Below are 53,719 nucleotides of genomic sequence, written 5' to 3'. Positions count from 1 at the left end.
GGGTGGGTGGTTTTTTTTTTTCTCTTGGGGGGGGGGGCGGGGGGGGGCCACCCCCGCCCGCCCGCGGGGGGGGGGGCGCCCGCCCCCCCCCCCCCACGTCTTGTCCAGGCATCGGCTCCGCCTCTGGGTCCGATGCGCAGAAGCCGGAGACGATGATGTCGCGTATTGGAATCCATTCTTTCGTCTGGTCGGCGAGTTCGGCACAGGCCGATCTCGAACGGACGTTGGCCAACACCAGGGAGGCCGGCTTCGACCTTATCGAATTCTCCTATCTCGACCCCGCCAATGTCGACATAAGCGGGCTCGCCAGGCGCATCGCCGATCTTGGCCTCGGCGTGGTGATCAGCATCGGATTGCCTGGTGATGGCGATATTTCGAGCGCCGACAACGCGATTGCCGCGCGCGGCGTCGAAATCCTCAACGACACCATCGCGCTGACGCGCGATCTCGGCGGCCGGAAGGTTGCCGGCATTCTCTCGACCAGCCACGGATTGCAGACGCTAGCGCCGACGCGCGATCAATGGCAGCGCAGTGCCGGCACGCTGGCCAAGGTTGCCGAGACAGCCAAGGCGGCCGGCGTCACGCTCAACCTCGAGATCGTCAACCGCTTCGAAAGCAATCTGCTCAACACCGCCGCGCAAGGGCTGGCCTTCATCGAGGATACCGGCTCGGACAACATCTTCCTGCATCTCGACACCTTCCACATGAACATCGAGGAGGCCGATGTCGGGCTGGCCATCCGTCAAGCCGCGGATAAGATCGGCTATGTCCATATCGGCGAAAGCCATCGCGGCTTCCTCGGCACCGGCAATATCGACTTCGCCGCGATCTTCGATGCGCTCACGGCCATCGGCTACAGCGACGACCTCAGCTTCGAATCCTTCTCTTCGGAAATCGTCGATGAGAACCTGTCGAAGAAGACCGCGATCTGGCGCAATCTGTGGACGGACAACATGGCGCTGGCCAAGCACGCGCGCGCCTTCATCGGGCTCGGGCTGGAGACGGCAAGGCGCAAGGCCGAGCTGGTTTCGGCACGGCACAAACCCTAACCCGCCCGTCGAGAGCCGAAGGACGCGGGCGTGTCGTGCGCCGCACGGCAGGGCTCCGAACTCGGATTAACAAAAGGTCTCGTGGAAGCCAGTGTTGGCAGCTTTTGTGACGCTAGTTTTTTTGCGATAGGAATTTTTTCTTGACTCCGTGCCCTCAGCTATGGTACGTATTCGTCCATGGTGCTGATTTGCGCCAATGACCCGCCGCACAGGCGGGTTTTTCGTTTGATGCTCCGTCAGCCAACGTGCCGGCGAAAGGCGCCGAAGGAACCCGTTAACGAGTTCGTTGCCCTTCGCCGTATGGCGCCGGCATTGCTCGCGGCAAGTGCATCGGTTATCTGACCGGACAGGCAAACAACGCCACGCAATGCACCAAACGGAGCCCAGGACATGACACGCAGCACGATCCTCAAATTCGGCGCCGTCGAGAACGCGGAAGCCGGCGATCTGGCCGGCTGGGTCGTGGTCGAGGGCAAGCCGACCATGCAAACCGCCGTCCAGCACACGACCGAGGACGGCAAGGTGTTGTCGGGGACATGGCGCGCGACGCCCGGCACTTATCACGCCACCTATACCGACTATGAGTTCGTGCACATGATCGCCGGCCGCATCATCATCACGCCGGACGGCGGCACGCCGGTCGAGGTCGGCCCCGGCGATGCCTTCGTGGTGGAAGCGGATTTCAAGGGAACCTGGAAGATCATCGAGTCGGTGACGAAGCATTTTGTCGTCAGGGTCGGCTGAAGCGGGCTGATCGCAGTTGCATCGTGAAAAACCCGTCATGGTTCGCCATGGCGGGTTTTCCATATTGGCGATGGCGCCTTAAGTCTTTGATCGTACATGGCGATTCCGACAGGAATCGGTGGCCCCGTCGCTATCCTTGAGGTGCTCCAGAGGAATCACGGTTGGATCATCATCCAAGGTGTCCTCGGTCGAGCCGAGTCCGGCGCGAGCAACGCCACTGGCAAAATCGCTGTCGACCACTGCCGTCGTGGCCGTCAGGCTTGATTCTGCTGCGGGAGATCAATACCGACTTCCCTTCCTCGATCGCGACATCAGTCAGGCAGTCCTTGATCAGTTTCCGCCGATCCATGCCTGAAAGTCATTCGCGACAATCTCCAGCGACCATCACCGTCTTTCCGTAACTGTCTCGGCAAAACACTTTGCCAGATCTTGCGGCGCTCCGAGCTTCGTAGCCCAGGATACCAGTTCAGGTTTTTCCGATGGAGTGGCATAGCCGCCCCATACTTCACGAAACTGCCTTTTTCCATTGACTGTCTGGAAGAACATCATGCCGTCTTCGGCCACCGGCGTGGAGACATAAATGGCACTCCAGTCCCCGCTTTCCAGAATCGCCTGGAATTTCACCTGGGCGGGTTTGACCTTGTCGGTCATCGCCGATGCAACGAGAGGACGAAACTCCTGTTTGCGCGCCGTCGTCACGTCGACCTTTACGCCGTGGCAGTCGCTATTCGCGGCGAAAGCGGACGTCAGCGTCATTCCGAGCCCCGCGAGGCCGATCACAACGATCTTGGCATGTCGCTGGCCGTCGAATTCAGACATAGTTGGCCTCCTTCTTCTTCGCCTCAGGGTTCTATCAATTAGAATCGTCATCGGCCGACGAACTGTCATCGGCCGGCGTATCGACCTCGCAGCCGATGCCGTGGCATCCCTGGTAATTGCCCTGCGTATCGAAATTCGGATTTCCTTGTTTGTCGTACTGCGGCCTGTCGTCGATGCTTTGATCGCCATCATCAGGGTCGTCGACCTGGCATCCCAGCCCATGGCAGCCGATGTAGCGGCCACGCGTATCGAAGTTCGGATTGCCGTTCCTGTCGTATTGCGGCCGGTCATCGATCTCCCGATTTTTTTGCTGAGGCCGATCGACCAGGCAGCCATTTCCGCGACAGCCATCGTAGTCATCGGTGGTGCATCCGGCGACCGCCACCAAGGCAGTGGCGATGATCGCATAGACTGTGAATTTCATGGTTCATTCCTCGACTGGCTGGCGGCTGCGGATTGTCCGTCAAATGTGTAGCTCGACGACCAAGAGCAGCCTGGGATGGAGATGGTCCACAGCCTCAAAAGAAGAGCGGGCAGGATCGAGCCCGCGGGAGGCCGCATCAGCGGATGTCGATTTCCCTTTCCATGCTTAGCGCCCGTCCGCCCAAGCATGCAGCAATCCGCGGACGCGGATGCTGTTGCCAAAAAGCTGCATCCCGAGTCGGCCTGAAGCAAGGAAAAAGTAGCATAGCGCGGGTTGAATTTTTCAAATGCTTAATAATATGGAAAATAGTCTGGAGTTCTCGACGATTGCCTTAGCGGTCACTGAAATGCTGCCAGCAGTAAGTTATGTCAATACATAAATATAATTTATTTCGGTAATCTGTTTCGCTTCGCAAATATATCGCATCGTTGTTTCAAATTAATACCCGAATGGAAAAGGCATATCCCTGAATGACTTCTTTTTGGATAGATTATGGCCTGATGTGTTGTAAGGTTGGTTTTCGTTCCAGGCCAGACCGTTGCATAAATCCGGAAGAAAAGCTGCCGGTACGACAGGTTGTTTTCCGAGCTGCCGCATGCCGCAAAACAGCCGATCGGATCGTCCTGCGCCCCGCAACACCGCGCGAGGGCCGGTCGCCGCTCTTCCATGGACGCGCCAGGCTTTCCGGTTTCTGGCGAAACTCTCTTGCCGTCCTCGACCGGGTTGAGATGCCAATACGGAAAGGATCGCCATGCGGACCTGGTGCAGGCTAGCCGGCTCCTTCATTCTGCTCCTCATGTTCCTGTGGCCGCAAGTTTCAGCCCAGGCGCAACAGCCTTCCGAGCCCTTGAACGTCGGCCTTTTCGTCAACCCTCCCTTCGTCATGAAAGACAAGGGGTGGCAGTTCACCGGCATGGCGGTCGATCTTTGGGAGGGCCTTGCGGCTAAACTCGGCCACCAGTATCGCTACATCCAGTTCGACACCATGCACGATCTGGTTCTGGCGGCCGCTTCCGGCAAAATCGACGTAGCGGTGACCAATCTGACGATCAATCAATCCCGGGCCGAACTGCTCGACTTCACCCAGCCCTGGTTCGACGGCGGCATGCGGATCATGACCAGCACTGAGCAGGGAAAGGGCTTCGGCAATCTGATCGCGGGTCTTGGCGATGCCGGCTTCCTAAAAGCCTATGCCTGGATAGCCCTGATCATTGTCGCTGCCACGGTCTTGCTCACCTTCTTCGATCGCCAGTTCGACGAGGCTTTCCCCAAGCGATGGCGCGACGGCTTTGCCGAGAGCTTCTATTCAGTGATGTCGGTCGCGACATCCGGCAAGTCGCCTTCGCGAAAGAACCTGTTCGGCTGGGTCGGCCGTATCTGGCAGGGGCTGTGGCTGGTTTGTGGCATCGCCGTCCTTGCCTATGTCACCTCGTCGGTGACGAGCGTGATGACGACCCTTTCCCTCACAAACAAGATCAATGGCCTCGCCGATCTGACCGACAGGCCGGTCGGTGTGCTGACAGGCACCGTCGAGGAGGAGTTTGCCCGGCAACAGGGGCTTCAAACCCTCACCTACGCCGGGCTCGATCGCGCCGTCGACGGTCTCGTGAATGGCGACGTCGCTGCAATCATCGCCGATGCCCCCGTTCTCGAATACCACGCCTACACCCATCCCGATCTACCGGTGAAGGTGGTCGGGCCACTGTTCGAACCTGACAAGTACGGCTTCGCGCTTCCGCGACAGAGCCTCCTGACTCGCCCACTAACGATAGAATTGCTTGGTGCTCATGATACGGGCGAGATCGACGATCTGCGGACCAAGTATTTTGGGTCGGATAAATGATGTTGGGAGGCAATCGGCAGTGAGCGTTGGAATTACGGTGACAGTGCATTTTTTGCCGTGGAACTGCAGTGACGCTGCCCTTTGCCGCATCCAGGCGGTTGCCGTTTTATACGCCGTACGCGCCTCACCGTCCTCCGACCACCTGCCGCCCTCCGCCGCCAACCCTGTGGATAGACCCCCAATACCCCCATCATTCCCGACATCTGCTTGCAAGAAGCCCTAGACTTGGTCTCAGGGGAATCAAGTGTATGGCAATCGGGTCCGGTCATCGCGTCGTGTTGTGCACGTTGCTGGCGATTGCCGGCTGCACCTCCGCGCCGGGCAAGGACTTCTTCACCGAGACCATCGACAGCCTGCATGCCAAGAACTCGCCTTTGCGGGCGGGCTATACCGGTCCCGGAGCCATCACCTCGGCCGCCGGCCAGGCGCAGCGCTTCAACGGCACGCAGTATCAGGGCTCGGGCCAGTTCGTCTCCTCCGGCGCGCCTGTCGCCAAGGTGACGACAGACGGTTCGGGCCAGTTCGAGCTCAACCTGATCAATGCGCCGATCACCGAGGCGGCCAAAGCGGTTCTGGGCGATGCGCTGCACCTCAACTACATCGTCGATCCGCGCGTGCAGGGCACGGTGACCTTGCAAACATCGCAGCCGGTGTCGAAGGACGCGCTGGTCGACATCCTGCAATCGGCGCTCGCGGTGAATTCCGCCGGCATCACCAACCGCGCAGGCACCTATCAGATCGTGCCGCTTTCCGAGATCATGTCCAGCACACCGCCGGTCAGTGTGCCTTCGGTTTCGCCGTCCGGCCCCGGCGTCAAGGTGCAGGTGCTGCAGCTGCAATTCATCGCCGCCGACGAGATGAAGACCATTCTCGAACCGATCACCCGACAGGGCTCGGTGCTGCGGGTCGATTCCGTTCGCAACCTGATCACGGTCGCCGGCAACGACAGCGACCTCAATGCTATCAGAGAAGCTGTCTCGGTATTCGACGTCGACTGGATGCGCGGCATGTCGGTGGCGCTGCATCCGCTCAAGACCTCCAAGCCGGAGGCGGTTGCCGCCGAACTCGATTCCATCTTCGGCACCAAGGAAGGTCCCGGCGCCAAGCTCATCCAGTTCATCCCCAACGACAGGCTGAATTCGGTGCTGGTGATCACGTCGCGCCCGGCCTATCTCGCCCGTGCCGCGACCTGGATCAACAAGCTCGATCGGCTGGCCGAGACGAACGAAGACCAGCTTTTCGTCTACCAGATCCAGAACCGTCCGGCCAAGGAACTGGCTGCGGTGTTGAGCTCCGTGCTTGGCACCACGGTCAAGACCGAGGGAGATACAGGCGGCTCGAATGTGTCGCCCGACCAGACGCCGATCGCCATGCAATCGGATGGCGTCACGCCGGTGCCACTGACCGGGCCGTCGCCTTCGATGCCGATGCAGGATGGACAGGCGACCGCCCACGCCACGGTCGTCGCCGATGTCGAAAACAATGCGCTGCTGATCCAGACCACAGCGCGCGACTACGAACGCATCGAGCAGATCCTGGCCAAGGTCGACGTGCTGCCGACGCAAGTCATGCTGGAGGCTGTCATCGCCGAAGTGACGCTCAACGACGATTTGAAATACGGACTGCGCTGGTTCTTCGAGAATGGCGGCATGAACATCTCGGTGACCGACGTGGCAAAGGGCGTTGCCGCAGCGGCACTGCCTGGCTTCAATTGGAGCTACGCCACCGACAACATCCAGGTGACGCTGAATGCACTTTCCAGCATCACCGACGTCAATGTCATCTCGGCGCCGACCATCATGGCGCTGAACAACCAGAAGGCGATCTTGCAGGTCGGCGACCAGGTCCCGATCGCCACAAGGCAAGTGGTGGATCAGACGCTCGGCAGTTCGCCGGTCGTCTCGGTCGAGATGAAGGACACCGGTGTCATCCTGACGGTGACGCCACGAATCAACAATGCCGGCAGGGTCATGCTCGACATCCAGCAGGAGGTCAGCAATGTCACCAGGACGACCAGCTCCGGCATCGATTCGCCGACCATCCAGCAGCGCAAGATTCAGACTCGCGTCCTGGTCAATGACGGCGAGAGCCTGGCGCTGGGCGGCCTGATCCAGTCGCGCAACAATGTCGACCGCACGCAAGTGCCCATCCTCGGCGATATCCCAATCATCGGCAACGCGTTCAAGCAGAAGACGGACAGTATCGGACGCACCGAACTGATCATCTTCATCAGGCCGCATGTCGTGCGCGACATCAACGAAGCGCGCGAAGTGACGGACGAATTCCGCGGCAAGATCAGCTTGCAGACGCCGATCCAGAAGCGACGCGGCGGCACCAAACTGCAACAGGACTTGAAGAGGCTGGCGTATTGACGATGGCTGTGCACTCATCCCTCGTGCTGGCTGCCACCATCGCCCTGGCGGCTATTCTATGCGCCATTTCGATCGCCGATTTCCGCCGGCAGATCATCCCGGACGGGCTCAGCCTGGCCCTGGCCGGCATCGGCCTTGTCTATCAGATGGCGACGCAGGCGGACGGCCTACCGGCGCGGCTGCTGTTCGCCGCCGCGACCTTTGCCGCTGCCTGGTTGATCCGGCGCGGCCATTTTCTGATGACCGGCCGGATTGGCCTCGGCCTCGGCGACGTCAAGATGCTGGCCGCCGCCGCATGCTGGATCAGCCCGCTGCTGTTGCCGGTGCTGCTGTTCGTCGCCAGCGCCAGCGCTTTGCTGTTCGTCGGCGGGCTGGTGGTCGCGACAGGGCCGGCGGCGGCCAAAGCCCGTGTCGCCTTCGGCCCGTTCATCGCCATCGGCCTCTGTTGCAGCTGGGCACTGGAGCAATTTGCAGGTTTGGACATGGGACTGCTCTGATGATCACTCCACGCTTTACCTCTGAAAAATCCCGCCGCGTCAGAAAATCTGGCGGCGAAAGCGACGATCGCGAAAGCGGCTTCACCCTGGTCGAGCTTCTGGTCGTGCTCGCCATCATCGCGCTGATTGCCACGCTCGCAGCACCTCAGGTGCTGCGCTATCTCGGCTCGGCCAGGACCAACGCGGCCAAGGCGCAAGTCCGCAACATCGAAAGCGCGCTCGAACTCTACTATGTCGACAATGCGAAATATCCGACGGCGGAGGAGGGGCTCTCGGCGCTGGTCGCGGCGCCCGCCGGCGAAGCGCGTTGGAACGGCCCTTACCTCAAGGGAACGACCGGTCTCAAGGATCCGTGGGGGAGGCCGTATTCCTACGAAGTGAAGGCCGATGCGAGCGGCGTGGTCATCCGCAGCCTTGGAAAAGACGGCAAGCCCGATGGAACCGGCGAAGACCAGGACATCAGCAACTGATTTTTCTGTTCTATGGGCGCTGTGTTTCGGAGTGCTGTATTTCGTTCGTGCCCGGCAGCTGCCGGGCATTTGCCAGGTCGAGGCGGGCAAAACCGCTCGTCGAATAGGCAGCACCATCGCGCAGAACCGAAACGGTGAAGCGCACGGCGGCGGGCAGGCGCCGCGGCGCATTCCAGCTCGGCAACCACGATGAACCTGTCACCGAACCGTCGAGATATTCGAATCGTATGGCGCTCACACCGCCGATCAGCCGCACCGGCTGGCTCTGCGTCGACGCGCCGGGTCCGCTGCCGCGCCGTGTTTTCTGGACTATGGCCAGTGCACTTCCGCCAAGCGAAACGGCAATTTCGCGTAGTGCGGAGGATTTAAAGCCGATCGCCTGAACGGCGTTGAACTCGATCCGGGCACCATCGCCGTCGAGATAAAGCACCTGGTCCGGCGACGACTTCGACAAGGGCAAGGGCTCGGCATGGCTGATCGCCGTTTCCAGAAACCGCGATGCGGCATCGACCTCCATCTGGAATTCCGTTGCTTTTTCGATGCGCAGCATGGTTCGAGCCTGGCCGAGGAAGACCATCATCAGCGATGTGATCACGCCGATCAGGGCCAGACCGACCAACACGTCGATCAGCGCAAATCCCTCGACTGATGCCGATGATCGCCTTGATGATCTGGCGTCGGGCAGGGGGATGCCTGAACGACGCTCCGGCCGGCAGACGGCGCGGATTTTCGAGCGAGCGCGGGAAAACAGGCCGCTCATTGAGCACCGGGCTCCTGCACCGGCACGAAGGTTAGAAACGGCCTACCTGGAAACGCTCCGCCCGTCTTTTCTATGAGCACAGCCGTCACCTTGGCCTTCGACATTTCTATCGTGCGCGTCTTCAGGGTCCAGCCGTTTGGCGCCGTGGTTTGTGTCCGGGCCTCGTAGTCGGCCAGCATCACCCGGACGGTCCTGGCGGCTTCGACCTGGCGCTTGGCCGCGGCGATGCTGCGGCTCGCCAGAACGATCGACTGGCTGGCGATGCCAAGGACAAGCGCCAGGATGGTCATGGCGACAATCATCTCCAGGATCGAAAATCCGTCTTCGGAGGTGGGTTGGGACGATGGCGCCGTCATGGCAGCGCGCGCCAGGTTGAAAGCCCTGTAAGCCAGTTGACGGCGATGCGCGCGGTCCGCCCTTTTCGCTGCAGGGAGATATCCATGCCGGAAGCGCTGCCATCGGGAAGGAAGGTCAAGACTGTCTGCCGGTCGGCGATGACGGTCTCCTGGCCAGTGGTCACGGTCATTTTGACATCGTCCGGCAGCGTGAGCGTGTCCCGCTCGCCAAAACGGAAGGCGCGGGCGCCGAGATCGACGAGAACCTGCTTGGGCCTGGCAGTGGCGATCGCCGATGTGCGCGACAGGCGCAGCCGCATGGTGATCTCGCCGGCCAGTGTCTCCAGATTCTTGGTGCGATAATTGCTGACCAGCCCTGGCGCGGCGATGGCCGCGACGAGGGCCATGATCGCCAGCACGACCAGCATCTCGACCAGGGTAAATCCGGCCGTTGCGTTCGCCTGTGCGTTGGCTTGCCGCGCTGTCATTGCAGCGCCAGATCGTTGATGCTGAGGATCGTGGTCATCACCGAAATGACCAGGCTACCGACGAGGAAACCGAGCGAAATCGTCAAAGCCGGGGTCAGCAGCTTCAGCACAGTGTCGATCCGTCGCGTCAGCGTCAGCTGCAGCATTTTCGCCGCCCGATCCAGGACCACCGGAAGGGCGTTGGCCTCTTCGCCGAGCGAGACCAGCGACATCGTCGCATTGTCGAAAATCCCTGCCTTGACGATCGCACCATGCAGGCGGGCGCCGTTGGCGACGGTTTCTTCGATCGCCGCAAATCTTGCCGCCAGCGAACTCTGCCTGGAAACATTGGCGGCCAGGCCAAGCGCCTCGGTCATCGCCACGCCATTGCCGAGCAGCAGCGCAAGCGTTTCCAGATAGCGCGCGATCACGGCATCCCTGACCAGCGCGCCGATCAGCGGGATCTTCAATAGCCAATGCGAGAGGCGTTTTCTCGCACCGGTGGATCGGGACAGAAAAAGCCAGGAAAGCAGGCCGAGGACCGCCGCCAGCGGGAAGACGAACGGATAGTCGCGGAACACCGTGCCGAATGCAGAAAGCATGGTCATGGTGAACGGCTTGGGAGCAGATGAGCCTTCGAAAATCGGTTCCAGCGCCGGTACCAGGACCGTCGCCAGAATGACCAGCGCCCCGCTCATCACCAGCAGCAGGAAGGCAGGATAGGCCAGAGCCTCGATAATTGCCGCACGGCGCTTGGCCGTTGCCTCATACGTGTCCGCCAGCCGCTGGCATATATAGGCCATCTTGCCGCTGCGCTCGCCGCTGGCGAGCAGGGCGGCAACGTCGGAGGTGATACCCGGCAGCCCGGCAAAGGCCTCGGCGATCGGCCGGCCGCCGGTTGTGAGATCGAGCACCGATTGCAGCTGTTGACGCCGCTGACCGTTGGCCTCGCCCGAAATGACCGCGCCCAAGGCGCGGTCGACGGTGAAACCGGCATTCAGAAGCACCGAAAGCTCGGAAAACAGACGGCTGAGATCGACCTTGCGGGTCAACGTCAGTGCGCTGCGCCCGGGCAAGCGAACCTGCTGTTTCTCGCCGTTCACCAGGGCAAGATGGTAGGAGCGGCGGCCCTGCTGCGCCAGTTTGCGCGCGGCATCCTGCTTGGTCGACGCATCGAGAATGCCGGTCTCGGTGCTGCCGTCGACGAGATAGGCGCGGTAGGCGAAGGCCGGCATCAGCCACTTCCCGCAAGATCGATGACACGCCGGACCTCGTCCATGGTGGTGACCTGCGATCGGGCAAGGGCGGTTGCGTGGACCGACATCGGCACGAGGTCGTCCTCGGCGGCAATTTTCCCGATCTCCATTTCGCCGGCGCCCTGGTCGATAAGCTCGGCGATGCGCGGCGACACCTGCAGCATTTCGTAGGTCACGGTGCGCCCGCTATAGCCGGAGCCGTTGCAGGTGCGGCAGGCCGGGCCGGTTTGTTCGGCGCCATGGCAAGTCGGGCAGATACGGCGCAACAGCCTCTGTGCGATGACGCCCCGGATCGTCGCGCCGAGCAGATAGCCGTCGATGCCCATGTCGCGAAGCCGCGTCAGTGCGCCCGCGGCACTGTTGGTGTGAAGTGTCGAAAACACCAGATGGCCGGTGAGCGCCGCCTGGACCGCGACCTGCGCCGTCTCGCGATCGCGAATTTCACCGAGCAGGATGATATCGGGATCCTGGCGCAGGATCGAACGCAGCGCAGCCGCGAAATCAAGGTCGATCGCCGGATTGACCTGCAGCTGGGTGATGCCCGCCATACGGTATTCGACCGGGTCCTCGACGGTGAAGATCTTGACGTCCGGACGCGAACGCTCGGCGAGGATCGAATAGAGTGTCGTCGTCTTGCCGCTGCCGGTCGGCCCGGTGATCAGCACGATGCCGTTGGCGGCTTGCGACATGGAGCGGATCTTGGCCTGCGCGGCGCCGTCGAAACCCAGTTTCTCCAACTTCAGTTCGACGCCGGCACGGTCGAGAATTCGAAGCACGATGGCTTCGCCGTGAATCGACGGAATAACCGAGACGCGCAGGTCGACGTCGCGCCCGCGCACGGCGATGCGCATGCGTCCGTCCTGCGGCAGCCGCCGTTCGGCAATGTTGAGCCGCGACAGGATCTTGATGCGGGTGGAAATGCCCGACAGCATGGCAATCGATGCGGTGTCGACGGTCGACAGCATGCCGTCGTGCCGGAAGCGGATGCGGACGTGATCCTCGAGCGGCTCGATATGAATGTCGGTGGCCCTTGCATCGACAGCCTTGTGGATGGTCTCGGCGACGAAGCGGACGATCGGCGCTTCGCGGGCAAAATCCTTCAACCGCTCGAGGTCGTCGGGGCCGAAATCCAGGGTCTCGCCACCGCCGCCGTTTGAAACCGCCACCAGGGCCGACTGCTCGATGCGATCGATGCATTCGGTGATCATGCGCCTCGGCAAGATGCGCAACGCCAGCGTCCGCTCATAGTGAAAGGCAAGCGCGTCCATGGTTGCCGACGAGAAGGGATCGGCGACGGCGACCACCAGCCGCTCGCCGTCCATCTGCAGCGGCAGAATGGCATTTTCGCGCAGATAGGCGAGCGGCACGCTTGCCAGCATTTCGGGGCTGACCTGTTCGGGGATCTCGACCGGCGTCGGCGCCTGGAGGTAGCGGCTGAGGCTGTTGGCAAGCTCCTGCTCGCCGATCAGCCCGAGTTCGGTCATCACCGTATCGAATGGGTGTCCTGATGTTCGCGATGCTCCCAATGCGCGTTGGGCCGCGTGCGCAGTCAGCACCTTCTCGCCTTCGAGAAAGGCCAGAAACGCCTCGATCCCCTGGGGCTGGACGGGGGCGTTCATGAGCTCCATCCCTGCAGGAGCTGTGCGGCCTCGGTGCCGAAAAGCACCTCGCAGCCGGCACTGCCGGCGTCTGCAGGCAATGTGCCGGCGTCACGCGCCGGGCTTCGCGAGACGCGCCGGAACGCCGTGTCGCTCACCGGAGATTTCTCGATGATGAACCCGGCCTGACCCGTGATGCCGGATCCGTCGCGTGTGACGGCCACGTCGATCGTGTAGGCCGAAGCCTCGGCAGCCTGAACAAGCGCGGCGCTGGAACCAGTGGCAAGGGCCGCGCGAAGACGGTTCGGTGCACGATCGGCGCTGATCGTGCCGCGCTTCGAGTTGACCGTGAAGGCGGCATGGAGGGCCTGCAGGGGCACTGACGCAAGGGCAGCGAACTCCTGCAGTTCGGATACCGATTCGAACGGCGCCTGCTTGTCTTGCGGCGACCCGACGGCGCTTCTTGGCCCGGGCTTGCCGGCAAACAGCTTGGCATTGTCACGAAACCGGAGCGCGGCCTCGGCCAGCGCCTGCGACGCCTGCTGCTCGAAGCCAAGCGATGCGAAACCAAGCGCCAGCAAATTGTCGTCGGCGGCATTGAGATCGATCAGCCCGCCATGATCCTGGACGCGCACATCGAAGCTGAACGCACCCGACCGGCACGCCGCCGGTGTGGAATCCAGCGCGAACGTCTTTGTCCCCGAGCCGCCGGTCAATTCGCTCGCAACAAGATTGCCCAGGCCCTCGGCAAGCAGCGACAGGCGCTCCTGTTCTACCTCGTTGTTGGCGATCATCAGCCGCGTTTTGGCCGTCACGGCGAAGGGCACGACGATTGCCGAGACGATCAGCATGAACACCAGCACGGCGACCAGCGAAAAGCCGCTATTTGGGCTTTCGTTGCCTGCGCTTGCGCCGTCGCGAGGTGTGCGGCCGCTCATAATTCCGGGACCGGGGATGGCGGAGGGGGCGGTGGTGGTGGCGGGTGGTTCTCCCATGGCGGATAAAGCAGGATGTGCGCCACCTTGCCGTCCCGCTCGAGCACGGCCTGATCCTTGTCGATCGCCGACACCTTCCAGCCATCGACGGTCTCGCCATTGCCATACCAGACAGCAGCATCGCTGCCCGCGACGCGCAGCAGCGCCTTTGCCGCTCCGCCGTTTCTGCTGATGCCCAGCAGCGATGGCGCAACGGCCGGTGCGGCTTCGGGCCGTGGCGCCGGCTGCTCGGCCGGTGCGACGGCTATTTCCACCGGCTGCGGCGGGACTGGCGGCGGCACGATTTTCCTGCGCGTCGGTGTGAACAGCGGACGCTGGAACGTCTCGCTGAAATCGCCGGCCTCGGGAAACTGCAGCGATCCCGCCGCTGATGCCAACGCGCCGTCATGCCCTTTCCCGGAGGCGACCGGCGTGATGTCCACCGGCGTGCCGTAGAGCGCGACATTGACCAGGATGAGGCCCGCGATCATGGCCGCAATCGCCAGGCCGGTGACTTTCAGGGTCATGGCTTGACCCCACTGGCCGCCGATGCGCCTTGCGTTTGCAGCGGGCCGTAAAACAAGATCTCGGCAAAGATCTCGGGATCGCCGCTGCGCCCGGCGGCCGGTCCGACATCGGTCGTGCGTACGGTGGCCTCGCGAATGAACAGCACCGGAAGCGACGTTTCGATGGCGAGGACGGCGTTGTGAATGCCCTCGAGCGGCCCCGAAAGGTTGGCCCGCAGCCCGATGAAATCGACGCCGGCTTCGCTGAGCGCCGGTGCATTGCCGGCCGACAGCACGTTCACGCCATTGGCGGCGGCGATCGCGTTCAGGCGGGTCTGCAGCCCGCCGCGAATGATCGCTTCGCTCTCGCCGGTGAGAAATTCGGGATTTGCTGCCACTGCCGGACTGGCGGCGCTATCGAGGCGCTTGGCCAGTGCCGCCACGCTCTGCAACTGGCCGAGAAGCTCGCGCTTCTCCTCGATCCCGGCCTGTGCCGAGGCGACACTGTCGAGCGCCGCGAACACCACCCAGGCGAGGACGCCAGCCGATACCGCCGCGATGCCCAGCGCGATCAGGCGGCGAACCAGCGGGCTGGTGTTGAGGATGGCGGAGAGCATCGTCAGAGCGCTCCGATCTTTGCCGTAATGGTGAAGTGTTCGCCCTCCTGGCCGGGAACCTTGACCACGGGCGAGGCGAATTCGGGCGCCGAAAACAACGGTGAGGCGTCGAGCGGCTGGATCAGCTCGGCGGCGGAGGCCGAAAAGCCTGTGATGGTCAGGTCGTCGCCCTTGGCCGAAAGATCGGTCAGCCAGGTCGTGTCGGGAAGTAGGTGCGTCAGCTCGGCCCAGACGCGGACCAGCGACGCCGTGGTCTTCTTTTCTTGACGGATATTTTCGATCTGCTCAATGCCGGCCTGGCGCTTCTGCAGCGAGGTGCGTGCCGCCTTAGCCAGCACCTGCGCATCGGCGATCTGCGCGTCCAGTTCGGCACCCGCCTGCCAGCTGCGCCAATGCGCGTGAGCGAATGTGAAGAGCACGGCTCCGGCCAGCATCGAACAGGCCGCCATCCCTACGGTCCTGCCGCGCCGGTCGCGCGCGGTCAGCGGCCAGATGGCGGCGAGGCTGAGCGGATCGGCCTGCAGCATGCGGTCCGGCTGCGACAGCGACAGGCAGCGGACCGATCCGCCGGCCCGGCGGACAGCTTCCAACGCCGCAGCCAGCGTCTTCGCCTTGATGACATGGTAGAAGCAGTCCCGCTCAATTTGCCTGGCGAAGACGACATGCACCTGCGCCGGATCGATCGGCGTCGAGGCCAGAAGGTCGAGTTCAGCCATGTCCCGAGCCTGGCGAAGCGGCAGCCGCCGCGCCGCCAGTTGCCGGGTCAGGAACAGCCCGGGCTCAATGCGGATATCGAAGGTCGGCCGCTTGCGCCGAGGCCCGCCCTGGAGAAGTGCCAGAACCTCGTCGGAAGAAGCGGTGAGCGCCAACGGGATCGATTGGAACTCCGGTGCATTGGCCTCGCGGGCGCGAATGCCGTCATCCGCCAGGCTGACGACCCAATCGCGGGGGGAAGATTGCTTTTGCCTGGGAACAATCCGCGTCCAGACCCCTCGCAGCTCATCGAGCCACCAGTCTAGGAAATCCAGAACCTGCGCGTTGAGTGTCGCCACAACCAGCCGCCCGCCACCCCGGCTGATTCTCGGCCGAAGTTTTCAGACGTAAGACTACTACAAAAGCCGATGGCGCAGGCGCGGGAGGCTGATTAGCCACAACTTTTGCTAATTACGGCGAGAGTGCACTACGGTCGATGCTCTCGGCCTTGTGCGTCGAATGCGACGGCCGGGCGACCAAGGTAAAAAGTGCACTGTCACTATGATTCTTCGTCGTCCGTCGGCCTAGCGAGCCCACGGCAGGTAGGAAGCCGCCGGCGGCGCGATACGCGGCTGTCATTGCGGGAGGATTATGGGCGATTGCGTGAGCCGCCGGCGTCATCGTCGACAGCAAGCTGCGCTTTCTCTTTGCGCGAAGCGATGTCCGGCCGTCCAAAGAGCATGGTGTACATGACATCATCGCGAAGCAGGGCGAAATGCACAAACCCAGCCAGGATGTGAACGCCGACGAATCCAAGCAGTATCCAGACCAGCTTTGCGTGGATGGACGCGAAAGCCCTTGTCGCGCCGACGGATGGCGCCAACGGGACAGGCAAGTTTCCGAAAAGCCGTGCGGGAGGCATGAAAGGCATTGGCCGGTAGCCCAGCCATCCCGTTATCAGGACGGCGAGAATCGTGACGTAGAGAAGCACATGGAAGAATGAAGTCGCAAACCGCATGAACCGTGAGGTTTGCCTGACAGGGGCCCGGATGAAGATGCGCCAGCAAAGCCTGAGGATGATGACGGCAAGGATCGTCACGCCGATCGACATGTGAAGCGGAAGCCAGCTCATCGTCGCCATACCCGGCCCGTCCATCGGTCCGAAGGCAATGGCGATTTGTGCCGCGAGCGCGATCACGGTTAGCCAATGCAGCAGACGAATGCCGAAATGCCAGCGCAAGCGAGGATTCTCTCTCACGTCTGAGGCCCGACGATTGTCAAATGCGCGCATGAGGGCGTGATGGTTTTGCCCTCTCCAACAGACCCAATTTCGCAAAAAATACGACGGTTCTTCACTAAGCCATTGAAAAGCATGGTGATCCCGACAGGAATCGAACCTGTGACCTACAGATTAGGAATCTGCCGCTCTATCCTACTGAGCTACGGGACCACGCGGCCCGACACATAGCCGCTTCGGATCGTTTCGCCAAGAGGCTGGCCGAACGCAATTCGGTCAGCCTCTTGGCGTTGAAGGTATCAGGCGGCCAGCGCGGTTTCCGCCAGTTTCACCCAGTAGCTCATGCCGTGCGGGATGACCTCGTCGTTGAAGTCGTAGGCCGGGTTGTGGAGACCGGCGGTGTCGCCATTGCCGATGAAGATGAAGGCGCCGGGGCGGGCTTCGAGCATATAGGAGAAATCCTCGCCGCCCATCACCGGCTGGATGCCGCGGTGGACATGGGCGTCGCCGGCGACACCGATCGCGATATCGCTGGCAAATACCGTTTCTTCCGCGTGGTTGAAGGTCACAGGGTAATTTGCCTGGTAATCGACCTCGATCTTGGCGCCGAAGGCGGTCGCCAGTCCTTCACAGATGGTGCGGATGCGCTCTTCGGACTTCTTGGCGATTTCCTTGCGCAAGGTGCGCACGGTGCCGGCGATTTCCGCCGTTTCCGGGATGATGTTGTATGCGTCACCGGCATGGAACTTGGTCACCGACACCACCACGGCCTCGACCGGGTCGGTGCTGCGCGAGGCGATCGTCTGCAAGGCGCCGACCAGCTGGCTGGTGATGACGATCGGATCGATCGTGCCGTGCGGCATCGCCGCATGGCCGCCCTTGCCGCGCACGGTGATGGTGAATTCGGCCGTCGCCGCCATGATCGGGCCCGGGCGGATGGCGAACTGCCCGACAGGCAGGCCCGGCATGTTGTGCATGCCGAACACTTTGGAAATGTCGAAACGCTCCATCATGCCGTCCTTGACCATCTCGTTGCCGCCGCCGCCGCCTTCCTCCGCAGGCTGGAAGATCACCGCCACCGAACCCGTGAAGTTGCGGGTCTCGGCGAGATATTTCGCGGCACCAAGCAGCATCGCCGTGTGGCCGTCATGGCCGCAGGCATGCATTTTGCCGGGAATGGTCGAGGCATAGGGCTTGCCTGATATCTCGTTGAGCGGCAGCGCGTCCATGTCGGCGCGCAGGCCGATGGTGGGGCCTTGGCCCTGGCGGCCGCGGATGATGCCAACCACGCCGGTCTTGCCGAGGCCGGTCACCACGTCGTCGCAACCGAAGGCTTTCAGCTTCTCGGTGACGAAGGCGGCGGTTTTGAAGACGTCGAAGTTGAGTTCTGGCGTCTGGTGCAGATGCTGGCGCCAGCCGGCAACTTCGTCCTGCATTTCGGCGGCACGGTTCAGGATTGGCATGATGGTTCCATCTCGCTGTTGGGACAGGCGGGTTTTGGCCGCTGCCTTGCAATTGTGATCGCCAGGCACTTTGCCATCTTGGCGTCACATAGGGTAAATAGCACCGCATCGATGCGGTCCGGTTTTTGAGGGTCGGACCTATCATGCTGGCGATCGCGTAACGAAATCTTACGGAGCCAGGGGCGACTACGGCAAGAGGCGATTTCGGATTTGATCATGCGGCACAGGCATTTCCTCAAACTATTCTCGGCTGGCACAATCGCGCTGTCGGTCCTGGCCGGGCCGGCGCTGGCCAATCCGGTGGTCGTGTTCGATCTCGGCAGCGGCAAGATCCTGCAGCATCAGGATGCATTCAAGCGCTGGTATCCGGCGTCGTTGAGCAAGCTGATGACCGCTTATGTGACCTTTCGAGCGATCGCGGCCGGCGAAGTTCAGCTTGATTCGCCGATCAAGGTGACGAAACACTCCGCTTCCGAGCCGCCAAGCAAGATGGGCTTCAAGCCGGGCTCGGTGATGCGGCTCGACAATGCGCTGAAGATGATGCTGGTCAAATCGGCCAACGACATCGCCATGGCCGTCGGCGAGAACGTCGGCGGCTCGCAGGCAGCCTTTGCCGAACGGATGAATGCCGAGGCGACCCGGCTCGGTATGAACGGCACGCATTTCGTCAATCCGAACGGACTCTATTCGCCGGATCAATACACGACGGCGCGCGACCTCGCCGTCCTGGTGATGGCGATCCGGCGGGAATTTCCGCAATATGCGCCGTGGTTTTCGATCGAAGGTCTTGCCGTCGGCAAGAAGGCTATTCCCAACTACAATCTGCTGATCGGCCGCTATCCCGGCGCCGACGGCATGAAGACCGGCTTTGTCTGTCCCTCCGGCTTCAACATGATCGGTTCGGCGACCCGCAACGGGCGCACGCTGGTCGCGGTGGTGCTTGGCGAGAAGTCGGCGGTCACCCGTGCCGAGACCGCCGCGAAACTGCTCGATCAGGGTTTCGACACGCCTGCCGCCGGCTCGGCCACCGTCACCACGCTGGCGCCCTATGGCGACACGGTCTCGCCCAACGACATGCATGACGAGGTCTGCAAGAAGAAGGCGCCGCAGGAACAGTCCGAAGCGCCGCCGGTTGTTGCCAAGGACGTGCCGAAATCGCCCTATCAGAAAAAGCTCGACCATGTGCCGACGCTGGTTGCCGTCGGCCTTGGCGGCGCCACCGGTCCGGCGCCGAAGGCCGTCCTCGACCAAGGCGGACAGGACTATGCCGACGTGCCGATCCCGAGCTGGCGGCCCGATAGGCCGGCACCGGCCGGCACGGGTCCGAAGATTGCCGGCTCCGCCGCGCAGGGCGACCAGCCGGCCAAGGTTGCGAATTAGAGCATGATCCCGAAAAGTGGAGACCGGTTTTCGGAAAAGGTCATGCTCAAGCAGACAGATAGAACTCAATGAGCGGCTTCCCGATCCCCGTCTCGGTGCTTACCGGTTTTCTCGGCGCCGGCAAGACGACGCTGCTCAACCGGCTGTTGAAGGATCCGGCGCTGGCCGATACGGCGGTCATCATCAACGAGTTCGGCGAGGTGGCGATCGACCATCTGCTGGTCGAGCAGTCTTCCGACGGCATCATCCAGCTTTCCGACGGCTGCCTGTGCTGCACTGTGCGCGGCGAACTGGTCGACACGCTGGCCGACCTGGTCGACCGGCTGCAGACCGGCCGCATCGCCCGGCTCGCCCGTGTCATCGTCGAGACCACGGGACTGGCCGATCCGGCGCCGGTGCTGCAGTCGGTCATGGCGCATCCCGCACTCGTCCAGGCTTTCCGGCTCGATGGCGTCATTACTTTGGTCGACGCCGTGAACGGGGAGGCGACGCTCGATGCCCATGTCGAGGCGGTCAAGCAGGTTGCCGTCGCCGACCGTATCGTGCTCAGCAAGGCAGACCTGGTCACCGACCCCAGCGAACTGGAAACGCTGCGGGCGCGACTGCGGCAGATCAATCCGGGCGCCGAGCTGCTCGATGCCACCGACACCGGGACAGGCGTGGCGGCGCTGTTCGACTGCGGCCTTTACAATCCCGCCACCAAAGCCGCTGATGTGCGGCGCTGGCTTCGCGAGGAAGCAGCGCACGATCACGACCACCATCATCACGACCACCATCATCATGACCACGATCATCAAGATGACCATGACCACGGCCATCGCCACGATTCGCGGGTGCGCTCCCATTCGCTGGTGCATGACGGCCCGGTGCCGTTTTCGGCCATCGAGATGTTTCTCGACCTGTTGCGTTCGACGCATGGTGAGCGCCTGCTGCGCATGAAGGGCATCATCGAACTCAGGGAAGACCCATCGCGGCCGCTGGTGATCCATGGCGTGCAGAAAATCCTGCATCCGCCGGTGCAATTGCCGGCCTGGCCCGATGGCCAGCGTGGCACACGGCTGGTTCTGATCACGCTCGATATGCCGGAAGACTATATCCGCCGGCTGTTCGCCGCCTTCACCAACCGGCCGTCGATCGATACGCCCGACCGCGCGGCGCTGGAAAACAATCCGCTGGCGATTGCTGGACGGTAAGCTCTACGATCGCTGTTCGCCGCGCTCGACCAGGAAGCGATGGCCACCGACGACAGCCGCCGTTTCGATGAGATTGTGGCCGCTGTCGGAGCAGAATGCCGGAATGTCGATGACGGCGAGCGGATCGGTGGTTTCAAGCCAGAGGCGGCTGCCCGGTTGCATGCCGGCAAGGCGCTTCTTGGCCTTGAGCACGGGCAAGGGGCAGTTCAGTCCCTTGAGGTCATAGACAGCGGCGCGATCAGTCACGGTGAAAATCAGCCGCCGAACATGCCGAGTAGCTTGTTCTTCAGCTTTGTCACCCGGCTCTCGTCGGCACTCGCGGCTTGCGTTTCTGCCACTGGCGCGGCTTCGGAAGGGGCTGCGATGGTCGCGGTGGCGACAGGGGCTTCCTTGGCAGCCTTCTCGGCCTCTTTTTCAGCCAGAGCCTGAGCCTTGGCGGCTTCCTTGGCCTGCTTGGCCGCCTCTATGGCAGCCAGCCTCTGCTCCTCGGCCTTCTGCTTGGCGGCCTTTTCGGCGTCGAGGGCGGCCATCTTGCGGCCGGCAGGCGAATCGATGCGGCCCATGCGCGCCGTCTCGGTGACCGAGCCGTCGTTGTTGAGCGACGGCGGGTCGATCGGCACGCGCTCACCGCGGGCGCGGCGCTTGGACCAGTCGGAGACGATGCTGGCTTCCTTGATGCCTGCGATGGTCGGCTTGGGCGCCGGTACGCTGGCCTTGACCGCGCCGTTGAACGCCGCGTCGTAGGTGCTCATGTAGGAGTTGTAGGCGCTTTTCAGCGAATCAGGTTGCGTCGTCGCCGGGCAGGCGCCGGTCGGATCGAATGTTTCGCCGTCGGCGGCAGCCTGGTTGAAAACATAGCGCTTTTCGCAGACGTCGACCTTCGGCGGCACCTTGGTGATCTCGAAATTGTCGTAGCCGACCTTCAGCATCTTCCAGAAGTCGTAGTTCGGGTCGTTGCGGTAGCGCGCCATGTTGGCGGCGGTCATGCGGAACGGAAACGCCTGGATCTGGAACTCGGTCTGGCCGCCCTGGAAGGCATCGCGGCCAAAGGCATAGATCTGCTCGATCTGAGCGTCGGTCATCGAATAGCAGCCCGACGACGAACAGGCGCCATGCACCATCAAGTTGGAGCCGGTGCGGCCATTGGCGCGGTCATAGGCGTTGGGATAGCCGATGTTGAAGGACAGATGGTAGTTCGAGCGCGGGTTCATCTGCGCCGGACGCACCGTGTAGAAGCCTTCCGGCGCCTGGCGGTCGCCTTCGGTGTATTTCGGTCCGAGCTTGCCCGACCATTTGCAGATGTCGTAGCTGGCGACCATGTCATAGCGGCCGTTGGTCTTGGCCTTCCAGATTTCGAGCTTGCCTTCTTCCTTGAAGATGCGGGCCATCACCGACGAGGTGCGGACCATGCCCTTGGCCCTCATGTCGGCGAGGATCTTGTCGGGCAGCGGCTTGTTGGCTTCCGGGGCAAAATCCTTCATCGACGAATTGTTGCACCCGGCCACGCCGAGCGCGGCTATCAGCATTCCGGTACGGGCAAGCTTGGCGAACATGGCTACGGGTATCGTCTTTTCTCTGGCGCCAGGGCGTTCGCGCCCAGGCTACTGCACTGCACATCGACGGACCCTAAGCCCGTTAACCCTAACAAATTCCTTACCGCAAGTGTCGACGCGTCCCCTGACGGCAGTCCCATTGAGCCGAAAGCAGCGGCATTTTTGTGGCAAAAATGCTCCGTGCCGCCACATTGTGGCGAGCAAGGCTGCCTGCGATCAGAGACTGCGGCCCATTGCCAGGTATTTCTCGCGGCGCTGCTCGCGGAAATCGATGTTGGCGCCGGCAAAATCCTTCATCGTCCTGGCGATGAGGTCGCCGGTCGCGGCGATCACGGTTTCGGCGCCACGATGCGCGCCGCCGAGCGGCTCGGGAATGATGGCGTCGATGATCTTCAGCTCAAAAAGATCCTGGGCGGTGATCTTCATGTTGGTCGCCGCGTCCTTCGATCGTGTGGTGTCGCGCCACAGGATCGAGGCCGCGCCCTCCGGCGAAATCACCGAATAGATGGAGTGTTCGAGCATGTAGACGCGGTTGGCGGTGGCGATGGCGATGGCGCCGCCCGAGCCGCCTTCGCCGATGACCACCGAGATCGACGGCACCTTGAGGCCAAGGCATGCGGAGGTCGAACGGGCAATGGCTTCCGCCTGGCCGCGCTCCTCGGCGCCGACACCGGGATAGGCGCCGGCGGTGTCGACCAGCGTCAGCAGCGGGATATTGAAGCGGTCGGCGAGTTCCATCAGCCGTACCGCCTTGCGGTAGCCTTCCGGCCGCACCGAGCCGAAATTGTGCTTCAGGCGGCTGGTCGTGTCGGAACCCTTTTCCTGGCCGAGGATGGCCACCGGCTCGCCGCGGAAGCGGGCGAAACCGCCGACGATCGCCTGATCCTCGCCGAAATTGCGGTCGCCGGCCAGCGGCGTGAAATCGTTGAACAGGCCCTTGATGTAGTCGACGCAATGCGGCCTGTCGGGATGGCGCGCCACCTGTACTTTCTGCCACGGCGTCAGCGCCTTGTAGGCGTCGCGCAGGGCGTCGCGGGAGCGCTTCTCGAGACGGCTGATCTCGTCGCCGACATCGACCGCCTCGCCATTCTCGGCGAGCTTCTTCAGCTCGAGGATCTTGCCCTCGAGGTCCTGCACCGGCTTTTCGAAATCGAGGTAATTATACATGCGTGAGCGGACCGATACATCGGAAGGCAATGGCTGACGGAACCCTTGAATCCAAAGCTCCGGGCGGTGAAACGTCGTCCTCACATAGCGATATGAGGCCTAGTCGGCAAGCGGATGATGATCGTTGACCAGCCGCACCAGCCGCTCTTCCAGCACATGGGTGTAAATCTGTGTCGTCGATATGTCGGCATGGCCGAGCAATTGCTGCACGGCCCTGAGATCGGCGCCGTTCTGCAGGAGATGGCTAGCGAAAGCATGGCGCAGCACATGCGGCGAGATCTTCGCCGAGGCGATGCCGGCCCTTGCCGCCAGCCCTTTCAGGTCGCGCGCGAAGACCTGGCGCGAGAGATAGCCGCTGTCCGAGGCGGCCGGAAACAGAAACGGACTGTCGGCAAGGGCTGGAACCTTGGCGCGGGCGGCAAGCCAGGTCTTCATCGCTATGCGCGCCTTGGCCGAGAGCGGCACCATGCGCTCCTTGTCGCCCTTGCCGCGCACCATGAAGAAGCGGTCGTCGCGCTGCGCCACGGTCACCGGCAAGCCGACCAGCTCGGAAACGCGCAGGCCGGTGGCATAAAGCACCTCGACCAGCGCATGCAGGCGCAGCGCCGCCAGCCACTCACCGTCGCCGAGCCCTGAATCGCCGGCCTCGAGTGCTGCGCGGTCGATTAGCCGGCCGGTGTCGGCCTCGCTCATCGTCTTGGGCAGCGGGCGGCCTTTCTTCGGGCTGTCCAACGTGCCGGTCGGGTCATCGCCGCGCAGGCCTTCGGCGTAGAGGAATTTGAAGAACTGGCGGATCGCTGACAATTTGCGCGCCTGCGACGTGGCGGCAAAGCCGCGTGCGGCGACGTCGTCGAGATAGGCGCGGATATCGGCGGCTGCCGCACCAGCGAGCCCGCCATCGATCTCGCCAGAGGCGTCTTCGAGGTCACGGCGGTAGGAGGAAAGCGTGTTTTCGGCGGCACCCCGTTCGGCGCTCATCATTTCCAGGAAGGCTTCGATGCGAGCGGCGCTGTTCATTCAACTTTTCTTGGGGTTGAGCTTTTCCGGAGGGATGCGCACGCTCATTTCCCCCTTCTTGGGCTCCACGAACATCACCAGCGCGAACATCGTACCATAGGCAATGCCAGCCAGAATCGCTGCTATCACGACAAAGCGAAACAGTGTCGGCATTAATTTTCGCCCGTTTTCTTGTTCTGCGTTTCCAAACCCTGTCCCCTTATGGGACGCCAATCCGGCCAATTCAAGGAAGAAGCTGAGGCCTGTCAGCAACTTCCGGTGCAGACCCTGCCAGCCCATATCGGGCTCAAGGTGCTTGCCATGCTTGACGCAAACGGGCTTTTCATGTCGATACGCCGGCAAAGAGGGCCCTCGAAACATCCGATGAACGCGCTGCCAGCAAATCCTCCAGACGAGACCCACGCCGCGCTGCTTGGCGGGCTCGGCAGCCGTTCCATCGTTTTTGTCGGGCTGATGGGCGCCGGCAAGACGGCGATCGGCCGCAAGGTGGCGACGATGCTGGCGCTGCCTTTCATCGACAGCGACCAGGAGATCGAAAGCGTCTCGCGCATGACCGTTCCGGAGCTGTTCGAGCGTTATGGCGAGACCGAATTCAGGGCGCTGGAGCAGCGCGTCATCCTGCGGGTGCTGGAAAACGGCCCACAAGTGCTGTCGACGGGCGGCGGTGCCTTCATGAACGCGCAGACGCGCGAGGCGATCGCCTCGCACGGCGTGTCGGTGTGGCTGAAGGCCGAGCTCGACCTTCTGATGGATCGCGTCTCCAAGAAGCAGAACCGGCCGCTGTTGAAAAGTGCCGACCCCCGCGCCGTGCTGGAGCGGCTGATGAGCGAGCGCTATCCGGTCTACGCGACATCCGACGTCACCGTGCCCACCCGCGACGACCGTAAGGAGGTTATCGCGGCCGAGGTGGTGGATGCGCTGTGCCGGCATTTCGGCATCGATGTGACCGCTGCGACAGGCGAGGTGCGATCGTGAGCGCGGATCAGCCAGTCACCGTCGAAGTGGGCCTTGGCGACCGGACCTACGACATCCTGATCGGCTCGGGGCTGCTATCACGCGCCGGTGCGGAGATTTCGCGCCGGCTGCCGGGTACCCGCGCCGCTGTGATCACCGACGCCAATGTCGCTTCAGCGCATCTCGATGCGCTGAAGGCCAGCCTCGAGACGGGCGGCATCCAGCCCGCTGTGATCACGCTGCCGCCCGGCGAGAAGACCAAGAGCTTTGCTCATCTCGAAGAGGTGGTAGACGGTGTGCTGGCAGCCAGGCTGGAACGCGGCGACATTGTCATCGCTTTTGGCGGCGGCGTTATCGGCGACCTTGCCGGCTTCGCCGCCGGCATCGTGCGGCGCGGCATGAATTTTGTGCAGATCCCGACCTCGCTGCTGGCGCAGGTCGATTCCTCGGTCGGCGGCAAGACCGGCATCAACAGCGCGCGCGGCAAGAACCTTGTCGGCGTCTTCCATCAGCCGAAGCTGGTGCTGGCCGACACCGGAGTGCTCGACACGCTGCCGATCCGCGAATTCCGCGCCGGCTATGCCGAGCTCGCCAAATACGGGCTTATCGACCGGCCGGAATTTTTCGCCTGGCTGGAAGAGAACTGGGGCCAGGTTTTTGCCGGTGGACCGGAGAGGGCGCAGGCCATTGCCGAAGCCTGCCGGGCCAAGGCCGACGTCGTTGCCCGCGACGAGTTCGAGACCGGCGACCGCGCGCTGCTCAATCTCGGCCACACGTTCGGTCACGCGCTGGAAGCCGCCACCCAATATGACGGAACCCGCCTTGTCCATGGCGAAGGCGTCGCTATCGGCATGGCGCTGGCGTACCGGTTCTCGTCGCGGCTCAACCTGGCCAGCCCCGACGATGCGGCGCGCGTCGAGGCGCATCTGCGCGCCGTCGGCCTGCCCTGGCGCATGGCCGATATCCCGGGCGCTCTGCCGGGCGCCGAGGCGCTGCTTGCCTTCATCACCCAGGACAAGAAGGTGTCGCGCGGTGCTCTGACCTTCATCCTGACGCGCGGCATCGGCCAAGCCGTCATCGCCAAGGATGTTCCGGCGTCGGAAGTGCTGTCGTTCCTGAAAGAGAACCATCCCAGCCAGCAGGAAAGCCGGCTGGGCCAGCAGAAGATGCGGCCGAAATGAACAACGAGACCGGCTGGATCGTCGTCGCTGTCCTTGCCATCCTCATCCTGCTGGTCGTTGCCGTGCGCACGCGCCTGCTTGCAGCTTTTGGTTATGAGCTGTCGCGCATCGAGCCGCAGCGCTCGACTCAGGACGAGCTGCGCGGCGCGGTCGACGATTTCCGCCGCGACGGCCAGATGGTGCGCGAGGATCGCGATCGTGTCGGCGGCCTGTTCGATCTCGCCGAGCTTGAAGTCTCCGACATCATGGTCCACCGCACCAACATGCGCTCGGTCAATGCCGACAATGCGCCGGAGGCGGTGGTGCGCGAGATCCTGCAGAGCCCGCACACCCGCATGCCGCTGTGGAAGGGATCGCTCGACAACATCGTCGGCGTGCTGCACGCCAAGGATCTGCTGCGCGCCTTGAACGAAGTCGGCAACGACTTCTCCAGGATCGACGTGATGAAGATTGCCTCGAAACCCTGGTTCGTGCCCGACACCACGACATTGCAGGAACAGCTCAACGCCTTCCTGCGCCGCAAGGCGCATTTCGCCGTCGTCGTCGACGAATATGGCGAGGTCGAAGGGCTGGTGACGCTGGAGGACATCATCGAGGAAATCGTCGGCGAGATCGCCGACGAGCATGATGTCGACATCCAGGGCGTCAAGCAGGAGGCCGACGGTTCCGTCGTCGTCGACGGCACGGTGCCGATCCGCGACCTGAACCGGGCGCTCGACTGGAACCTGCCGGATGAAGAGGCCACCACCATTGCCGGCCTCGTCATCCACGAGACGCAGTCGATCCCCGAGGAGAAGCAGGCTTTCACATTCCACGGCAAGCGCTTCACCGTCATGAAGCGCGACAAGAACCGGATTGCCAGGCTGAGGATCAGGCCAGCCGGCGACGCTTAAAACGCTGCGCACTTTTTGGCGCCATGAGACCAGCGCAGCCGCGGAGTCTCATTCTGCGATCTGGCTCGTCGAGCGTTCGTGGATAGCCGCGCCCGTCTCAGCGTCGACGGCCGCCAGGCTGACCTCATAACCCCAAAGCCTGCGGATGTGACGAAGCGTGGCATCGCGGCTGGCATCCTCGAGAAGGATGCCATCATTGACCTTGTGCTGCAGTCTCAAATGCCGGTCGCCGAGCAGATCGACATCCATCACCTGGATGTCCGGTTGGTTCGCGCCGATCTCGTAGCTGTGGGCAAGCGCGGCGCGGATCTTGGCATAGCCGCGTTCGTTGTGGATCGAGGCGACCTGGCAATGCGGTTGTTCGGCAACGTCACCGAGCACAAAGAACCGCCATTTCCGGATCAAGGTCGGACTGAGATACTGGCGGATGAAGGACTCGTCCCGGTGATCCGCCCAGGCATCGAGCAGGACCTCAAGCCAGTTGCCGTGACCGGCGATGTCGGGAAACCATTCCCGGTCTTCCGCCGTCGGCTCGGTCGAGATGCGCTTAATGTCCTGCATCATATCGAGGCCGAGAGCGTAGGGGTTGATGCCGGAAAAGCGCGGATCGTCGTATGCCGGCTGGAAGACCACGTTGGAATGATTCCGCAGGATTTCGAGCATGGCGCCTTCGCTGATCTGGCCGCGATCGAACAGCATGTTCATCAGCGTATAGTGGACGAAAGTGGCGCAGCCCTCGTTCATCACCTGTGTTTGCCGTTGAGGATAAAAATATTGTGCTATGACACGAACGATCCTGATCACCTCACGCTGCCAAGGCTCCAGGACCAGGCTGTTCTTTTCCAGGAAATAAAGCAGGTTTTCCTCGGGCAGGTTGAGCGATTTCTTCCGCTCCGGCTCGTCGGGTCCCTTGTCGTTGGCCGTTCGCTGCGACGGCGGCAGCGTGCGCCACAAATCATTATAGGAGTGTTCTTCGTATTCGAGGCGCTCGCGAAGCCCTTCGCGCTGCCGCTCCGACGACAGTTTCGGCGGCCGGTGATAGCGGAACACGCCCTGCGCCATCAGCGCGTGGGCGGAATCAAGAACAGCCTCGACGGCGGCGAGGCCGTGCCGCTCCTCGCAACGGACAATGTAGCCCTTGGCGAAGTCCAGGTAGCTGAGGATCGCCCCTGCGTCCGTCCACTGCTTGAACAACTGGTTGTTCTTGAAGAAATGGTTGTGCCCGAGCGCAGCATGGGCCGTCACCAGGGCCTGCAGGGCCATGGTGTTTTCCTCCATCAGATAAACGATGCAGGGATTGGAATTGATGACCAGTTCATAGGCAAGCCCTCGCCCGCCTTTGCGATAGAGCAGGTCCTGATGGAGGAAATGTTTGCCGAAAGACCAGTGACGATACATCAGTGGCATGCCGACCGATGAATAGGCGTCGAGCATCTGTTGGGAAGAGATGATCTCCATCTGCACGGGGTAGGTTTCGAGATGAAGCTCTTCGACCGCGATTGCCTCGATCGCGTCATAGGTTCGTGACAATGTCCTGAAATCCCAGTCGGACCCTGAAAAAAGCAGGCTGGATTTACTGCCTTGTCTGGCCATCGGAGCCCTCATGCACTCTTGAGGGAAGCCGGCTGTCTGCCGAAGAGCTGGCGAAAGACCGGGTAGATGTCGGCGGGCGTGGCAATGCGGCTCATCTGGAAGTTCGGCCATCTCAGGTCGATCTCGCTATAGGCACGCCATAGCGATGTCCCGTTTTCGGTCGTGCCGAAGATATGGGCTTCACGCTCGTCGATGATCTCGACATAGGCGAAATACTGGCACAGCCGCATGAGCTTGCCGTTGAGCAATGTTATGCATTGCTCGGAATCGCCAGCGAAATTGTCGCCGTCCGAGGCTTGGGCGGCGTAGATGTTCCATTCGTGGGCGGGGTAACGTTCGTCAATAATTCGGTGCATTTCCTCCAGCGCGGTGGAAACGACGGTGCCGCCGCTTTGCGTGTTGTAGAAAAATGTTTCCTCATCGACCTCCTGGGCCAGGTGCGTGTGGCGGATGAAGACGATCTCGATGCGCTCGTAGCGCCGTTTCAAGAACAGGTGCAGCAGTACGAAGAAGCGCTTGGCCAGATCCTTTTCGCGCTCACCCATCGAGCCGGATACATCCATCAGACAGAACATGACGGCATTGGCGTTCGGCACAGGCCGGGGATCGAAGCGGTTGAAGCGGATGTCGACCGGATCGACATAGGCAATCCGCCTGCGCCGCCGTTCCAGCCGGTCAAGCTCTTCGCGCAACGCCGCAATGCGCTGGCGCGCCGCTGCGCTGGATGGCACCAACTCGAGCGTGGCGATTTCCTGGAGGATCGCGTCCAGCTCCTCCTGCTTGGGACGTCTCAGCGCAATGCGGCGGCCGTGGCTGTTGCGCATCGTGCGCACAACATTGATGTTGGTCGGTGAGCCGGTGGCGGCGAAGCCAGCCCGGCGCGACTTGAAGGCAAGGATCTCCTTGAGGTTGAGCTTGACCATATCTGGGAGTTCGAGATCCTCGAAAAAAAGATCGAGCACCTCTTCACGCGATAGCACGAAACGAAAGTCGTCTTCAGACGCCGTATTCCCCGGGGCTCCCGCGCCGCCGCCCCCGCCGGGCTTGGGGATCAGGTCTCCAGGGGAGAAATGCCTGTTGCCCGGCAGGATGTGCTGGCGCCTGCCGCTGTTGCGAGCGTTGTTGAAGCTCGGCTCGCCCGTGCCTCTTTCGGGCATGGGCACAGCGTGCTCGGCGTCGGCATCGGCGATCCTGCCGGTGCGGATCTGATCGCGTATGCTCCGCTTCAGTTCCTCGCGCGCACGCCTGAGAAAGCGCTGGCGATTGCCGAGGCTCTTGTCTTTCGGGTTCAGGCGACGGTCGATGAAGATCGGCATGGAACCATCCGGGCTCTCTCAACCCGCCCTGTTCACCCGCATGTACCAGTCCACAAGGCGACGCACCTGCCGCTGGGTGTAGCCGCGCTCGACCATCCGTTGCACGAATTCATTATGCCGTTTTTCCGTGACGCTATCCTGCTTGGAGCCGAAGCTGATCACCGGCAGGAGGTCCTCGACCTGGCCGAACATGCGCTTCTCGATGACTTCGCGCAGCTTTTCGTAACTTGTCCACGCCGGGTTGCGGCCGTGGTTTCTTGCACGGGCGCGCAACGTGAACTTCACAACCTCGTTGCGGAAGTCCTTGGGATTGGCGATGCCGGCCGGTTTTTCGACCTGCGACAGCTCATTGTCCAAAACCTCGCGGTTGAGGATCTGGCCAGTGTCGGGATCCTTGTAGTCCTGATCCTCGATCCAGGCATCGGCATAAGCGATGTAGCGATCGAAAAGGTTCTGGCCGTACTCGCTGTACGATTCCAGATAGGCCTTCTGGATTTCGTGGCCGATGAACTCGGCATACCGCGCCGCCAGTTCGGACTTGATGAACTCCAGATAGTCCGCTTCCGTCTCTTTCGGAAACTGTTCGCGCTTGATTGCCTCCTCCAGGATGTACATGAGATGTACAGGGTCGGCGGCCACCTCCTCGGTGTCATAGTTGAAGGTCTGCGACAGGATCTTGAAGGCAAAGCGCGTGCTGACGCCGGCCATGCCCTCGTCGACGCCGGCGGCGTCGCGATATTCCTGAACCGGTTTCGCCTTGGGGTCGATGTCCTTCAGGTTCTCGCCGTCATAGGCACGCATCTTGGTGTAGAGCGGCGAATTGTCGTGCTTGGCCAAGCGGGTCGAGACGGTAAAGCGGCTGAGGATGTCCAGCACCTCGGGGGCACAGGCACTGGTGGCCAATTCGCTCTCCCGCAGCAGCTTTTCGTAGATATGTCTTTCTTCGGTTGTCCGCAGACAATACGGCACCTTGACCACCAGGATGCGATCGAGAAAAGCCTCGTTGTTCTTGTTGTTCTTGAACTGCTGCCATTCCGATTCGTTGGAATGGGCCACGATGATGCCTTGATAGGGGAAGGCGCCGAAATTCTCGGTGCCGTTGTAGCTGCCCTCCTGGGTCGCGGTCAGCAGCGGATGCAGGACCTTGATGGGCGCCTTGAACATTTCGACGAATTCGAGCAGGCCCTGTGTGGTCCGGTTCAGTCCTCCGCTGTAGGAATAGGCGTCCGGATCGGACTGGCTGAAATTTTCCAATTGCCTGATGTCGACCTTGCCGACCAGGGCCGAGACATCCTGATTGTTCTCGTCGCCAGGCTCCGTCTTGGTGATGCCGATCTGGCGCAGCCGCGAAGGCTTCAATTCGACCACGCTGAATTTGGAAATGTCGCCGGACAATTCATCAAGCCGCTTGGCCGCCCAAGGCGAGATAAGCCCGTTGAGACGGCGCCGGGCTATCCCGTATTTGTCTTCCAGCAGGTCGCCCATGCGATCGGGATTGAAAAGGCCGAGCGGCGATTCGAAAACCGGACTGATCTGGTTGCCGGCCTTCAGCGTGTAAATCGGGCGTTCCTCCATCAGTCTCTTCAGCCGTTCGGCCAGAGAGGATTTGCCGCCGCCGACAGGGCCGAGGAGGTAGAGGATCTGCTTGCGCTCCTCGAGCCCCTGGGAGGCATAGCGGAAATATCCGGCGATGCGCTCGATCGTATCCTCCATGCCGTAGAAGTCGGAGAAAGAGGGATAGATCTTGACGGTGCGGTTCGAGAAAATGCGGCCGAGTCGCTCATCCTTGCTGGTGTCGACCAGGTTCGGCTCGCCGATTGCCTCGACCATCCGTTCAGGCGCCGAGGCATACATCGATTTGTCCTCTCGGCAGGCAAGAAGGTACTGCTGGAGGCTGATTTCTTCCTGGGCCGCGTTCGCATAAATCTCCGAAAAAAGATCGAAGACGTCGGACTGATTCTCACGCATGATATTCCGCCCTCAAAGCCGTTCTGGCTGCCGGATGGCTCTCAATCTATTCAACTACCGGGGGTGCATTGTGGTTCCCTTCACATGAAGGAGAGAACGTGCGCCTGGCATCGACCCGGGACAGCACCCCATGTGATTAGAATGCGTATCCAATAACTTAGGGGGTGATGGACAGATGAGGCCGTCAAGGACAAATATTGATTTCGTGAACTGAACCGAGAGCGTGCATTTGATGCGGTGAGAGCTGTCGCCCGATGCGGGTTCGATAGGGCAGTCCGATCGCGTTCGGATCGAGGATCGATCGCCGAACCAGATTTTTGGATATTGCCGATCCTTAACTGGACGCTCGTGGCGTCCGCGGGCACTCTTGGCCAACACGGTCGGGAGACCACGATGATCGATCGACGAAGCCTTATTCTGGCTTCCGTGGCGGCGATGCTGCCGCTGGGAGCATCGGCCGCATGGCGCCAGCGCCAACCAGCGCCAAAAACTTTCGATTACGGGCCGGCCAAACTCGATATCTATGCGCCCGATGGTGCAACCGGCCTGCCGGTCGTGTTTTTCGTCCATGGCGGCACCTGGCAGTTCGGCAAGCGCAGCCAGGTCAACGCCAAGCCGGCCTTCCTGCTGGCCAATGGCTTCTGCTTCGTCTCCATCGATTACCGCATGTTGCCTGAGGCCGATGTCGCCACCCAGGCCGGCGACGTCGAAAAGGCCTATGGCTATATCAGGGCCAACATCGCCCGGCATGGCGGCGACCCCAACCGCATTGTGGGCATGGGCCATTCGGCCGGCTGCCATCTGATTGCACTGACCGGCATGCGCGGCGGGCTGCCCGGCGTCGCTGCCCTGCTTCTCGACGATACAAGGGCCTACGACCTTGCAGCGCTTGCCAGGAATGGCGGCATGGTGCGGGCCTATGCGCGGGTCTTTTCCGACCCCGCGCAATGGGCGGTACTATCGCCCATCAGCTATGTCGACGGTCGCAAGCATCCGCCGACCTTCATCGCCTATTCGCGGGCGCCTGGCCGCGGCGAGACCTCCAAGGCCTTTGCCAAGCGCCTGCGCGCCACCGGCACCAGGGTTACGCTGTTCGACGGCAGCGCCTATACGCACATGTCGATCAATCGCGATTTCGGCGACGACGGCGATGCGCTGACCGCTGCCGCGCTGGCATTCTTGAAATCGACGGTCGGCTGATCGAGGCTCGTGAGTTACCTACTGGATCAGACCAAAAGCACTGGCGGGACATTGCCGTGCGGGCGCCCGCAGGTGCAATTGCTCTATCTGTTTGTTTTGACGCAATTCCGGACGGAAACGGCTTAACACTTTTCCTGGAATTGCTCCTCGATCGTCAACAGGAGAGAATTGCATGAACGGCGCCGATGTCCTGTGTGACGTGCTTCTGGCCAATGATGTGACGGTCTGCTTCGCCAACCCCGGCACCTCAGAAATGCATTTCGTTGCAGCACTTGACCGCAAACCGCAAATGCGTTGCGTGCTCGGCCTGTTCGAGGGTGTGGTGACCGGGGCCGCCGATGGCTATGCGCGGATGATCGATCGCCCGGCCGCGACGCTGCTGCATACCGGTCCCGGCCTGGCCAATGGTCTCGCCAACATGCACAATGCGCGGCGCGCGCTCAGCCCGATGATCAACATCGTCGGCGACCATGCCTCCTACCATTTGCCGCTCGATGCTCCGCTCACAAGCGATATCGAAGGCCTTGCGACACCGATGTCGAACTGGGTTTGCCGCATCGGTGGCTCGGACGATGTCGCGCCGGCGACCGAGGCGGCCTTGCGCGCATCGCTGACGCCACCCGGCGTCGCGACGCTGATCCTCCCGGCGGATGCCGCCTGGGGCGAAGTTGGAGCGGTTTCGGTCAGCAAGGTGAGGCTGGCACCGCTGCCCGCCGTCGACATGGACGCGGTGCGCACGGTCGCCGCGGCGATCCGTGCGGCTCCGGGCCGGGCCGGCATGATCGTACGCGGGAAGGTCGCACGAGCCGATGGGCTTGCCGTCGCCGGACAGATTTCGACGGGCAGCGATGTCCGTCTGTTCAGCGACGTCCTGATCGCCCGGATGCAACGCGGGCGCGGACGTGTCGCGCCGACCCGCATCCCCTATCCGGTCGATGCGGCGACGGCTGTGCTCGGGGATATCGACGTTCTGATCCTGGTCGGCGCGAAGGAACCGGTTGCCTTCTTCGCATACCCGGGAAAGCCCGGGCGGCTTGTCCGTGAGGGGTGCCAGGTGCTGACGCTGGCCGCCCATGGCAACGATCTGCATGCGGCACTGGAGGCGTTGCGCGACGAACTCGGCATAAAGCCGGCGCAACAACAGGTGTTCGCGACCGCCTTTCCCGACGAGGCAACGCCGAACGGCAAGCTGACGGAAGACGCCATCGCATTGTCGGTGGCGCGAAAGCTTCGCGTGGATGCGATCGTCTGCGATGAAGCGGTCACTTCGGCGCGGCGTTTCTTCGCGCTGTCGGCCTTTGCCGCGCCGCACGACTACATGATGGGCACAGGCGGATCGATCGGCGGAGGCATCCCGATGGCGACCGGGGCGGCGATCGCCTGTCCGGAGCGCAAGGTGATCAATCTCGAAGCCGACGGCAGCGGCATGTACACGGTGCAGGGGCTGTGGACCCAGGCCAGAGAGAATCTCGATGTGGTGACGATCGTCTTTTCCAACCGGACCTATGCGATCCTGCATGGCGAGATGAACAATGTCGGTGTCGAGGCGATCGGCGAGAACGCCAGGCGCATGCTGGACCTCGACCATCCGTCGCTCGACTGGGTGTCGCTGGCCAAAGGCATGGGCGTGGAGGCGGCCCGCGCCGATACGTGTGAGCGGTTCGACGCGCTGCTGGACAGCGCCTTGTCACGGCGCGGGCCGTTCCTCATCGAAGCGGTGCTCTGAGCGCGGCTTAACCGACCTACCAGCGGGTCTTCTCGCCGGGAGCCGCCGGTTCGATCGCCAGCGCATGCACACCGGCCTTCAACTCGTCGGCAAGCAGTTCGTTGACGGCGCGGTGGCGGTCGATACGGCTCATGCCAGCAAAGGCGGAAGCGACGACGCGGACGCGAAAATGTGTCTCGCCGGTGCCGTCATAGGTGCCGTGATGGTCGGAGCCGTTGTGGTGATGGCCGGCATGGAGATGGCTTTCGTTGATGATGACCAGCCGCTCCGGCGAAAATGCCTTGTTGAGCTTGTCTTCCATGGTCGTCTGTATGGACATCGCCGTCTCCCTTCACCACATATGGCTGGCACATCAGCCTTGAAACCGAAAATCGGTCTTCGAAAAAGCCGCTGCCGCGCAACAAAATCCGCCATTCGCCTGCTTTATGCCGCGATTCAGCGGTTAGGGCGATCATCGCGAAAATGTCAATTCTTGTTTCGCATCTGCGAACGCCCCATAAATGGGTGAGATGAAGCCGTACCCCAAATATTTCGAGAAGATTCGCGTCCGTCCCGACAAGGACGCGGAGCTGAAGTCGCACGCGCCGATCTGCCAGTGGGACGGCTGCAAGGAGGCGGGCACCCATCGCGCGCCGGTCGGGCGCATGAAGGAGGGCGAGTATTTCCGTTTCTGCTTCGACCATGTGCGCGAGTACAACAAGGGCTTCAACTATTTCTCCGGCGTGCCGGACACCGAGGTCGCGCGCTTCCAGAAGGAAGCGATGACCGGCCATCGGCCGACCTGGAAGATGGGCGCCACCGGCCCCTCGACGCGATCGTCGCCCGATATGGCCCAGATGCGCTCCGGCCGTGCCGGCTACTACAACCGCATGCGCGACCCATTCGACCTGTTCAAAGGGCCGAAGGATCCGCGCGAGGCACGCGAGCGCAAGGCCAAGCCGCTTGAGGCCAAGGCGCTGGAAACGCTTGGCCTTGATACAAAGGCGACTGGCAAGGAGATCAAGGCGCGCTATAAGGAACTGGTGAAACTCCACCATCCGGATGCGAATGGTGGCGACAGAGGTTCGGAAGACCGGTTCCGCGATGTGCTGCAGGCCTATCGCGTGCTCAAACAGGCGGGCCTGTGCTGAGCGACCTTTCGGTCGGGGCATTTTTCCAACTTTCATAAGATTGGAAAAGGCTCTAAGACCGCCCCCGAACAAAATCGATTGCCGGCGAAATCAGGTTTTTCGCCCGTGGAGACGTTGAGAGATATGAACAAGGTCGATCGCGACATCGCCAACCTGCCCGACACGACGGTGTCGGTGAAGGAGAAATTCGGTTTCGAGTCCAAGATGGTGGTGCCGGCCTATTCGGTGACATCAGAGCATGTGCCCGACATCGATCCGGACTATCTGTTCGACAAGAACACGACGATGGCGATCCTGGCAGGCTTTGCCTACAACCGCCGTGTCATGGTGTCGGGCTATCACGGCACCGGCAAATCGACCCATATCGAACAGGTTGCCGCCCGCCTCAATTGGCCCTGCGTGCGCGTCAACCTCGACAGCCATGTCAGCCGTATCGATCTCGTCGGCAAGGATGCGATCGTCGTCAAGGACGGCTTGCAGATCACCGAATTTCGCGACGGCATCCTGCCCTGGGCCTACCAGCACAATGTCGCGCTGTGCTTCGACGAGTATGATGCCGGCCGTCCGGACGTGATGTTCGTCATCCAGCGCGTGCTGGAATCGTCGGGCCGGCTGACGCTGCTCGACCAGAGCCGTGTCATTCGCCCGCATCCGGCCTTCCGACTGTTCTCGACCGCCAACACGGTTGGCCTCGGCGACACCACCGGCCTCTATCACGGCACCCAGCAGATCAACCAGGCCCAGATGGACCGCTGGTCGATCGTCACCACCCTGAACTACCTGCCGCACGACAATGAAGTTGCCATCGTGCTGGCCAAGGCCAAGCACTATCGCGACGCCAAGGGCAAGGAGATCGTCAACAAGATGGTGCGTGTCGCCGACATGACGCGTTCGGCCTTCATCAATGGCGATTTGTCGACCGTGATGAGCCCGCGCACCGTCATCACCTGGGCCGAGAATGCCGAGATCTTCGGCAATATCGGCATGGCGTTCCGGCTGACCTTCCTCAACAAATGCGACGAGCTCGAGCGCTCGCTGGTGGCCGAGTTCTACCAGCGCGCCTTCGGCGAGGATCTGCCCGAGAGCGCCGCCAACGTGGTGCTGGGATAAGCAGAGCCTCGATGGCGGGTCCGGGCGACAACACGCGCAACAAGTCGAAGACGGGGTCTGAAGCCGACAGCTTCAAGCGCGCCGTGACCGTCTGCATGCGCGCCATCGCCGGTGACAAGGAACTCGAGGTCGGTTTCGCCAAGGATAGGCCCGCACTTGCGGGCAGCCGCGCGCGCTTGCCCGAACTGCCGAAGAAGGCATCGAAGACCGACATTGCGATTACCCGCGGGCTTGGCGATTCCATGGCGCTGAAGCGCGCCTGCCACGACGTGCGCATCCACACCAAGCTGGCACCGGAAGGCAAGGCGGCCCGCGCCATCTATGACGCGGTCGAGCAGGCCCGCGTCGAGGCGATCGGCTCCCGCGCCATGCAAGGCGTGGCCGACAATATCGGCTCGATGCTGGAGGACAAATACGCCAAGGCCAACCTCGTCGACGTCAAGGACAAGGCCGACGCGCCGATCGAGGAAGCTCTTGCCCTGATGGTGCGCGAGAAGCTGACCGGCCGGCCGATCCCGAAAAGCGGCGCGCGGCTGGTCGAACTCTGGCGGCCCTGGGTCGAGGAAAAGGCCAAGGCCGACCTCGACGGATTGTCGGCAAGGCTTGGCGACCAGCAGGCCTTCGCCCGTGTCGTGCGCGAGATGCTCGCTTCCATGGAAATGGCTGAGGAACTCGGCGATGACCAGGAGACGGAAGACTCCGAGGACAATGACGACAACCAGCCGCAAGGCGAGGAGCAGAGCGAGGAGGGCGGCGAAGAGGATTCCGGCTCCGAGCAGTCGCAATCCGAAGATGCCGAGGCGTCGGCCGATGACGAGCAGTCGGCAGAGACGGAAGCCTCCGACGCCACAGCCGACGACCTGTCCGACGATGATGATGCGGACGCCGAGACACCCGGCGAGGCGCGCCGCAACGACAATCCCTTCACCAATCTGCCGAAGGAAATCGACTACAAGGTCTTCACCACCGCTTTCGACGAGACGGTCGGCGCCGAGGAGCTTTGCGAAGAAGAAGAACTCGACCGGCTGCGCGCCTTCCTCGACAAGCAGCTTGCCAATCTGTCCGGCGTCGTCGGCCGGCTGGCCAACCGACTGCAGCGCCGGCTGATGGCGCAGCAGAACCGCTCCTGGGATTTCGACCTGGAAGAGGGTTACCTCGACCCGGCACGGCTGGTGCGCGTCGTCATCGATCCGATGCAGCCGCTGTCGTTCAAGCAGGAGCGCGACACCAAATTCCGCGACACGGTGGTGACGCTGGTGCTCGACAATTCGGGCTCGATGCGCGGCCGGCCGATCACGGTCGCCGCCACCTGCGCCGACATATTGGCGCGCACGCTGGAGCGTTGCGGCGTCTCGGTCGAGATCCTCGGCTTCACCACGCGGGCGTGGAAGGGCGGGCAGGCGCGCGAGAAGTGGCTGAAGGACGGCAAGCCGCCGAATCCCGGCCGGCTCAACGATCTGCGCCACATCATCTACAAATCGGCCGACCATCCGTGGCGGCGGGCACGGCGCAATCTCGGGCTGATGATGCGCGAGGGCCTGCTCAAGGAAAACATCGACGGCGAGGCGCTGTTGTGGGCGCACAACCGTCTGATCGCCCGGCCGGAACAGCGCAAGATCCTGATGATGATCTCGGACGGTGCGCCGGTCGACGATTCGACGCTGTCGGTCAATCCCGGCAATTATCTCGAGCGCCATCTGCGCGCGGTCATCGAGCTGATCGAGACGCGCTCGCCGGTGGAGCTGCTGGCCATCGGCATCGGCCATGACGTCACGCGCTACTACCGCCGTGCCGTCACCATCGTCGATGCCGAGGAACTGGCCGGCGCTATGACCGAGCAGCTGGCTTCGCTGTTCGCCGAGGAGAGCGCCAAGGATACACGGCGCGGCGCGATGCGGCGCGCCGGATGATCTTTTCGCGCCGCGGCTTTCAGCAGACGCTTTTCGCCGCCATCGCCCTGTTCGCCGGCGCGGCTTCAGCTGCAGCTGGTTCGGCTGATTCCACCTCGGTCGAACCGATCGAAGTCTCGGCTCGCCCGATTGCCGAATTCCAGATTGGCCATGTCGACAAGCAGTTCGGTACGCTCGAATTCGTCGGCGGGCTGGAGATGACCTCGCCGACGCGCGATTTCGGCGCGCTGTCGGCGTTCCGGTTCCTGAAAGCCGGCGGCGACTTCATCGGCGTTGCCGATACCGGGTTCTGGTTCTTCGGCACCGTGGTTCGCGACGCCGACAAGCGGCCGTCCGGCATCCAGAATTTTCGCATGCAGCAGATGGTCGATGAGACCGGTCGGCCGATCGACAAGAAATGGGAGGTCGATGCGGAAGGCCTCGCGGTCAAGGACGGCGTTGCCACCGTCGGCTTCGAGCGCAACCACCGCGTCGCCCAGTTCAGGATCGACCCCAACGGCATGAAGGCGCCGTTCAGCCAGCTGGATTTCGTGGTTCCGACCCAGGAATTGCGCCAGAATCGCGGCTTCGAGACCGTCACCCATGCCAATGCCAACGGCCAGCATGAGGGCGGGCTGGTCGTGGTCTCCGAGAAGAGCCTCGACAAGGCCGGCAACATCTATGCCGCCATCATCGAAGGGCCGCACAAGGGCGTCTTCACCGTCAAGCGCAACGGCGATTTCGACATCACCGACGGCGCCTTCCTGCCGGATGGCGACCTGCTGCTTCTGGAGCGCAGTTTTTCGATGGCCAGAGGCGTCAAGATGCGGCTGCGGCGCATCTATGGCGAGAGCGTCGAGAAGGGCGCCGTCGCCGACGGGCCGGTGCTGCTGGAGGCCGACATGGGTTTTCAGATCGACAACATGGAAGGGCTCGACGTCTGGACCCGCGACGACGGTGCGCTGATGGTGTCGCTGATTTCCGACGACAACCACTCGATGCTGCAGCGTAACCTCTATCTGGAATTTATTCTGCACCAGGATTGAGCGCGCACCGTTCTGCGATCAATAGAGCTATGACGGCGTCCGGTCAGGTTCGTGAGCCATTGGTGGCTATCCAGATAACATGGCGCGCGCCCCGCTTGCCGTTGGCACGTGTATTGACCTCCTCGACCGCGAAGCCGGCCTGCTTCAGCCGCCGCGTGAAGCCGCTGTCGGGGCCTTGCGACCACACCGTCAGCACGCCGCCCGGCTTGAGGGCGCTGCGCGCGGCACTGAGGCCCTGCAGGCTGTAAAGCGCATCGTTGGATTTGTGGACGATGCCTTCCGGGCCGTTGTCGACATCCAGCAGGATCGCGTCCCAGGCTGCGGGCTCAGACCGTATCAGCTGCCCGACATCCGTCTCCCGGATGCTGACGCGCGGATCGTCGAGACAGCTGCCAAAGATCTCCGCCATCGGGACGCGTGCCCAGGCGACGACCGCCGGCACCAACTCCGCGACGACGATGCTGGCATCATCGCCAAGTTCAGCGAGTGCGGCGCGCAGCGTAAAGCCCATGCCGAGCCCGCCGATCAGGATCCTTGGCCGCCGATGGCCGGCGACGCGCGCGCAGGACAGTTTTGCCAGTGCTTGCTCGGAGCCGCTGAGGCGGCTGTTCATCAGCTCGTTGCTGCCGAGCATGATCGAGAATTCTGACCCGCGCCGCTTGAGGCGAAGCTCTTGTGCGCCGTCGGGTGTCCTAGCAGAGTCTAGCTGGACCCACGGGATCATGATCTTTGTCCGACCATGATCTTTTCCGAAAACCGGGTCCCACTTTTCGGGATCATGATTTAAGCCGTGACTGCCGGTTGACTCCAGCGGGTGGCGAGCAGCCGGTAGGGGATGAGCGCGACGACGGCGATGATCAGCTTCACCGAGAGATCGCCAAGCGCCCAGGAAATCCAGCGCATGGCATCGACATGGAAGACGCCCATCAAAGGTGCGGTTTCAAGCGCAAAGCTGTCGTTCGGACCGGCGAAGGCAAACGCGGCCGAGAACGCGACAGTGAAGAAGACGGCGGTATCGAACACGGATCCGACCAGCGTGCCGACGATTGGCGCGCGCCACCAGCTCTGCCGGCGCAGCCGGTTGAAGACGGTCACGTCGAGCAATTGCGCGGCAAGGAACGCAGCGCCGGACGCCGCCGCGATCCGCACCAGCCGGTCGGCGGCGGTCTCGAACTCGATCAGGCCGTGACGGAACAGGAAGGGCGGGACGAGGATCGAGCAGACCACTGCCGTCATGAAGCCGACAAAGACGATCCTGCGCGCCACGGTTGGCCCATAGCGGCGATTGGCGAGGTCGGTGACCAGGAAGGAGAAGGGATAGGTGAAGGCACCCCAGGTCAAAAGGTCAGCCAGCGACAGGCCGCCGATCTGGCCCTGCATCGGGAATTGCACGAGAATGTTCGACGCCACGACGACAAGCGCCATGGCGGCCACGAATGGCAGGTATCGCGAGAAGGAAGGCATTTTTTTATCCTGGGTAATGGAACCAGCGGAGCATCATGCCCATCCGGGCGATGCTCGCTCGTATTTGAGCATCGGATTGCCGAACCTTGCGGGTTCGATCCGATGCCGAAGGCCAACAAGAGGTTGGCCAGGGCGGTCGTCCCCCGCCTTAAAACGATGTCAGGCGGCGACCTGCTCGGCGATCTTCTTGGCGATCTGCTTCTTCAACAGACGGGCGCGCTGCGACAATTCCTTGACGTCGGCCTTGGCCAAGAAGGCGTCGAGACCGCCACGATGTTCGACCGAACGCAGCGCGTTGGCCGAAATGCGCAAGCGCACATTCTGGTTCAGCGCTTCCGAAATCAGCGTCACGTTGACGAGATTCGGCAGAAAGCGACGCTTGGTCTTGTTGTTGGCGTGGCTCACATTGTTGCCGGACATGACTGCCTTGGCAGTGAGTTCGCAGGTGCGGGACATGGTTCTAACCTTCAGTTCTCGGGGTCTGCCAAACCTTTGTGCCCACGCCGGGTGGCGCGCGGTTCTGGTCAGGCGGCCTTATGGAAAAAGTTGGCGTTCCATAGTTGCATTTCGCCGGGGCGTCAAGCTCCGGCTTCCCCACGGACGCGCCCGGCATTTCATATTAAGGCCGGAATTCATCCTATAAGCGGTCTGATAGGGACATGCCAGACCGGAGTTGCCCGCCTCCGGCCGAAAATCAAGGACCCGATCCCGCCATGCTTCGTTCGTCTCATGCCCTTGCTGCCCTGCTTGCCATTGCCTTGCCGTCCGCCGCTTCTGCTGCCTCGCCGCAGTCGTTCAAGGGTGAGTACACGGTGTCGTTCCTTGGCCTTTCGATAGCGAAATCAACGTTTTCCAGCCGCTATGAGAACGGCGCCTACGCGATCGATGGCAGCGTCAGCGCGGCAGGGCTGGCCAAATTGTTCGACGACACGCGTGGCACGATTTCGTCCAAAGGCGCGATTGCGGGCAAGAAGATGGTGCCGCAGGCGTTCCGTGCCGACTACACCTCCGGCAAGAAGGCATCGGTGGTCGATATCCGCTTTGCCAATGGTGCGGTCACCTCGACGCAGGTCACCCCGGCGCCAGGCAAGCGCGACCCCAAGAGCTGGGTGCCGATCAGTGCCGGCGATCTGGCGTCGGTGCTCGATCCGATGGCCGCCACCGTCATCCATGCCGACAGTCTCGATCAGGTCTGCGGCCGCACGGTAAAGTTCTATGATGGCGAGATGCGCGCCGATCTCACACTGACTTACGCTTCGAAGGGCGCGATCTCGGTGCCGGGCTACAAGGGCGACACCATCACCTGCCGGATGGGCTTCGAGCCGGTGGCGGGTTACCGCAAGGGCCGCAAGGCGCTCAACTATCTCAAGAACCGCAGCCGCATGATGGTGACGTTTGCACCGCTCGGCCAAACCGGCATATATGCGCCGATCCACGCCACGGTGGGCACGCAGATCGGCACCTTGACCATCAGCGCCGGGCGTTTCGAAGCGGTACAATAGGCCAGGCGCCATACGCGCGCCACTGGAGACGGAATGGGGCGCGCAACACTGATCGGCTTTTCGGCGGTTGCCATGTGGGCGCTGCTGGCGCTACTCACCGATGCGTCCGGCCAGGTGCCGCCGTTCCTTTTGTCGGCGATCACCTTCTCGATCGGCACCGGCGTCGGGCTCGTCGCGCGACTGTTCATGCCGGCACCCGAAAAGGGCCAGAAAATCCCTCGCCAAGTCTGGCTGATCGGCATTGCCGGCCTGTTCGGCTACCACTTCTTCTACTTCACCGCGCTGCGCAATGCGCCGGCGGTGGAGGCGAGCCTGATCGCCTATCTGTGGCCGCTGCTGATCGTGCTTGGCTCGGCGCTGATGCCGGGCGAGCGCCTGGCCTGGAACCATGTCGTCGGCGCGCTGCTCGGCCTTGCAGGTACCGTGCTGATCGTCACCAAGGGTGGCGGGCTGGCGTTCGATGCCCGTTACACCTTCGGCTATGCCATGGCCGCCGTCTGCGCCGTGCTGTGGTCGTCCTATTCGCTGTTGTCGCGGCGCTTTCCGTCGGTGCCGACCAGCATCGTCACCTGGTTCTGCGCGGCGACCGCGGTGCTGTCGCTCGCCTGCCACTTGGCGCTGGAACAAACCGTGCTGCCTGACGGCGCCGGGCAATGGCTGGCCGTGCTCGGCCTTGGCCTGATGCCGGTCGGGGCGGCCTTCTACGCCTGGGACATCGGCGTCAAGCGCGGCAACATCCAGGTGCTGGGCGCCGCAAGCTACGCCGCACCGCTGTTGTCGACGCTGGTGCTGATCGCGGCCGGTGTCGCCGAGCCGTCGCTGCGCATCCTCGCTGCCTGCGTGCTCATCACTGGCGGCGCGGCTCTGGCGGCAAAGTCACTGTTCCTGCGCAAGCCGGCAGCGACCGAAAGCGGAGCCCGGGCATCCGAAGGCGGAGCCCGGGCATGACGATGCCGTTTGCCGGCGGCATCGACGCCAATGCCAATGCGACGCTGATCTTTTCGCTGGTGGCGGCGGTGATCTACGCGTTCACGCTTGGCATGCCGCCGACGCTCGCCCGCTCGGCGGCAAAGACGCTTGCCGTGGCGATGCTTGCCATGCTGGCGGTGCTGCAAAGCGGCCCGCTGCTGCTGGTCGCCGCGCTCGCGCTCAGCGCCGTTGGCGATGCCTTTCTGTCGCGCGACGGCGAAAAAGCGTTTCTCGGCGGGCTCGCCAGTTTTCTCCTCGCGCACGTCGTCTATATCGTGCTGTTCCTGCGCACTGGCAGCGGCTTGGAATTGCTGGGCGCCGAATCATGGCGCGGGGCAATCGCGCTGGCCATGGCGGTGTTTGCGGTCGTAATGCTGGCGGCGCTCTGGCGCCGCGTCGGCCCCGGCCTGCGTGTCCCGATCGCCGTCTATGTCGCTGCGATCCTGGCGATGGGCGTTTCGGCGCTGACGACAAGCAGCGCCTGGATTATCGGCGGCGCCGTGCTGTTCATGGCATCGGACGGGTTGCTCGCCACGGAGAAATTCCTGGTGGCCGCCATTTCGCCGCACCGCGCCTGGATGCGCTTTGCCGTCTGGGTACTGTACTATGCCGCCCAGTTCGCGATCACGCTTGGATTCTTGCTAAGTTAGGATTGTCCAGGCTGCCAGCCCGGCTCGGCCAGCTCAAAGGCGGGGAACTCAAAGCCCGGCGCGACGGTACAGCCGACCAGCGTCCATTCACCCAGGCTGCGCGCCGATTGCCACCAGCCTGCCGGGACGACGATCTGCGGCCGCTCACCGGCTGCGAGATCGATGCCGAGCACCTGCTCTATAACGGCGCTGCCTTCTTCCCACACCGATAGCGCCAGCGGGGCGCCGGCATGGAAATGCCAGACCTCGGCGGCGTCCTTGACCCGGTGCCAGGCCGAAACCCGATGCTGTTCCAGCAGGAAATAGATCGCGGTCGAATGGCCGCGCGCACCGCCGGCGTCATCGCGAAAGGTCTCCGCGTACCAGCCGCCTTCCGGATGCGGCTTCAGGCCGAGCGTCGCGATGATTTCGGCGGAGCTGGTCATGGCCCGAATGCTCTAGAAATTGTCCTTGCGCTTGCGGATTTCGGCAAAGACCTCGGCGTCCGAGGCTTTCTCCAGCCCAAGATGCTTGCGGATCGCCGGATCGTGCCAGCGCAGGAATGGATTGGTCGACAGTTCCTCGCCGATCGTCGTCGGCAGCGTCGGCCTGTCGGCGGTGCGCAGTGCCTCGATTTTGGCGGCGCGTTCCTTCAGCGCCGAATTGGTCGGGTCGACGGTCAGCGCGAAACGAGCGTTAGAGAGCGTGTATTCGTGGCCGCAATAGACGACCGTTTCAGCCGGAAGCGCCGCCAGCTTCTTCAGTGAATCATACATCACCGGCGGCTTGCATTCGAACAGGCGCCCACACCCCAGCGCAAACAGCGTGTCGGCGGTGAACGCCACTTTCGATCCAGGAAAATAGTAGGAGACGTGGCCGGCTGTGTGGCCGGGCGTTGCGATCACCTCGATCTTTTCATCGCCAAGATGGAGAACCGAGCCGTCTTCGACGGTTTCGTCGATGCCAGGAATCTTGGCTTTTTCCGCTTCCGGGCCGACGATGCGCAGCTTGAAGCGCTGCTTCAGCGCCAAATTGGCCTCGACATGGTCGCCATGATGATGCGTGGTCAGGATCATCGTCGGCGTCCAGCCGGTGCGCTTGAGCGCGGCCAGGATCGGCGCTTCCTCGGGTGCGTCGATGATCGCGGTCTGGCCGCTTTTGGGGTCATGCACCAGCACGCCAAAATTGTCGGTGCGGCACATGAACTGTTCGATTTCGACCGGCATCGCATCTCTCCATTATCGCCGCAGACATAGGGCGCTGGCGTTCGGATGTCATCCCGGATGTTAAGCAACATCCAGGGATGTTGGACAACAACCCGGAATGTCGAATGTCATTCCCGGAATGTCGGGCTCAGCAAGGCCTTTTGTTGAAACCCGACGATATCACGGCTACATCCCTGCCATGCACTCCGACATCGTCGATCTTCGCTCCTTTTATTCGACAACGCTCGGCCGGTTCGCCGAGCATTCGATCACCATGGCGTTGTCATCGATATGGGCGGCCGTGCCCAACGAACGGCTGGTCGGCCTCGGCTACACCTTGCCTTGGCTGGAGCGCTTCGGCGCCGATGCCGAGCGGGTCTTCGCCTTCATGCCGGCAACGCAGGGCGCGGTGGTGTGGCCGGCGACGGGACCCACGGCGACGGCATTGGTCTTCGACGAGGAATTGCCGCTGGTCGATTCCTGCATCGACCGCATGCTGCTCGTCCATTCGCTCGAACATGTCGAGAACCCGCGTGAGACGCTGAACGAAATCTGGCGTGTGCTGTCGCCGGCAGGCCGGGTGGTCATCGTCGTGCCCAACCGGCGCGGCGTCTGGGCGCGCTTCGAGCACACGCCGTTCGGCAATGGCCGGCCTTTTTCGCGTGGACAGCTCACTGAATTGCTGCGCGAGGCGAATTTCACGCCCGCCTCCTGGTCCGATGCGCTGTTCTTCCCGCCATCGCGGCGGCGCTTCATGATGCAGTTCCATAATGTGCTTGAACGCGCCGGCCGGCGGCTGTGGCCGATCTTTTCCGGGGTCATCGTCGTCGAGGCGCAGAAGCGGCTCTATCAAGGCGTGCCGGTCGTCCAGCGCGCCTCGCGCCGTGTCTTCGTGCCGGTGCTGTCGCCGCATGGCGCCACCCGGCTTGGCCGTCGCAATGAGGCCGGGGACATCAAGCCATCGGTTGCACGGGTGACGACTTCGTGATCACGGCAAGAGTGCCCGGCGTCGTTTCCCCGCCTATCTGTCGCAAGTGGACTGACGGCCCATTTGGCAGCCCATTTGAACGATGGATACCTTCAAGTCTCTCCAACCGGTTTCAGCACTGAACGCAAGGACCTCGGCCATGGCTGATCAACCGGACTATGCCGCCACCGTTCAGCAGGTTGCCGTGGCGGTCGAAGCCAGCAGCCTGAGCGATCAGGTGGCGACGATCAGGCGAGCGCTGGCGGAATCGCCGGTTCGCAAGTGGTTGCTCTGGACATCGGTTGGCATCATGGCCGTGATCATCGCAACGTCGATCGGCCAGGTTTTGCTCAACCGCTGGAATCAGCCTTTCTACGATGCGCTCGCGCGCCGCGACATGGCGGCCTTCCTGCACCAGCTTCTCGTCTTTGCGGCAATAGCCGGTGGACTTCTGGTGCTCAACATCGGCCAGACCTGGCTCAACCAGATGATCAGGCTCAAGCTGCGCCAGGCGCTGACGCTGGACCTGATCGACCAGTGGATGAGGCCGGCGCGTGCCTTCCGGCTGGCCAATGCCGGCGCCATCGGCGTCAATCCCGACCAGCGCATGCAGCAGGATGCCGCGCATCTTTCCGACCTTTCGACGGATCTCGGCGTCGGCCTACTGCAGTCATGCATCCTGCTCGTGTCCTTCGTCGGCGTGCTGTGGGAGCTGTCCTCGGGCTTCGTCTTCCATATCGGTGGGACCTCTCTGGCCATACCGGGCTACATGGTCTGGGCGGCCATCCTCTATGCCGGTACCGCCTCCTGGCTGAGCTGGCTGGTCGGACGCCCGCTCATCAGCCTCAACAGCGACCGCTACACGCGCGAAGCCGAGCTGCGCTCCTCGATGGTGCGGGTCAACGAGAATGTCGATGCCATTGCGTTGTACCATGGCGAGCCCGACGCCAGGCGACGGCTTGAACTCGACCTCGGCACCGTGCTGGGCGCCATGCGGCGCATCTACAGCGCCCAGATCAACCTGGCCTGGGTGACCGACACCTATGGCTGGATCACCGTCGTGGCACCCATCCTGGTCGCCTCGCCGGTCTATTTCTCAGGCGATATCAGCTTTGGCGGGCTGATGATGGCTGTCGGCGCCTTCAACCAGGTCCATTCGTCGCTGCGCTGGTTCATCAACAACATCGGCAGCATCGCCGATTGGCGCGCAACGCTCATGCGCGTCGCCGACTTCCGCATCGCGCTTAATGAAACCGATGTGCTGCACGACACGGAAAAGCGCATCGCCTTCGGCGAAAACCCCAATGGCAGCCTGACTTTCGAGAAGCTCGAAGTGGCTTCGCCGGAGGGCTGCACCAGGCTCGCCGACCAGCATGTCGAAATCCGCCCCGGCGAGCGCGTTATGATCACCGGCGACCGGGGTGCCGGCAAGACGCTGTTCTTCCGCGCCATTGCCGGCCTGTGGCCATGGGGAAGCGGACGGATCAGCCTGCCGGCGGGGGAACCCCCACTATTCGTGCCGCGCGTCCCTTATTTCCCGGTCGGTACGTTGCGCGAGGTGCTTGATCATCCAAATGGAGCTGCGCCGGCGAGCGATGCCGAGATTTCGGCGGTGCTCGCCGAGGTCGGTCTCGAACGGCTGTCGTCGTCGCTCGATCGCGCCGGGCGCTGGGACCACGAGTTGGGCGATGACGAACAGCACTCGCTGGCCTTCGCCAGGCTCGCCTTGCGGCAGCCTAAATGGGTGATCATCGATGAAGCGCTGGATGCGTTCGACGGCCCGTCGCTAAGACGCGTGCTGTCGATGATCGAGAAGCGTTTGCCGGGCGCCGCGATCCTCAACATCGGGCGCGGCCTGCACAACGATCACTTCTTTTCGCGCGCGTTGACGATCGTCAAGGATTCCGGTGCGCCGGCTCTGAAGCCCGCCCGCATCAGGGCCGGCGCGATCGAACCGCCGCCAGTCGCCGCTCGCCGATAGACATAGGCCGATGTCGGCTTACCGGTGCCAAGCTTTATTTTGCCGTGATCGCGAGTGAAGCTCCCGGGGAGAAACAGCCCTGGCGACGGCCATGCTTGATACTCTGCGCCTGCTTGTCTGTCTTGCCTGCGCCCAGGCCGCTCCCGCTGCCTCGCCGCCGGATGCGCTGGCCGTCGACGTCGAGCTTGTGCTGGCGGTCGACATCTCGCTGTCGATGGACGAGAAGGAGTTCGCCCTGCAGCGCGCCGGTTATGTCGAGGCGCTGCGGCATCCCGACTTCATCGAGGCTGTCCGCGCCGGCGCCAAGGGCCGCATCGCGCTCGCCTATTTCGAATGGGCCGGCACCGTGCGCGACGACGCGGTCATAGGCTGGCAGATCATCGACAGCGCCGAGAGCGCCAACAGCTTTGCCGACAAGGTTGCGGCCCGTCCGTTCCGCAGCTTCCGCGGCACGTCGATTTCCGGTGCGCTGGCCTTCGGCACCGAGCTTTTCGACCGCACTTCTTCCGAGGGCGAACGCAGCGTCATCGATATTTCCGGTGACGGTCCGAACAATATCGGGCCGCCGGTCACCGCGACGCGTGATGCGGCGACCGCAAAAGGCATCGTCGTCAATGGCCTGCCGATCCTGATCAGCCCATCGCCCACCTTCAGTCATCTCGACCAGTATTATGCGCAGTGCGTGACCGGAGGGCCCGGTTCCTTCGTGCTGCCGATCTATGCGGCCGCCGAATTTTCGACGGCCATCCGGCGCAAGCTGATCCTCGAAGTAAGCGGCATTCAGGACAAGGCGAGAATCATCCCCGTCGACACGGCCACGCCGATAGACTGTCTGCAAGGCGAGCGGGACAGGCGGTTCTTGTCCGATCCGTATTTCCCGGAACTCGACCGGTGAGCCGTGCCGGGACTTGTCGTGCATGTCGTTGTCCCAAGACCGCTGGACACTTTTGGACGACATGCAACTAGGCTGGTCGGGCGCCAAACTTGTCGCGGAACTCATTGTAGAGATCGCGGCGCCAGCGCCGGCCGTGGACATAGCCGTGCATCAGCTCCGGCAGCGAGTAGCCGAGCGCTTTCGACGAGCGATTGGCCATGTAGCCCTCAAATGCTTGAGGTATCCGGCCTCTGAGGATATCGGCGATAATCTGCCGCGAGATCATGTAGGGCGGAATGTGCGGGTAGGCGTCGGCAATATGCGGATGTTTGCCCATCAGGTTCGCATAGGCTTCGACATAGCCGTTACGGCAGCCCGAAATCGAGTTTTCCGAATTGTATTTTGTCCAGTCGATGTCCTCGGATAAACGCGCGCCATGGCGGCGCGCTAGCCGCAGCAGCAATTCCCGGTCCTGCATCCGGGTGATGTCGCTGTCATAGCCGCCAATGCCCAGCAAGGCCTCGCGCCGGGCGGTTATCGCGGAGCCGGCGATGAAGATCGTCTGCGCTACCAGCGTCCGTTCCAGCATCGTCGGGCTTACGAATGCATCGCGGTTGACGCAATTGGTGGCGCGGTTGCCCTTCAGGGAGACAAAAGAGCTGATCAGCACCTGAAGTGTGGGATTGTCATCGAAGCAGGCCAGGGTCCGTTCAAGCCGGTGCGGCAGGTAGACGTCGTCCGAATCGAGGAACGTCACCACGGGCGCCCGCGCTCGCTCGATGCCGGCATTCCTGGCGGCGTTGGCGCCTCGCCATTTCGCGCCGACATAGATCAGCCGCGGATCTTGAATGCGGGCGAGCGCCGCCTCGGTTCCGTCGGTCGAGCCATCGTCAACGACAATATGCTCAAGCCTTGGCATGCTCTGGGAAAGCACGCTTCCCACGGCGCGCAACACTGATTCGCGCCGGTCGTGGGTCGGCGTTATGACCGTGATGAGGGGTGTCGGTTCGGTGATCCCGGCCATGTCGTGTCAGCTGTTTCCTGCGCAGGGTTGCGCGTCTATCCAGGACTTTTCGATTTTCAGAACGGTCGAATGGATCGGACTTTCCTTTCCGCTACACCTCATAGTCGATGTGAGGTTACAAAAACCAGCTGCCCGTGTCACTCACCGTGCCGGTCCTTGGCCCGCGCGAGATAACGAATTCCCGTTGTTAGCGCTCCAATTGCAACAGCACTGCCGGATTTGCGAATCACCACGGAAGCGACATGCGCGACCGATAGCATGTATTCCATTACCTCGGACGTAATCGCTTCGCGCGGCGTTGCGCAAGGGATCGCGATAAATCGCCTAGCTGTGCCCGACATAGTCAGGCACGGTCTCGATTTCGTCGCGAACCATGCCGGCAGCGAAACTGAACTGGCCCCAAAACGCCAAGCCATAAAATGCCTGACCGACAATCAGGGAAAATGGAATTTGCCAAAGCGGCATCCCTGCTTCTCGGGCGTGGCCAACGATACGTCGTGTTGTGCGCCACGACATGGTGAACCATCGGCTGAAAGACTTCGCCACCCGTTGCGTGCGGCTAGGCGCACTAAGCTCCACATATTTGCGGTCGGCATCGCGACCGGTTACCAGTGCACGCCAGTAAAAGAATTTCCAGCCACGTGGAGAGTAATGGCAAGCGCGTGCATTGACATTATAGATCTTGTGACCTTCAAGTTTTAGCTTGCGCATCAGCAATGTGCAGGAGACTTTGAACCCATTATGTTTTGGAAAAGGATTTTTCGTAATCCAGTCGCGCCGAAAAGCTATATTATTGGCGTTAATTGCTCTCTTTGAAGCAAATCTCCCGTCTCCATGTGCCATGGGAAAAAACCAAATCAAAGCAAATGTTCTAGAAAAGAAATCATCATGCAATAGGTAGGTATATCCGTTCACGCAAACAATTTCAGATTGTGCGAACGGCTCAAGTAAAGTCGATAGCCATCCTGGTTCAGCTACGGTATCTGAATCGGATAAGACAATTACGTCCCCATCGGCTTTCAAGATTCCATTGTTCTTCAGGTCGTAATATCGCCCTCCTGGGCAAGCGGCAAAGATGACATCGGCAACTCGTTCCAGTTGCGGCGCTTCCGCTGTGATGTCGCTACGAAGCGATTTTGCATCCGCCTCTGTTCCGCCGTGGGAGATGACAACCTTCGGTCTGGCTAAGCCGGCTGAGGAAACCGAAGTGATTTCACGCGCCAGCGCCTTCAGTCCAACGCCGACTTCGCCCCAATCTATGGATTTGGCGTTCTCCATTTCCAAGACGAGCGAGTATGTTGCGCGTTCCTCAGCCATCTCTGCACCGACCATTCATCAGCGTCTAGATGGCTATCGTCGCCGCAACCCAACGTAAAGACAACCCTATCGATCAAGCGACAGTAGATTCGCAAAGCGCTCCTTGTCACTTTTCGATCAGATCGGACGCCGGCCCAGGTTTCTAAGAGTGCCGAAAGCGCGATGATTGCTGAGGTTGAATTTTGAGGGGTCCGAGTATTGCGACAAGAAGCGCTCCCTCCACTCCCTATTGACGTTGTCTCGTTGGATTTCGAGACCTGAACTGGGGGCTGGTGCAGATTCAGCAGATTCAAATGTGAGTTGCGCGCCTACCAGACTCGCGACTTTCTCAAGGCTGGCCTGTGGATTTGCCAAGAGTTCCTCGTATGTCAAGGACAGGAAAGACAATCCGTTTTTTGCAAGCCAGATGTCCCACGACAGATTCTCCAGCACGATTTTTTCAAGGGCCTCCGCTATCGATGCGCCGTCATAGCGTGGTGAGTTCTGAACAGCCTCAGTAGAGCGAAACCGACCGGTCTGACGGGCGCGTGACCAAGAGATTGCCTGACCAAGGAGATCGCGGCGAGTCAAGCGCACGTAGTGCAGCCCTGGAAGGCTGGCTGGGAGATCCACAGTCTTGGCCACCTGCACAAACTGGCTTGCAAACAGTTTGGCAGCGTAAATTCCAGAGGGAGACCGCCCATCTTTCAATGCACGCAAAACCTGGGCACGGGGATCGCGAGGATAGTTCGGCATTGCGAGAACACGGCGGCCACCGAACCACTCGAGGGGGTTGCCAAGCTCGGCGGCTGCCATCAATCCGGCCAGATGATTGCTGCCGCTGCGCGGTGAGGTGCAGATGAGAATTCCGGCTTTCAACCCAGCCAGCATTTCCGGCGGGATTTCAACTGGCAGAGGGCGCCTACGAAAAAGATGCATGGCGATCAAAACTACCGCTTCAGCAAGAACACCGCCTGCTGGCCGAAGAAATTCCAGAACCACCACGGCATCGACAGGCCGATCTTCTGGCCATTGGCATCGAGTGCGGTTGCTTTTTCCACGGTCGCGCCGAGTTCGTCGCACAGATTGACGAAGTCGCGGATGGTGCAGAAATGGATATTGGGCGTGTCGTACCAGGAATAGGGCAGGTCCTTGGTCACCGGCATGCGGCCCTGGATGAACAGCGACAGGCGCACCCGCCAGTGGCCGAAATTGGGGAAGGACACGATCGCACGGTTGCCGATCCTGAGCAGTTCGTCGAGCACCAGCTTCGGGTTGCGGGTGGCCTGCAGGGTCTGCGACAGGACGACGAAGTCAAAGCCCTTGTCGGGATAGAATTCGAGGTCCTTGTCGGCATCGCCCTGGATG

The 53,719-nt window shown here is 62.2% G+C and carries 54 protein-coding genes and 1 tRNA gene (1 of these 55 cut by a window edge); 23 read left to right on the top strand and 32 right to left on the bottom strand.

Annotation, left to right across the window (positions count from 1 at the left end; all coding sequences use genetic code 11):
* Positions 1 to 155 precede the first annotated feature (155 nt).
* Together NKI38_RS16440 and NKI38_RS16435 are read left to right on the top strand one after the other, a co-directional pair.
* Complete coding sequence (locus tag NKI38_RS16440; RefSeq protein WP_352659251.1) at positions 156 to 1,049, top strand: sugar phosphate isomerase/epimerase family protein; 894 nt, start codon at positions 156 to 158, stop codon at positions 1,047 to 1,049.
* A gap of 390 nt (positions 1,050 to 1,439) precedes the next feature.
* Positions 1,440 to 1,793: a cupin domain-containing protein gene (locus tag NKI38_RS16435; RefSeq protein ID WP_352659249.1), complete on the top strand. Its 354-nt coding sequence runs from the start codon at positions 1,440 to 1,442 to the stop codon at positions 1,791 to 1,793.
* Between the two features lie 384 nt (positions 1,794 to 2,177).
* Here the strand turns inward: NKI38_RS16435 and NKI38_RS16430 are convergent, their stop codons facing one another.
* Positions 2,178 to 2,612 carry a hypothetical protein gene (locus NKI38_RS16430; protein ID WP_352659247.1) on the bottom strand — a complete coding sequence of 145 codons (435 nt, stop codon included), beginning with the start codon at positions 2,610 to 2,612 and terminating at the stop codon, positions 2,178 to 2,180.
* A 34-nt stretch (positions 2,613 to 2,646) separates the two neighbouring features.
* Positions 2,647 to 3,036: a hypothetical protein gene (locus NKI38_RS16425; RefSeq protein ID WP_352659245.1), complete on the bottom strand. Its 390-nt coding sequence runs from the start codon at positions 3,034 to 3,036 to the stop codon at positions 2,647 to 2,649.
* An 847-nt stretch (positions 3,037 to 3,883) separates the two neighbouring features.
* Here NKI38_RS16425 and NKI38_RS16420 point away from each other — a divergent pair.
* From NKI38_RS16420 to gspG, 4 genes are all read left to right on the top strand, one after another.
* The gene (locus NKI38_RS16420) at positions 3,884 to 4,879 is read left to right on the top strand and encodes a transporter substrate-binding domain-containing protein (RefSeq protein WP_352659243.1); all 996 of its coding nucleotides are present in this window, start codon (positions 3,884 to 3,886) and stop codon (positions 4,877 to 4,879) included.
* A gap of 248 nt (positions 4,880 to 5,127) precedes the next feature.
* Entirely contained in the window at positions 5,128 to 7,251 is a 2,124-nt protein-coding gene (gene gspD, locus NKI38_RS16415) for a type II secretion system secretin GspD (RefSeq protein ID WP_352659241.1), read from the top strand.
* Positions 7,252 to 7,253: 2 nt separating this feature from the next.
* The gene (locus NKI38_RS16410) at positions 7,254 to 7,748 is read left to right on the top strand and encodes a prepilin peptidase (RefSeq protein ID WP_352659239.1); all 495 of its coding nucleotides are present in this window, start codon (positions 7,254 to 7,256) and stop codon (positions 7,746 to 7,748) included.
* Positions 7,748 to 8,218, top strand: a complete 471-nt coding sequence (gene gspG, locus NKI38_RS16405; protein WP_352659237.1) for a type II secretion system major pseudopilin GspG — start codon at positions 7,748 to 7,750, stop codon at positions 8,216 to 8,218. The genes NKI38_RS16410 and gspG overlap by 1 nt, the downstream gene beginning before the upstream one ends.
* A 10-nt stretch (positions 8,219 to 8,228) precedes the next feature.
* On the opposite strand, the gene NKI38_RS16400 is transcribed toward gspG, so the two are convergent.
* The 12 genes from NKI38_RS16400 to NKI38_RS16345 all read right to left on the bottom strand — a co-directional run bounded on the left by NKI38_RS16400 (position 8,229) and on the right by NKI38_RS16345 (position 18,124).
* Entirely contained in the window at positions 8,229 to 8,978 is a 750-nt protein-coding gene (locus NKI38_RS16400; RefSeq protein WP_352659235.1) for a PulJ/GspJ family protein, read from the bottom strand.
* The gene (locus tag NKI38_RS16395; RefSeq protein ID WP_352659233.1) at positions 8,975 to 9,334 is read right to left on the bottom strand and encodes a PulJ/GspJ family protein; all 360 of its coding nucleotides are present in this window, start codon (positions 9,332 to 9,334) and stop codon (positions 8,975 to 8,977) included. The genes NKI38_RS16400 and NKI38_RS16395 overlap by 4 nt, the downstream gene beginning before the upstream one ends.
* Complete coding sequence (locus NKI38_RS16390; RefSeq protein WP_352659231.1) at positions 9,331 to 9,801, bottom strand: GspH/FimT family pseudopilin; 471 nt, start codon at positions 9,799 to 9,801, stop codon at positions 9,331 to 9,333. The genes NKI38_RS16395 and NKI38_RS16390 overlap by 4 nt, the downstream gene beginning before the upstream one ends.
* Positions 9,798 to 11,015 (bottom strand): type II secretion system F family protein, encoded by a 1,218-nt coding sequence (locus NKI38_RS16385; RefSeq protein WP_352659229.1) that lies wholly within the window; start codon positions 11,013 to 11,015, stop codon positions 9,798 to 9,800. Before NKI38_RS16385 ends, NKI38_RS16390 begins: the two co-directional genes overlap by 4 nt.
* Entirely contained in the window at positions 11,015 to 12,655 is a 1,641-nt protein-coding gene (locus NKI38_RS16380; RefSeq protein WP_352659227.1) for a GspE/PulE family protein, read from the bottom strand. Before NKI38_RS16380 ends, NKI38_RS16385 begins: the two co-directional genes overlap by 1 nt.
* Positions 12,652 to 13,572 (bottom strand): hypothetical protein, encoded by a 921-nt coding sequence (locus NKI38_RS16375; protein ID WP_352659225.1) that lies wholly within the window; start codon positions 13,570 to 13,572, stop codon positions 12,652 to 12,654. The genes NKI38_RS16380 and NKI38_RS16375 overlap by 4 nt, the downstream gene beginning before the upstream one ends.
* Positions 13,569 to 14,135: a hypothetical protein gene (locus NKI38_RS16370; RefSeq protein ID WP_352659223.1), complete on the bottom strand. Its 567-nt coding sequence runs from the start codon at positions 14,133 to 14,135 to the stop codon at positions 13,569 to 13,571. Before NKI38_RS16370 ends, NKI38_RS16375 begins: the two co-directional genes overlap by 4 nt.
* A complete protein-coding gene (gene gspM, locus NKI38_RS16365) occupies positions 14,132 to 14,731 on the bottom strand; it encodes a type II secretion system protein GspM (protein ID WP_352659221.1) in 600 nt (199 codons plus the stop codon). Before gspM ends, NKI38_RS16370 begins: the two co-directional genes overlap by 4 nt.
* A 2-nt stretch (positions 14,732 to 14,733) precedes the next feature.
* Complete coding sequence (locus NKI38_RS16360) at positions 14,734 to 15,783, bottom strand: PilN domain-containing protein (protein WP_352659219.1); 1,050 nt, start codon at positions 15,781 to 15,783, stop codon at positions 14,734 to 14,736.
* Between the two features lie 290 nt (positions 15,784 to 16,073).
* The gene (locus NKI38_RS16355; RefSeq protein ID WP_352659217.1) at positions 16,074 to 16,760 is read right to left on the bottom strand and encodes a cytochrome b; all 687 of its coding nucleotides are present in this window, start codon (positions 16,758 to 16,760) and stop codon (positions 16,074 to 16,076) included.
* Between the two features lie 37 nt (positions 16,761 to 16,797).
* A tRNA-Arg gene (locus tag NKI38_RS16350) sits at positions 16,798 to 16,874 on the bottom strand.
* 86 nt (positions 16,875 to 16,960) lie between these two features.
* Positions 16,961 to 18,124 carry a M20 aminoacylase family protein gene (locus NKI38_RS16345; protein ID WP_352635123.1) on the bottom strand — a complete coding sequence of 388 codons (1,164 nt, stop codon included), beginning with the start codon at positions 18,122 to 18,124 and terminating at the stop codon, positions 16,961 to 16,963.
* 216 nt (positions 18,125 to 18,340) lie between these two features.
* Between NKI38_RS16345 and NKI38_RS16340 the strand changes: the two genes are divergently transcribed.
* Both NKI38_RS16340 and NKI38_RS16335 read left to right on the top strand, forming a co-directional pair.
* Positions 18,341 to 19,504 carry a D-alanyl-D-alanine carboxypeptidase family protein gene (locus tag NKI38_RS16340; RefSeq protein ID WP_352659215.1) on the top strand — a complete coding sequence of 388 codons (1,164 nt, stop codon included), beginning with the start codon at positions 18,341 to 18,343 and terminating at the stop codon, positions 19,502 to 19,504.
* A 68-nt stretch (positions 19,505 to 19,572) separates the two neighbouring features.
* Positions 19,573 to 20,697, top strand: coding sequence for a CobW family GTP-binding protein (locus tag NKI38_RS16335; protein ID WP_352659213.1), 1,125 nt, complete (start codon positions 19,573 to 19,575; stop codon positions 20,695 to 20,697).
* A gap of 3 nt (positions 20,698 to 20,700) precedes the next feature.
* Here NKI38_RS16335 and NKI38_RS16330 read toward each other — a convergent pair whose 3' ends face one another.
* From NKI38_RS16330 to NKI38_RS16310, 5 genes are all read right to left on the bottom strand, one after another.
* Positions 20,701 to 20,943 carry a sulfurtransferase TusA family protein gene (locus NKI38_RS16330; protein ID WP_352659211.1) on the bottom strand — a complete coding sequence of 81 codons (243 nt, stop codon included), beginning with the start codon at positions 20,941 to 20,943 and terminating at the stop codon, positions 20,701 to 20,703.
* An 8-nt stretch (positions 20,944 to 20,951) separates the two neighbouring features.
* Positions 20,952 to 22,250, bottom strand: a complete 1,299-nt coding sequence (locus NKI38_RS16325; RefSeq protein WP_352635115.1) for a L,D-transpeptidase family protein — start codon at positions 22,248 to 22,250, stop codon at positions 20,952 to 20,954.
* A gap of 216 nt (positions 22,251 to 22,466) precedes the next feature.
* A complete protein-coding gene (locus NKI38_RS16320) occupies positions 22,467 to 23,417 on the bottom strand; it encodes an acetyl-CoA carboxylase carboxyltransferase subunit alpha (RefSeq protein WP_352659209.1) in 951 nt (316 codons plus the stop codon).
* Positions 23,418 to 23,516: 99 nt separating this feature from the next.
* Complete coding sequence (locus NKI38_RS16315; protein WP_352659207.1) at positions 23,517 to 24,434, bottom strand: site-specific tyrosine recombinase XerD; 918 nt, start codon at positions 24,432 to 24,434, stop codon at positions 23,517 to 23,519.
* Entirely contained in the window at positions 24,435 to 24,587 is a 153-nt protein-coding gene (locus NKI38_RS16310; protein WP_352635165.1) for a histidine kinase, read from the bottom strand.
* Between the two features lie 210 nt (positions 24,588 to 24,797).
* On the opposite strand from NKI38_RS16310, the gene NKI38_RS16305 reads away from it, so the two are divergent.
* The 3 genes from NKI38_RS16305 to NKI38_RS16295 are packed head-to-tail and all read left to right on the top strand — an operon-like array spanning position 24,798 to position 27,462.
* Positions 24,798 to 25,409, top strand: coding sequence for a shikimate kinase (locus NKI38_RS16305; RefSeq protein WP_352659205.1), 612 nt, complete (start codon positions 24,798 to 24,800; stop codon positions 25,407 to 25,409).
* Entirely contained in the window at positions 25,406 to 26,569 is a 1,164-nt protein-coding gene (gene aroB, locus NKI38_RS16300; RefSeq protein WP_352659203.1) for a 3-dehydroquinate synthase, read from the top strand. Before NKI38_RS16305 ends, aroB begins: the two co-directional genes overlap by 4 nt.
* Positions 26,566 to 27,462: an HlyC/CorC family transporter gene (locus NKI38_RS16295; RefSeq protein ID WP_352659201.1), complete on the top strand. Its 897-nt coding sequence runs from the start codon at positions 26,566 to 26,568 to the stop codon at positions 27,460 to 27,462. The genes aroB and NKI38_RS16295 overlap by 4 nt, the downstream gene beginning before the upstream one ends.
* Positions 27,463 to 27,510: 48 nt before the next feature.
* On the opposite strand, the gene NKI38_RS16290 is transcribed toward NKI38_RS16295, so the two are convergent.
* The 3 genes from NKI38_RS16290 to NKI38_RS16280 are packed head-to-tail and all read right to left on the bottom strand — an operon-like array spanning position 27,511 to position 32,339.
* A complete protein-coding gene (locus tag NKI38_RS16290; protein ID WP_352659199.1) occupies positions 27,511 to 29,055 on the bottom strand; it encodes a SpoVR family protein in 1,545 nt (514 codons plus the stop codon).
* Positions 29,056 to 29,063: 8 nt separating this feature from the next.
* The gene (locus tag NKI38_RS16285) at positions 29,064 to 30,371 is read right to left on the bottom strand and encodes a YeaH/YhbH family protein (RefSeq protein ID WP_352635097.1); all 1,308 of its coding nucleotides are present in this window, start codon (positions 30,369 to 30,371) and stop codon (positions 29,064 to 29,066) included.
* Between the two features lie 18 nt (positions 30,372 to 30,389).
* On the bottom strand, positions 30,390 to 32,339 hold the full coding sequence (locus NKI38_RS16280) for a PrkA family serine protein kinase (RefSeq protein WP_352659197.1): 1,950 nt from the start codon (positions 32,337 to 32,339) through the stop codon (positions 30,390 to 30,392).
* Between the two features lie 393 nt (positions 32,340 to 32,732).
* Between NKI38_RS16280 and NKI38_RS16275 the strand changes: the two genes are divergently transcribed.
* Positions 32,733 to 33,539 (top strand): alpha/beta hydrolase, encoded by an 807-nt coding sequence (locus tag NKI38_RS16275; RefSeq protein ID WP_352659195.1) that lies wholly within the window; start codon positions 32,733 to 32,735, stop codon positions 33,537 to 33,539.
* A gap of 172 nt (positions 33,540 to 33,711) precedes the next feature.
* Complete coding sequence (locus NKI38_RS16270) at positions 33,712 to 35,265, top strand: acetolactate synthase large subunit (RefSeq protein WP_352659193.1); 1,554 nt, start codon at positions 33,712 to 33,714, stop codon at positions 35,263 to 35,265.
* Positions 35,266 to 35,281: 16 nt separating this feature from the next.
* Here NKI38_RS16270 and NKI38_RS16265 read toward each other — a convergent pair whose 3' ends face one another.
* Positions 35,282 to 35,584: a BolA family protein gene (locus NKI38_RS16265; protein ID WP_352659191.1), complete on the bottom strand. Its 303-nt coding sequence runs from the start codon at positions 35,582 to 35,584 to the stop codon at positions 35,282 to 35,284.
* 181 nt (positions 35,585 to 35,765) lie between these two features.
* Here NKI38_RS16265 and NKI38_RS16260 point away from each other — a divergent pair, with 181 nt between their 5' ends.
* The 4 genes from NKI38_RS16260 (at position 35,766) to NKI38_RS16245 (ending at position 40,440) form a co-directional block, all read left to right on the top strand.
* Entirely contained in the window at positions 35,766 to 36,395 is a 630-nt protein-coding gene (locus NKI38_RS16260) for a J domain-containing protein (RefSeq protein ID WP_352659189.1), read from the top strand.
* Positions 36,396 to 36,518: 123 nt separating this feature from the next.
* Positions 36,519 to 37,505, top strand: coding sequence for a cobaltochelatase subunit CobS (gene cobS, locus NKI38_RS16255; RefSeq protein WP_352659187.1), 987 nt, complete (start codon positions 36,519 to 36,521; stop codon positions 37,503 to 37,505).
* Between the two features lie 11 nt (positions 37,506 to 37,516).
* Positions 37,517 to 39,415 (top strand): cobaltochelatase subunit CobT, encoded by a 1,899-nt coding sequence (gene cobT, locus NKI38_RS16250; protein WP_352659185.1) that lies wholly within the window; start codon positions 37,517 to 37,519, stop codon positions 39,413 to 39,415.
* The gene (locus NKI38_RS16245) at positions 39,412 to 40,440 is read left to right on the top strand and encodes an esterase-like activity of phytase family protein (RefSeq protein ID WP_352659183.1); all 1,029 of its coding nucleotides are present in this window, start codon (positions 39,412 to 39,414) and stop codon (positions 40,438 to 40,440) included. Before cobT ends, NKI38_RS16245 begins: the two co-directional genes overlap by 4 nt.
* 43 nt (positions 40,441 to 40,483) lie before the next feature.
* On the opposite strand, the gene NKI38_RS16240 is transcribed toward NKI38_RS16245, so the two are convergent.
* The 3 genes from NKI38_RS16240 to rpmB form a co-directional block, all read right to left on the bottom strand.
* Positions 40,484 to 41,164, bottom strand: a complete 681-nt coding sequence (locus NKI38_RS16240; protein WP_352659181.1) for a spermidine synthase — start codon at positions 41,162 to 41,164, stop codon at positions 40,484 to 40,486.
* 59 nt (positions 41,165 to 41,223) lie between these two features.
* Positions 41,224 to 41,904: a queuosine precursor transporter gene (locus NKI38_RS16235; RefSeq protein ID WP_352659179.1), complete on the bottom strand. Its 681-nt coding sequence runs from the start codon at positions 41,902 to 41,904 to the stop codon at positions 41,224 to 41,226.
* A gap of 159 nt (positions 41,905 to 42,063) precedes the next feature.
* Positions 42,064 to 42,360: a 50S ribosomal protein L28 gene (gene rpmB, locus NKI38_RS16230; protein WP_023757258.1), complete on the bottom strand. Its 297-nt coding sequence runs from the start codon at positions 42,358 to 42,360 to the stop codon at positions 42,064 to 42,066.
* 257 nt (positions 42,361 to 42,617) lie between these two features.
* Between rpmB and NKI38_RS16225 the strand changes: the two genes are divergently transcribed.
* The 3 genes from NKI38_RS16225 to NKI38_RS16215 are packed head-to-tail and all read left to right on the top strand — an operon-like array spanning position 42,618 to position 45,025.
* On the top strand, positions 42,618 to 43,406 hold the full coding sequence (locus tag NKI38_RS16225; RefSeq protein ID WP_352659178.1) for a DUF3108 domain-containing protein: 789 nt from the start codon (positions 42,618 to 42,620) through the stop codon (positions 43,404 to 43,406).
* A 33-nt stretch (positions 43,407 to 43,439) separates the two neighbouring features.
* Positions 43,440 to 44,354: an aromatic amino acid exporter YddG gene (gene yddG, locus NKI38_RS16220; RefSeq protein WP_352659177.1), complete on the top strand. Its 915-nt coding sequence runs from the start codon at positions 43,440 to 43,442 to the stop codon at positions 44,352 to 44,354.
* Positions 44,351 to 45,025 carry a lysoplasmalogenase gene (locus NKI38_RS16215; RefSeq protein ID WP_352659175.1) on the top strand — a complete coding sequence of 225 codons (675 nt, stop codon included), beginning with the start codon at positions 44,351 to 44,353 and terminating at the stop codon, positions 45,023 to 45,025. The genes yddG and NKI38_RS16215 overlap by 4 nt, the downstream gene beginning before the upstream one ends.
* Here NKI38_RS16215 and NKI38_RS16210 read toward each other — a convergent pair.
* Together NKI38_RS16210 and gloB are read right to left on the bottom strand one after the other, a co-directional pair.
* Complete coding sequence (locus tag NKI38_RS16210; protein WP_352659173.1) at positions 45,022 to 45,450, bottom strand: cupin domain-containing protein; 429 nt, start codon at positions 45,448 to 45,450, stop codon at positions 45,022 to 45,024. The two genes, NKI38_RS16215 and NKI38_RS16210, sit on opposite strands and share 4 nt — an antisense overlap.
* Before the next feature lie 12 nt (positions 45,451 to 45,462).
* Positions 45,463 to 46,230 (bottom strand): hydroxyacylglutathione hydrolase, encoded by a 768-nt coding sequence (gloB, locus tag NKI38_RS16205; RefSeq protein WP_352659171.1) that lies wholly within the window; start codon positions 46,228 to 46,230, stop codon positions 45,463 to 45,465.
* A gap of 178 nt (positions 46,231 to 46,408) precedes the next feature.
* On the opposite strand from gloB, the gene NKI38_RS16200 reads away from it, so the two are divergent.
* The 3 genes from NKI38_RS16200 (at position 46,409) to NKI38_RS16190 (ending at position 50,052) form a co-directional block, all read left to right on the top strand.
* The gene (locus NKI38_RS16200) at positions 46,409 to 47,197 is read left to right on the top strand and encodes a class I SAM-dependent methyltransferase (protein ID WP_352659169.1); all 789 of its coding nucleotides are present in this window, start codon (positions 46,409 to 46,411) and stop codon (positions 47,195 to 47,197) included.
* Positions 47,198 to 47,336: 139 nt separating this feature from the next.
* Positions 47,337 to 49,157, top strand: coding sequence for an ABC transporter ATP-binding protein/permease (locus tag NKI38_RS16195; protein WP_352659167.1), 1,821 nt, complete (start codon positions 47,337 to 47,339; stop codon positions 49,155 to 49,157).
* Positions 49,158 to 49,248: 91 nt separating this feature from the next.
* Positions 49,249 to 50,052 carry a DUF1194 domain-containing protein gene (locus NKI38_RS16190; protein ID WP_352659165.1) on the top strand — a complete coding sequence of 268 codons (804 nt, stop codon included), beginning with the start codon at positions 49,249 to 49,251 and terminating at the stop codon, positions 50,050 to 50,052.
* A gap of 67 nt (positions 50,053 to 50,119) precedes the next feature.
* On the opposite strand, the gene NKI38_RS16185 is transcribed toward NKI38_RS16190, so the two are convergent.
* From NKI38_RS16185 to metW, 4 genes are all read right to left on the bottom strand, one after another.
* Positions 50,120 to 51,055: a glycosyltransferase family 2 protein gene (locus NKI38_RS16185; protein WP_352659163.1), complete on the bottom strand. Its 936-nt coding sequence runs from the start codon at positions 51,053 to 51,055 to the stop codon at positions 50,120 to 50,122.
* A 324-nt stretch (positions 51,056 to 51,379) separates the two neighbouring features.
* The gene (locus NKI38_RS16180; protein ID WP_352659161.1) at positions 51,380 to 52,372 is read right to left on the bottom strand and encodes a glycosyltransferase; all 993 of its coding nucleotides are present in this window, start codon (positions 52,370 to 52,372) and stop codon (positions 51,380 to 51,382) included.
* Positions 52,373 to 52,489: 117 nt separating this feature from the next.
* On the bottom strand, positions 52,490 to 53,353 hold the full coding sequence (locus NKI38_RS16175; RefSeq protein WP_352659159.1) for a Stf0 family sulfotransferase: 864 nt from the start codon (positions 53,351 to 53,353) through the stop codon (positions 52,490 to 52,492).
* On the bottom strand, positions 53,302 to 53,719 hold the 3' portion of the coding sequence (gene metW, locus NKI38_RS16170) for a methionine biosynthesis protein MetW (RefSeq protein WP_352659157.1). The gene runs 197 nt beyond the window's last position; 418 of the gene's 615 nt are visible here — the last part of the coding sequence; its start codon lies beyond the right edge, outside the window — the gene reads right to left on this strand; its stop codon occupies positions 53,302 to 53,304. The genes NKI38_RS16175 and metW overlap by 52 nt, the downstream gene beginning before the upstream one ends.

The sequence above is a fragment of the Mesorhizobium sp. M0621 genome (assembly GCF_040320745.1).
Taxonomy (GTDB): Bacteria; Pseudomonadota; Alphaproteobacteria; order Rhizobiales; family Rhizobiaceae; genus Mesorhizobium.
The sequence above is the reverse complement of the archived record's forward strand: the minus strand, read 5'-3'. Positions and strand labels throughout refer to the sequence as shown.

Excerpts from the sequence above, each read along its gene's own strand:
- NKI38_RS16440 (WP_352659251.1), top strand. The coding sequence starts at position 156 with ATGTCGCGTATTGGAATCCATTCTTTCGTCTGGTCGGCGAGTTCGGCA.
- NKI38_RS16435 (WP_352659249.1), top strand. The coding sequence starts at position 1,440 with ATGACACGCAGCACGATCCTCAAATTCGGCGCCGTCGAGAACGCGGAA.
- NKI38_RS16430 (WP_352659247.1), bottom strand. The coding sequence starts at position 2,612 with ATGTCTGAATTCGACGGCCAGCGACATGCCAAGATCGTTGTGATCGGC.
- NKI38_RS16425 (WP_352659245.1), bottom strand. The coding sequence starts at position 3,036 with ATGAAATTCACAGTCTATGCGATCATCGCCACTGCCTTGGTGGCGGTC.
- gspD (WP_352659241.1), top strand. The coding sequence starts at position 5,128 with ATGGCAATCGGGTCCGGTCATCGCGTCGTGTTGTGCACGTTGCTGGCG.
- NKI38_RS16410 (WP_352659239.1), top strand. The coding sequence starts at position 7,254 with ATGGCTGTGCACTCATCCCTCGTGCTGGCTGCCACCATCGCCCTGGCG.
- gspG (WP_352659237.1), top strand. The coding sequence starts at position 7,748 with ATGATCACTCCACGCTTTACCTCTGAAAAATCCCGCCGCGTCAGAAAA.
- NKI38_RS16400 (WP_352659235.1), bottom strand. The coding sequence starts at position 8,978 with ATGAGCGGCCTGTTTTCCCGCGCTCGCTCGAAAATCCGCGCCGTCTGC.
- NKI38_RS16395 (WP_352659233.1), bottom strand. The coding sequence starts at position 9,334 with ATGACGGCGCCATCGTCCCAACCCACCTCCGAAGACGGATTTTCGATC.
- NKI38_RS16390 (WP_352659231.1), bottom strand. The coding sequence starts at position 9,801 with ATGACAGCGCGGCAAGCCAACGCACAGGCGAACGCAACGGCCGGATTT.
- NKI38_RS16385 (WP_352659229.1), bottom strand. The coding sequence starts at position 11,015 with ATGCCGGCCTTCGCCTACCGCGCCTATCTCGTCGACGGCAGCACCGAG.
- NKI38_RS16380 (WP_352659227.1), bottom strand. The coding sequence starts at position 12,655 with ATGAACGCCCCCGTCCAGCCCCAGGGGATCGAGGCGTTTCTGGCCTTT.
- NKI38_RS16375 (WP_352659225.1), bottom strand. The coding sequence starts at position 13,572 with ATGAGCGGCCGCACACCTCGCGACGGCGCAAGCGCAGGCAACGAAAGC.
- NKI38_RS16370 (WP_352659223.1), bottom strand. The coding sequence starts at position 14,135 with ATGACCCTGAAAGTCACCGGCCTGGCGATTGCGGCCATGATCGCGGGC.
- gspM (WP_352659221.1), bottom strand. The coding sequence starts at position 14,731 with ATGCTCTCCGCCATCCTCAACACCAGCCCGCTGGTTCGCCGCCTGATC.
- NKI38_RS16345 (WP_352635123.1), bottom strand. The coding sequence starts at position 18,124 with ATGCCAATCCTGAACCGTGCCGCCGAAATGCAGGACGAAGTTGCCGGC.
- NKI38_RS16340 (WP_352659215.1), top strand. The coding sequence starts at position 18,341 with ATGCGGCACAGGCATTTCCTCAAACTATTCTCGGCTGGCACAATCGCG.
- NKI38_RS16335 (WP_352659213.1), top strand. The coding sequence starts at position 19,573 with ATGAGCGGCTTCCCGATCCCCGTCTCGGTGCTTACCGGTTTTCTCGGC.
- NKI38_RS16325 (WP_352635115.1), bottom strand. The coding sequence starts at position 22,250 with ATGTTCGCCAAGCTTGCCCGTACCGGAATGCTGATAGCCGCGCTCGGC.
- NKI38_RS16320 (WP_352659209.1), bottom strand. The coding sequence starts at position 23,417 with ATGTATAATTACCTCGATTTCGAAAAGCCGGTGCAGGACCTCGAGGGC.
- NKI38_RS16315 (WP_352659207.1), bottom strand. The coding sequence starts at position 24,434 with ATGAACAGCGCCGCTCGCATCGAAGCCTTCCTGGAAATGATGAGCGCC.
- NKI38_RS16310 (WP_352635165.1), bottom strand. The coding sequence starts at position 24,587 with ATGCCGACACTGTTTCGCTTTGTCGTGATAGCAGCGATTCTGGCTGGC.
- NKI38_RS16305 (WP_352659205.1), top strand. The coding sequence starts at position 24,798 with ATGAACGCGCTGCCAGCAAATCCTCCAGACGAGACCCACGCCGCGCTG.
- NKI38_RS16295 (WP_352659201.1), top strand. The coding sequence starts at position 26,566 with ATGAACAACGAGACCGGCTGGATCGTCGTCGCTGTCCTTGCCATCCTC.
- NKI38_RS16290 (WP_352659199.1), bottom strand. The coding sequence starts at position 29,055 with ATGGCCAGACAAGGCAGTAAATCCAGCCTGCTTTTTTCAGGGTCCGAC.
- NKI38_RS16285 (WP_352635097.1), bottom strand. The coding sequence starts at position 30,371 with ATGCCGATCTTCATCGACCGTCGCCTGAACCCGAAAGACAAGAGCCTC.
- NKI38_RS16280 (WP_352659197.1), bottom strand. The coding sequence starts at position 32,339 with ATGCGTGAGAATCAGTCCGACGTCTTCGATCTTTTTTCGGAGATTTAT.
- NKI38_RS16275 (WP_352659195.1), top strand. The coding sequence starts at position 32,733 with ATGATCGATCGACGAAGCCTTATTCTGGCTTCCGTGGCGGCGATGCTG.
- NKI38_RS16270 (WP_352659193.1), top strand. The coding sequence starts at position 33,712 with ATGAACGGCGCCGATGTCCTGTGTGACGTGCTTCTGGCCAATGATGTG.
- NKI38_RS16265 (WP_352659191.1), bottom strand. The coding sequence starts at position 35,584 with ATGTCCATACAGACGACCATGGAAGACAAGCTCAACAAGGCATTTTCG.
- NKI38_RS16260 (WP_352659189.1), top strand. The coding sequence starts at position 35,766 with ATGGGTGAGATGAAGCCGTACCCCAAATATTTCGAGAAGATTCGCGTC.
- cobS (WP_352659187.1), top strand. The coding sequence starts at position 36,519 with ATGAACAAGGTCGATCGCGACATCGCCAACCTGCCCGACACGACGGTG.
- cobT (WP_352659185.1), top strand. The coding sequence starts at position 37,517 with ATGGCGGGTCCGGGCGACAACACGCGCAACAAGTCGAAGACGGGGTCT.
- NKI38_RS16245 (WP_352659183.1), top strand. The coding sequence starts at position 39,412 with ATGATCTTTTCGCGCCGCGGCTTTCAGCAGACGCTTTTCGCCGCCATC.
- NKI38_RS16240 (WP_352659181.1), bottom strand. The coding sequence starts at position 41,164 with ATGATCCCGTGGGTCCAGCTAGACTCTGCTAGGACACCCGACGGCGCA.
- NKI38_RS16235 (WP_352659179.1), bottom strand. The coding sequence starts at position 41,904 with ATGCCTTCCTTCTCGCGATACCTGCCATTCGTGGCCGCCATGGCGCTT.
- rpmB (WP_023757258.1), bottom strand. The coding sequence starts at position 42,360 with ATGTCCCGCACCTGCGAACTCACTGCCAAGGCAGTCATGTCCGGCAAC.
- NKI38_RS16225 (WP_352659178.1), top strand. The coding sequence starts at position 42,618 with ATGCTTCGTTCGTCTCATGCCCTTGCTGCCCTGCTTGCCATTGCCTTG.
- yddG (WP_352659177.1), top strand. The coding sequence starts at position 43,440 with ATGGGGCGCGCAACACTGATCGGCTTTTCGGCGGTTGCCATGTGGGCG.
- NKI38_RS16215 (WP_352659175.1), top strand. The coding sequence starts at position 44,351 with ATGACGATGCCGTTTGCCGGCGGCATCGACGCCAATGCCAATGCGACG.
- NKI38_RS16210 (WP_352659173.1), bottom strand. The coding sequence starts at position 45,450 with ATGACCAGCTCCGCCGAAATCATCGCGACGCTCGGCCTGAAGCCGCAT.
- gloB (WP_352659171.1), bottom strand. The coding sequence starts at position 46,230 with ATGCCGGTCGAAATCGAACAGTTCATGTGCCGCACCGACAATTTTGGC.
- NKI38_RS16200 (WP_352659169.1), top strand. The coding sequence starts at position 46,409 with ATGCACTCCGACATCGTCGATCTTCGCTCCTTTTATTCGACAACGCTC.
- NKI38_RS16195 (WP_352659167.1), top strand. The coding sequence starts at position 47,337 with ATGGCTGATCAACCGGACTATGCCGCCACCGTTCAGCAGGTTGCCGTG.
- NKI38_RS16190 (WP_352659165.1), top strand. The coding sequence starts at position 49,249 with ATGCTTGATACTCTGCGCCTGCTTGTCTGTCTTGCCTGCGCCCAGGCC.
- NKI38_RS16185 (WP_352659163.1), bottom strand. The coding sequence starts at position 51,055 with ATGGCCGGGATCACCGAACCGACACCCCTCATCACGGTCATAACGCCG.
- NKI38_RS16180 (WP_352659161.1), bottom strand. The coding sequence starts at position 52,372 with ATGGCTGAGGAACGCGCAACATACTCGCTCGTCTTGGAAATGGAGAAC.